The following is a 40581-nucleotide window of genomic DNA, read 5'->3' as shown; positions in this document are numbered from 1 at the left end:
CGCATTTAAGAGCCTGAATAAGTTATTGAAAAAAATGATCGTCAAACGGCATAGTCTTTTAAACTCTCAAAACTTAAGCCTAATTTTAACTAATAATGTGGCAGCTTAATAGTTTTTAGACAGACTGCCGTTGCGAGGTATTAAAGCAATAACTAAAATCAGAGTTTAACTACAATTAATCCCTATGAGCAAAGTAAAAAACGTATTAAGTGTTGTATTATTAATGGTTCCAGCCATAATTTATTGTCAAGCACCTAAGTATACACCAAAAGAATTTATCAATGAACTCACAAATACTGATTTATTAGCTAGCAACCTTAGTTTAAATGAAGGCGTAGATTATAGATTCGGTCATGGTAGAATTGAAATTTTTGATGTAGATGACAATAGGACAACGCAAATTAAAATAGAGAGAGATATTCTTGTTTGCACTGTAGGAAACTATAATACAGATATAAAAGATGGTGTATATAAAACATATATATTTCAGAAACCATATAAGAAGCCAATTAAAATTTGGGAACAGACCTATAAAAGTAATAAGCTACATGGAAGATGGGATATCTATAGTTTGACAGGTGAGCTAGTTCGATTCGTTAGTTATAGAAATGATAGTCTATACGGAGTAACCAGAAATTATGAATTTGATGGTGTTACAATTCGTAATGAAACTGAGTACTATGAAAATAATGTAGTTGTTGAAAGGGAGTTTAATCCCAAAGGCATTTTGATTCAAGAAAAACCTTATAAAGGAAATCAGCTTGACGGAAAAGGTACTAGATTTTATGAAAATGGGAAGATAATGGAAAGTGTAGAATTAAAATCAGGGGAGCTAAACGGACTGTACACATATTACTATCCAAATGGTCAGATATGGGTCCAAATTGAATATAAAGATGGAATTCCATGGAATGTACTTGGAAGTTTCTCTCAATCAGGAGAAGAAAAAGAATCTGGTTCATTAAAAGACGGTAATGGAAGTTTAATATACTACAATGGAGACGGTTCACTTAATGAAGTTCACGAGTATAAGAATGGAACTAGAATAAAATAACTCCTCACAACAAACCGCTATAAAGCATAGCAGGGTTAGCAGGGTTTTGGTAATGCAGATTCCCACCTCGATTGTCAGTCCTGCCGGACGGACAATCAGCAACGAAAATCTGCTACAGCGCCATGCGGCCAACAGTTGGGCGAAAATTAAAGAAAACGATGAGAAATATTACATTAATTAGTATTATAATACTTCTAATCTCCTGTCAATCTAATACAAAATCACATAAGGAACAGTCTAAAGTTTTGTTTGATAAGGAAAAAGATTATTGGACAATCATGAAAACTAAATACAATTCAGATAACTTACCAATCCAAGATAATGTCTTAACTCCATATGCAAGGGGAATTTATCTTGACACAATAAAAAGTATAACAAAATATGTTTATGATATCAATAATTGTTTAACTGAGAAAAGAAGTATAAATAAAACATTCAATATAGAAACAACAACGATTTACAAGTATGATAACGCAAATCATTTATCATCTAAAATTAAAATCAAGGATTTAAAAGATACAATGCAAATTGTAGATTATGAGTACTCTGAGGATAATGATTTTAAGATTGTTAAAACAACAAAATTTGAGAAAAGCCCCTTAAAAATAGATAATGAAAATGTCTCTTTTGATACAGTGATATCATTGGAGAAGAATAAATATTCACAAAATTTAATTATTAAATCGTTACAGTATTCAATTGAAAATGAAAAGCAAGAATTAAATAAATCAATAACTTACTTATACAACTATGAAAATAAATTAATTCATCGATTTACAATTGATAATTTAGGAGATACAATAAGGTGGAAAAAAATTGAATACAAAGATGGAAATATCGTTAAAGATGAATTATTTCTTGATCAAGGGAACAAGATTGTATCTACAGTACACAATGATTTAGGTTATATTGAAAAAATAATAAATATCAACAATATTACAGGTGAAAGAGATACATCTTACATGAGTTGTGATGGTAGAGGAAATGTAATAATGCATAAATGGAAACAAAATAACTTTCGCTAACAATATGCATAATTCATAGCTTGCCTCAGGCGGAACGCAAGCCACGCATCATACACTAAACGATGTATCTTAACGAACATTAAATAAATTGTGATACTGAGAAAGGAAATAAAAGACGATAACGAACTCTATTTGTATTTCAATGACAAATTGATTTACAAGAGGTGGTTGAATTATGGATATTCCAAAGTGTTTGACAAAATGGCTTATGGAAAAGATACATTTGTAAGTATCATCGAGGATGAAAACGGAAAGAAAAGGCACCGAAGAAGGATCTTCATAAACGGAGATGTTTGTATAACCAAAGAAGACTTTTGGAACAAATATGTTGCGGATATCGACTCTGAATCTGCAAAATACTTTGGTAAAAACCTTGACGCGTTTAATGATGCGATTACAGCTGGAGGACCTGGTTTTCCGGGAGATTGTATAATTGAAATTATCGGAACTAAAAGACTTGAGAATATATTTGGAAAGGAAGACTTTGAATTCATCATTGGCCTATTAAAAGATGCGGAATTTATTGACTTGATAGTTGAAAAAGAAAATAAAGAATAAAAACGCCATACAACACGCTGAATAGCGCAAAAGGGGTTAGCATCAATTTGAACCAACTCGGCACTGGCAGCCACCGCCAAATCGTTAATTTATGAACAATGTGTTTGTTTTCATAGGTATTCATGATTTCTAATTAGTTCGTAAGTGTTGATATTTAATGGTGCTCATGAACTTTCAATTAGCTTAAAAAAAGAAAAGTTAAAACAAATACAACGCTTTGGCTCAGCTCAACTTGGAACGATTCTAAAGATAATATCCCTCACGACGCCATGCAGTGAGACCGTCAGACTGTCTAAAAACCTGAATTTCTAATTTTAATACTCGGGTAGGTATCTTAAAAAGATTTCAAATATTGAATCCGAATAAGGTTAAAAATAGTTTTTAGACAGACTGCCGTTGGGTTTCATTCGCATGGTGGTAAATCGCCATCCTGCTTAAAGTATTAAAAACATAGACCTGATTATATAATGAATTTGAAAACCAAAATAGGACTTGGATTACTTGGTGCAATATTAGTTGCGTTTTTGTTTTATTATATTGGTTGGAATCTTGCTCCAGGAAGTTATGCAAGAGCAGAAATATATGAATTAGAAATATCTGAGGAAGATTTAGCTAACGTAATTGTAGAATTTAAAAATGAAAACCCAGATTTAGTTTTAAACAATCCGGTTAATATTCCGAATGGACCTAAATATTATTTACAAGATGGAAGGAGAGACAATACCGACCATTGGTACCATATTTATTTTTATTACACAGACAAAGACCAAATTGTAAAAACATGGATTAGACAAAAAACTAATAGTACGACCCAATTTGCATTTGTCTTTTTAAATGATGGATTGACTTTAGGTAAATGGACTGCTGTAAATGAATATTTTTGGTGGTGGAAAAATAGACCTATCAAGACCGAATTTGAAGAACGGATTTTGAAAGGGATTAAGAAAAAGATAAAAGAACGAAAGCCAAACAATAAATAGAGGGCATAGGCTGTCTGCATAAGTCTGGGAGTTTTGCTCTTTGTATAAGTTCGCCGAAGCTTTTGCTTCGGCTAGAGAAAAGAATAAATTAATAACCAAAACAATAGCTTCGGCTTGGTGATATTTTGGAGGTTTGGTTTTGTCAAATCAGCCTACGACCTCTCGTTCAAACCGTTGGACTTAATTAGGCACGTCATACAATAAATAACAGACTAAATGAATAAGAGAATATTATTATTTATAAGTACTTTAACTGTTGCACTAAACTCTTGTGGGCAGAATAATCTAAAATTAGTAGCTAATGCACACAAAGACTCAGTAGTTTTAGGGACAACAGTTAGTATTAACCTAGCACTTGAAGGCATAGATTTGAATTTTGACTTTGAAGATAATTCATCTCAAGACTTTTGGTATTCTGCTTTAGTTAATGAACCTAATGAAAATAAGAGGTTTGATATGCATATGAATGTAACTCCGGAACGATTAGGTGTAAATAAATATGGACCTTATACAATCAGCGTGTTAGGCAAAAAAATTACCTCAAACGAAGTATCCATATATACAATAGGCATTGAACCAGGCGAATTAAAAATCATTTCACCCTCACATGGACTAGTAAATGAGGAGATTGAAATACAAGTAATAAGTTACTCTAAATCCAACAGTGAATTAAAACTTAAGGATAATGAGTTTTTTAAGGTAAGAAGTACGTCTACATCAACAACGATATCAAATGGCAAGTATTCTAAGACCATTAGTCTCAAAGTCATATTAAAAAAGAAAGGAATATTGATACTTAATCGAGATAGCTTCATACAGATTTCAGAAAATCAAAAGGTTCGTCCTGTGCAGATTCAAATCAATAACTAAGCCCAACACACTAATATAAAACAATTGGCGTTCGTGAGCACATGGAAGTTAAGTTGGATAATCTAACACCGCCAAATCACTGATTTGGCTTTAAAAATAAAAAGTAAAAACAAATACAACGCCTTGGCTCAGCTCAACTTGGAAAGAAGTAAGGTTAAAATCCCTTACGCATCATGCAGCGGGACCGTTACCAGCAAGCTAAAAAACGACAATGAGACAAATAGTAATAGCAACAATATATTTCTCCATTTTATGCGGATGTAATATTCCAATCAAAAAAGACACCCCAGTAGAGGTTAAGAACAACATTGAAAAGAAAACAACACTTGAAAATCAAGAAAATGAATCCAGAAAGAATAATTTGACTTACAGAGAAGTAAAAAAGAATTATATAGACTCATTAATGATTGACATTTGTTCAACGCAAGGCATTGAATTTGTTGACTTATACCCAATGTTAGACTCCATTGCTTCAGATAAATATGAAAGTTTAGTTCTTGTCGACTCCTTAAAAATGAAAGGATTTAAAGTTACAAATTGGGGGAGAGGAAACTGGATGGAAGGTCCACGAATTGTGAGTATTACTATGTTGAACGAACAATGCGAATGCAAAATAGATAAATTGTATTACTCGACGGATCAGGTGGGTAAATATAAAGTAACTGAACGAATAAAAGTAAAAATGCCAGCAGGTGATACACTGTCATAGCGCATTTGGGTTACGTGGCACATTGGTAAGTCGTTAGCTCAGGCAATCACCGCCAAATCGCTAATTTGGCTTACAAATAAAAACTTAAAATAATGAAAAAAACTATATTACTGATAGGTTTGATATTGCAAATAATAGTAAATTCCTGTACAATGTTCCAGCCTAGCTATGAGTTTACATATATCTATTCAAGTGACAGTTTAAATGTAATTACTAGGATAGATCATGAGTCAAGTAAAGGTTATGCAGTATATTTTACGCCTGGTAAGTTCTCCGAAAAGAAAATACCTGAAGAGTACATAAAAACACATAATACAGGTTTTTTTGATGGTTTTCACTTGGCCATCAATTGGAAAGGTGACACTTGTACGGTTATTAATCTATCAGGGGGTTATGAAGTAGAAAATTTGAGTGAAAAATTTGTTTACCTGGATGATATAGATAGTATTGAAACAAGTCTTAAAGAGCTGTTGGTAGATACAACAAATTACATTCAAGTTTTCAGTAAAAATCCAATTTTTGAATAGAAAACAATGCCAGTGCCAACAAACCATCATAAAGTAGTCCTGGCTTTGGCAGGCTAGGGGAGTTTAGCTCCCGCGCAAGCTAAAACATAAACAAGAATACGAATATACCACCCGCAAATTAGGCCACTTCATATGGCCGTACTGTTACAAACACATCCAGAAGACTATGAAAATCAGAAAGAAATTATTCAGTTGGTCATTTTTAGACACATTGTTATTCTTTGGAATAACTTATGCTCTCGTGTTAGCCGGGAATTTTATATACACCTCAATCAAAGGTAATCCACATATGTTTCTGGATAATCCAATTTGGATTGGACAAATAGCAATACTATTGGCTACATCTTTAACCTGGAATTTGGTTAATCGAAATGGGTTTCTAATAGTTTCAGAATATAAAGACTCTAATTCTTTGCTTAAAAAAATTGAATTAATATTAAATGAAAAGCATACTAAAATAGACTCTAATCCATCAGGATGTAAATATGTAAAGAAGAATAAACTAGTAAGGTTTCTAGAGTATTTTACAAAAGAATACATTCGAATAGAGATTAAGAATGATGAAGTAATTATATATACCAAGCGTAGATTACTTGAACGAATTGAAATGAAAATCAATTAAATTATTCGTTGAACAAACACCTGTGACCAACATGGCGCAATAGCGCCCTTAGCAGACTCGGTAGTTGGGCATTATTTGCCTGCTAGCCAAGACAATCACATCTCAGTAGGTTCAAAGAAGAAGAGATTGGAATTCTGTCGCTAAAAATTCATAAGAAAATACTCTGCCAATACTAAAAAAAAGTAATTAATAACCAGACAATGAATGAAATAATATGAATGCAAAGCATTGGATTATAATGAGTTTCACTCTGTTAGCCACTATAAACACTTTTGGACAATCAACTAAAGTTGAACTGATTAATCGCCAAACTGTCTATTGGCCAATCGGTCTATAGTCTAACAGTCTATATCAACACCACTGGCGCAGTTTTGCAAACCCTGCTTTTACAGATTTATTACTAATCAACTCATCTCTCACTCGATAGCCTCTTTGTCGAATTGTCGAACCGTCGAGTTGCTAAATTGAGGAATTGTTTGGATTATCCATAGAATTCTGGTTTTATATTCATATTTATTTAAATCTGTGTTTTGCTTATACTTTACTTCTCTTAAACCACCGTTTCTTTGTTTTGACCACGGATTACACGGATTACACAGATTATCTAATCGCGTAGCGATTAGTTGTAATAATAAACAAATGGTGCAGTCAATAATCCTTGTTCCCCGATGACTATCGTGGTTTCGCAACTCCCTCCACGTAATACTCCTTTGTAAAAACCGCTATCTCCCTTACGACCTCATTATCACAATTTCTCCATGTTTTACGGGTGTTGGGTAGAGGTATGGCGGATAGTTGGTTGTCGAGAAAGGCATGGCGGCCAATGCTGCTTACTGAGAGGGGCAGGCTTATGCTTGTAAGGAGGTTATAGGCAAAGGCATAGGCGCCAATGGACTTAACTTTGCGTGGTATATTTACCGTTGTTAACCTGTTGTTGGCAAAGGCCGATGTTTTAATGCTGCGTACCGACCTGGGAATGTTTACCGCTCTTATGTAGTTACTAGCAAAGGCCAGTGCTTCAATGCTTTTGAGCCCTTTGGGCAGTTCTATTGCAGTTAGTGAGTTGATGCTAAAGGCCATCTCGCCAATATCGGTGACCGAGGCCGGAATAACAACCGACTCCAGGTCACTTCTACTAAAGGCATACTTACCTATGGCCCGTACCTTATGGCCTTTGAAGCTGCCGGGTATTACAATGTTTTTTTGCCTGTGGTTGATATAGTTGGTAATTGTACCTGTTGATGTGTCAAACTCAACATCGTTAATGCTTAGCGTGTATTGTGCCTTAAGGGTGCCTGACCCTATGGCTGTTAAGCATAGTAATATGGTAATTAGTTTATTCATTATTTAAGTATTTAGTTTAAACTGACTGGTTTAATCAAAAAGGGGGTAGTTTTGCCCTAACTTACCACTACCCCCCAGACTCCACGATATGAAACACTAAAAATAAATGGAGCTGATAACTCGTATTAATAAAGTTCCTGTGCCGCTACCACACCTGCTTTTGGGTATGATAGCGGAGTTTATCCTTTCTCGTTTAAAGCCTAATTAGTTTTAATCCTTGACACAACGAACAGAGTAGCCGTTCAACTTATAGTTGATGCTGCGGTAAATGCCCGTGTTGAGGTAGTACAGGCTGCGGCGGTAGGCCCTGCTACTACTGCCCTGCGTACTACTCCACCAGTCGCAGTGGCTGCCCTCGTAGTTGAAATTGTAGTACAAACGGCGGTTGCCGCTCGGAAGAGCATTGAAGCCACTGGAACCAAAGCCGGAGTTGGTAGTGAGACTTCCGCTATCCCACAAGCTGGCAGTACCGGCAAGCTGTGAACCCTGATTGGTACCACGCCAATCAGTGCTGTTTGCATCTGAACCCGACATACGCAAATGCATCTCAAGCGTTTGCCACTCAGCATCGGTAGGCACATGCCAACCATCAGGGCAAAGTTTACCAGTATTTACCGTATGCCAGTTGTATAGAGCTCCGTAGTTATTTGCTACAGCAGTACTCCTATCATTATTATACCAGCAATAGGCAGGGGTAGTTCTATTTCCCCAACTACTGTTATCTGTTATCAGAGGTATACTGCTGCCGTCGTTATACTTTGTGGTGCGCAGGTTCTCAGCCATCCACCATTGATCACCTATTTTTATGGTTTTATAAGTATTGCCATCATCATCTGTTATGGTGCCGTCGGTAGCTTCTTCCCACTGTGCGGTAAGGGTAATATCCTTTTTTTCAGATACCGGAAAAACCCTTACAATATTACCATCAGGGTTTTGCCAGCCTTTAAAGTCATAGCCATACCAGGTAGTTACGGCACGGGTTTCTAAGTCTATATCTTCATCCTGCCCGGTATAGGTAATAGATGCTACTTCGCTACCGCCGTTGGCATCAAATGTTATGGTGTAATCTTCTTGCAGTTGCCATGTGGCTGTTAAGGTAATATTACTTTGGGTGTCTGACCCAATGCTGCTCACAGTGCTGCCATCGGGCATTTGCCAGCCTTTAAAGATATGGTTATCCTTGGTAGATGTTACTGATGATAAATCCACATCATTACTTAACAGGTTGTATGTAATATCATCAACACTACTGCCGCCATCTGTATCAAAACTAATGGTGTAATCTATTACATCCCAGTTGATGGTGAGGCTTATTTCATCGGTGGCTGCATTGCTCAGGCACTCGTCATCAGAGGGTGTGTATTCAAATACCAACTGTAAAGACCCCGGCGTGCTTACATGCCCTGCCAGGTCCCGGATATCAAGCATGTAATCGCCCGAGTTATTAAAGGCATCCAAGGGCAAACTGCTAATGTCGTTGTTGCCTGCGCTGCCTGCATCGGTTCCTTCTTTAAATTCCCATGTGCCATCGCCATAGTAGCCCATTAATTCGTACAGGTTGATAAGCGGATAGGTATCGGCACACACATCTATTGTTTTATCATTGAGCTGGTAGTCATCGTATACTAATACATGAAGGTAGCTTTTATCGTTGACCTGCTGTGCACAATGCTCTTCGCTTACCTCAAAACCTATTTTAATATGACTGTCATTGTCATAGTCACTTAAACTAAAAGCTGAAGCATTGGCAATAGCATCACTTTGGCCCACCACATGGTAGCTGTTTTCTGCTATGCTTGCCATGCCGCTTGCCGTAAGGGTTTCAGGATTAATAATTTTGCTTATATCAAGTGTTGTACTACTACAGCTTGTTATGCGAGTATCGTTTATACTCAAATGCTCGGGTGCATTGGTACCTCCATCAGCAATGAGCCATCCTGCGGCTTTTAATTGCTCTTTAGCATCTTTTGCCTTACAATATGTTAAACCATCGGCAGATAATACAATATTAACACTTGAAGAACCATTCTGCACCTGATCATTCATGTTCATTAAAAAATTATCATAGTTTTCGGTACTCATAGCTGTGTAATCCAGCATTTGTAGCATTGCAGCTCCCATGCTATATTTTACAGAGCTTATATCCCATTGGCTCAGGTCGCCGTTAAATGAGCTGGCATAACCAAACATGCCTTGCATTTTAGTAAATTTTTTAGTATTCCAGGAACTCACATCACCATTAAAGCTACTTGCCCCCCAAAACATAAATTCAGGATACATAACATTGCTTACATCCCATTGGTTTAGGTTACTATTAAATGAACTAGCCCCTGAAAACATATAGCTTAACGTTGTTGCCTTTGTAACATTCCACTGGCTTAAATCGCCATTGAATAAGCTGGCGTTACAAAATGCATAACTAAAATCACTAACATTGCTTACATTGGCAACATCGGTAGCATTACATATTAAGTATTTACAGCCATAAAATGCTCTGCCCATACTTACCCACTGAGCATCGCCCCATTGTTCAATGCTTCTTATCTTGTTTTTATCGCCACTATTATTAAACCATATCCTTAGCGTATTAGCAGTTATTTTTACAGTAACGGTAGCATAGCTGGCATCAATACTATTTGATACGAAAGAGCGACTTTGATTTGTTGCTGTTTGCAATGTATTACCATTGGCATCTAAAATTTCAATATCGTAAAAGTTGCTACTTCCAGTTAGAGGTATGGTAATGGTACCCCCGGCTGGTGCCCAGGTGGTAATAAAAGGTTCTTGCGCAAAGGCACTAAGGCTTATCAAAAACAGTAGTGTTATGCTAAGGTAAAGTTTCGTCATTATTAGCTGTTAACTAGGTGATTATACAAGAAAAGAGTTAAGGGTGGCTTTTATTAAGCGGGTGACTGTTACAGAGTAAAAGTCACCCGGTGAGTATTACCACGTCGTGGTAAGCCTGCATACCATGTCGTGGTAAGCATACATACCAAGTCATGGTAAGCATACATACCAAGTCGTGGTATGCCTGTATACCAAGTCGTGGTAATGCTCAATTAAGTAACCGTAAGAGTAAATGCCGAGGTGTGCTCTTTGGGTTCAATGGTAAAATGATTACTGCTTGAGCTTTGTGTGCGCAGGCGCAAATGATAGGTGCCCGCGTCCAGCTCAGGCGATTGCCCAATCAGCTTTTTGCTCGTATTGTTGACCAGCAATTCAACTTTGGTTTCGGTGCCGTCTTGGGCCACAAAAAACAAACCTACCGAAGCGTCATTACCTCCTATTTTCAGGCGTGTTCCTTTTATCTCAAACAAACTTTGCGAAGTTGCAATATCGTTGGTAGTGTTTGTTTTGGCATCGATAAAGTGCCTTATTAGCGGATCGGTGTCAGATGTATCGGTTTTAACCGGCTTAATTTGCTGAATGGCCTCGGTAATTAATACCCCATCGTTAAGGTTGACCTTAATACGATGGCGCTCGGGGTCAAACATGTCATCGTCATCATCAAACACACCCGATATGGAGTAGCCCAGGTTAAACAACGGCAGGTTAATGCCCTCGCCACGGGTGATGCAGCCCTTAACGGTTTGAAAAAAGATGTCGAAAGCGGCTACCAGGTCGGTACGGCTTAGTACATGGCGCCTGTCGAGTATTAGGTCAATAATGCCATCAAGGTCGTGGCTTTTCACAACTTGCACGCGTGCCGAATAGTTATCTTCTTCGGTCAGTTTATTCTCTTTCAAAAAGTAATTCATAGGTATATTGTTACTAGTTATTGTTTGTATTCATTTTATTGTCGACTGACAACTGGGGCAATGGCCCAATCAGGAGGGGCTCTGAGTCGTGTTAACGACCGATAGTATAAGCACAGGAAAGGCCACGCGGCAAAATGAATTACCGGTGGCCTTTGGCTACATCTAAACTTAAACTTTATATATTTACTCTTATTTAAAAGCGGGTGGGTGGGCTTAGGCTGTGTGTGTGTGTGTGTGTGTGTGTGTGTGTTTAAAATAATTTGTCACACTTCCAATAGGTTTTAATTGGCTTGCTAAATAAATTATATGTTGTGCATTTGTTTTCAATAGCATCTGTTTTACACGGACTGTTGTTTAAAAAGTCACTGTTGCAAAATTAGATACTCGAAATGGTTCGCGAGGTAGTAGTTTTCCCCATATTGTATGGGGAAAATTAGTATTTTTCACCTATGTTAAATAGAAGCCTTGTGTAATTCTATGCTTTATTTGGTGCGGGTTAGAGGGGTATTTATGGAGTATTTGTTTTATTTGTCGAGTTGAGGAATTGCTAAATTGAGGAATTGTTGAGTTATGCTTAAAGGAGGGTGTACAAAAACATTAACATTTCTCGCCAAATGCGCAAAGTAATGCAATCGCAAAGAACGCAATGTTTTGAAAAGTAATATTTTACACTTTGCGGCCTTTGCGAGATTCTTAGCGTTCTTAGCGTGAAACTTTATTTTCGGACATCCTCTGGTAACACTATGATGAGTTAAACCGATAAACTTTTAAACTAATAAACAGTCGCATGATCTAATGGTCTTTTAGTGCTTGGTACTCCCTAAATAGTGTACCGCTCATTACTCACCGCTCACCTCTTTGTCGAGTTGTCGAATTGCTAAATTGAAGAATTGTTGAGTTTTGCTTAAAGGAGGGTGTACAAAAACATTAACATTTCTCGCCAAATGCGCAAAGTAAAACATCGCAAAGAACGCAAAGTTTTGAAAAGTAATATTTTACACTTTGCGGCCTTTGCGAGATTCTTAGCGTTCTTAGCGTGAAACTTTATTTTCGGACATCCTCTGGTAACACTATGATGAGTTAAACAGATAAACTTTTAAACTAATAAACAATTGCATGATCTAATGGTCTTTTAGTGCTTGGTACTCCGTGATAGTGCACCGCTCATTACTCACCGCTCACCTCTTTGTCGAGTTGCCAAATTGTCGAATTGTCGAGGTACTAAATTGGGGAATTGTTGAGTTATGCTTAAAGACCTTAAGTTTTTGAAAACCTTAATTCAGCGAGTGGAATGGCAGGATATTTTTGAAGGAGAATCAATCATTATCGATGATTATGGAACTGAATACGAATGGGATTCTTCTAAAAAGGACGAAATTGGAACTGTTCACGCTTATACACTAATTCCAACTTCCAGAGTTTCTGAATTAATCACTGAATGCCTTAAAAGGGTGGGAGCTGCCCAAAATATTCGTGAATTTAATTTTTAGAGTATCAATCCTCCTTACTAAACTTTTAAAACAATCCTGTGTTAGTTTTTTGTAGCAGGCGGTCATTTGTCCCTTGCATATAGATACCTGGTATACCTGATCTTTTATCCCTGATTCTTACTGGATCATATTTGTACACCATAAACTGAGAAAGATGGAAAAAGAGTATTCCAATGGCGAGTTAACAATAGTTTGGCAACCTGACAAGTGCACCCATTCGGGTGTTTGTGTTAAGTCATTACCCGAAGTTTATAATCCCAAAGAAAAGCCCTGGATAAAACAACATAACGCCAAAACAGAGCAGTTGGTCAGGCAGATCGACGCCTGTCCGTCACGCGCTTTAAGCTATTACTTCAACAAGGATGAAAAGTCTGGTGTTTTTAGTGAGAATGAAGAGAAAAAGAGGTACGAATTGCAGCTTGAAGGAAAAACGGCCTTTATTGAATACATAAAGGCAAAGGGTACCATCTATTTAACCCACACAGAAGTGCCAGCAGAACTGGAAGGAAAAGGAGTTGGATCGCGTATGTTGCTGCAGGCTCTGGTCGATATCAAACAAAAGGATTTGACTTTAGTGCCCTTATGTCCCTTTGTAGCGGGCTACCTTAAGAAGCACCCCGCCTGGAAAGAATTAGTATTGAAAGGAATAAATATAGCTTAGTATGACACCGGTAAAACTTCCTCAGCTTCCATATGCATCATGGACCGATTCAAGGACCTATCTTCACCTGGTTCTTCAAATAATCGGTAAAACCCGTTTGGGCTTAACCTCACGCAAGAATCACTGGTGGTTTATTACACTGTATGTATCGTCCCGCGGTTTTAGTACTTATACCATTCCGGTCAACGAAGGCACATGCAGCCTTGAGATCGAATTAGATATCATAAACAAGGCTGTTGTGATCAATCACAGTGAAAGAAAAAGGGTAGAGGTCAGTCTGCAAAACGGATTGTCGATAGCACAATTTTACGGGCAATACATGGAACAGCTTTCGAAATTGGGATTATCTCCAAAGTTTGTGGAAAAGCCCTATGACATGGGAATTGACCAGCCCTTTAAGAATCTTGTGCATTACAATACATTTGAATGGGATGATATAGAACGATTTTGGAAATTGATGCAATGGAATAATTCCATATTCCAGGAGTTTAGCGGGCGATTCTACGGTAAAACATGCCCGGTACAGATCTACTGGCATCACATGGATCTGGCGGTTACGCGCTTCTCAGGTAAAAAGCTGGAGCCAATGGATAAATCAGTTCGTATCTCTGACCGCGATGCTTATTCGCATGAACAGATAAGTTTTGGCTTCTGGGCCGGGGATGAAACAGTACAGGAGCCAGCTTATTATTCCTACACGTATCCGTCTCCCGATGGTATTGACAAGCAAACACTAATGCCGTCGTCAGCCAACTGGGTTGACAGTAATGGCAGTCCCATGGCATTTCTCAGGTATGAAGATGTCAGAAACGCTCAGGACCCTAGACAGGATGTGCTCGATTTTTTGGAGAGTGCATACAATGCAGGAGCTTCTTTAGCAGGGTGGGATGTAGAGGTACTTAAAACACCAGCATTAAAAGATGTGTGATCGGCAGTTTATTATTACCGCGGAATCATTATGAATAGCGTATTCTTAATGATTTCAGCACAAATCCAACAATCTAAAGGATTACTTCCATCGGTATTGTTTCACAGCTTTAAAAGCTAAGCACTGATTGCACGGATCTGGCTATTACTTGCTCTGCTAAACTCAGTAATAGCCTGTTTTTCACCACTCAAAACGATAGTTTTGACAGACCTCCGGTAGCTATCAGGGGATTCTTTCTTTTGCAGCAATACCAATTATTGCCATAAGTGAGGGCAGAGTCAAGCTTGCTTGAACTATGCCGGGCAGAACAATAATCTCTAAGAAAAAGGATACCTGCCTGGTAAGGCAAACTCAATCAATATCATTGTTGATTAGTTAACCCCTTAGAGACAAGCTTTGGCTTAATCCTGTCCACCAGGCTTTTACAGATGTATTTTCCCTCTTTCTTATACACATGGATTTTGCAATAGTTTTTATTCTAATTGGATTATATAAATTTAATCGCTTACTTTGAAATGCAAAGTACTTTACAAACTAACAATTAGAGCAAGAAATTATGAGAACAATTAGATCATCCGCTATTATGAGGTCAATAGTGATAAGCATTAAAGAATATCTTATGCTTAAAGGCATACCAGGAGTTTCTAATGAAAATATCATGACAAGCGTATGCATACCAGGTTCATTTGGCTATTTCCATTGTTTCAGCAATTCAATCGGTAAGTAGCTCTTCGCTAAAACTATTTTTTTTAATCATCTACTTTGAAATACAGAGTACTTTTAATATATGAAATATGAAAACTGTACTGACAAACACTCAAATCTTCGGGCTGATTCTATTACCTGTTTCCATGGTAATATATCACTATGTTCCCCAATCAAATGGCAATCTTGAAGGAGCATCATTGCTTATTTTTGCCATAGCTATAATTTACTTTTTTCTATCATTTGCCGATCGACCGAAGAAAACAAACTTCTTCATGTTTGTAAGACCCCGACTCAATTGGCATATATTACTTTCTCTTTTGCTGGTAAGCTGCTTTACCTTAAACAAAGACATGCATGTTTTTGCACTAACACCATTATGGGTAAAGGTGTTGCTGGTTGCTACACTCACCTCCTTTATTCTGATAGCTATGGAAAACTTAATACCTGAATGGCTGAAAAAAACAAGTTCTTTCGTATTTGGTATTGGAATTCTTTTGTTTATATATTACACAGTTGTTCTAGTGCCACTCATTCCCATAGCAATAATTGGAGTCATTCTGCTTGGTATCTCCATTCACCTGCTTGTTCCTCTTATGTTGCTGATTGTATCCATTGTGTCTGTTTTCAACAGGAAGTGCAAAAATGCAAAGTTGCCATTTATCTTATCTGGTTTTGTTACAGGATTCATATGTGTCTTAATTTATACAGGTCTCTTTATGAATCATTCGAATGCCATAAAGAATGTGCAAAGAGACCTGGTACTAAATGATGATAATAATTTACCCGAATGGGTTTCATACGCGCAAAAATGCACATCAGAATTCTGGACGAAGCGAGTGATTGGTCGTGGTCTGCTCTATGAGGAAATTTCAGGAGATTGGTGGGGCTTCGGTTTTGATAGAGGTTCTTATTCCGAGATCAGAGAGCATGATCCACTGGTAGCTGCTGCAGCCTTGTTTTGCGAACCCTTACCACTAACTAACGAGGAGCAGGTTAATATTTTATCTGCCAGTGCGGGTACACGGCACTATGCCTATGAAAAATTATGGTCTGGCAGGAACTTGCATGTTAGTAAGGAATTAATGGATGTGCGTATTTATCCTGACTTCCGGATGGCTTATTTTGAAAAGACGTTCTGGATCACCAATACTCATCATTGGGAAAGAAGTCAGCAGGAAGCATTATTTACCTTTTACCTGCCCGAAGGAGCTGTTGCCTCGTCGTTATCATTATGGATAGATGGGAAAGAAGAAAAGTCAAGACTTACCACCCGTAAAAAAGCGACCAATGCCTATAAAACAATAGTCGGAAGGGAGCGAAGGGATCCTGTCGTATTGCACTGGCAGGAGGGAAATCGTTTAAGTGCAACCATATTTCCCTGCACTCCCCAGGAGCCACGGCGTGTAAAAATAGGCCTTACAGTTCCTTTAATGCAAAGTGATGATCGATTGAGCTTTTCTAATATGAAGGTACTAGGGCCTGACAATAGTAAAGCTGATGAAATCATCCATGTAAAAGTAATTGGAGAGCTTGAAGATATTGAAATGCCTCATTATTTTGATGAAGAAAAACCAGGTCAGTTTATCTATTCAGGCATGCCTGTAGATGAATGGGCCTGCTCTTTTCCAGTTAAACAGCTATCTGATAGTCAATTTACGTTCAATAATAAGGCATGGCAACTTCGCCCATTGAAGTATAAAGGTGGTTTGAAACCAGAAGCCATCTATCTTGATATCAATAACTCGTGGCATAAAAACGAGGTTAAGGAAATTCTGCAGCAAGCAGGTAACACCCCTGTTTATTTCTATGATGGTAAAATGATACTATTGAGTAAAAGCAATATGAATGATGTACTCGGGGCGCAGATGAAAAGATCATTCTCCATTTTTCCGGTCTTTCACATAGCGAATCCATCTACTGCATTACTGATCACTAAAGGCTACCAGAACTCACCAATACCATCGGAGCTTAAAGGATCTGAATTTCACAATCAATTGCTTAATTATATGTCAGGATATAACAAGCCAATCGCGACTCTTGTTATTGATCGTCAAAAATCACCGTACATTACTGCTCTTGAACAATATAAGATCGTTGAATGTAACAGCTTCAGCTTAGAGCAGGTTAAGAGCTTGAATATCGAATCCTGGTATAATAATCCGCTGTATCATAAGGAAGGTGTGAATATACCCGTCTCAGGGATGTCAATCGTTCAGGTGGATGTCAATAACGATAAAGAACAGCAATCAGTATCAGCTCCTTCCCATCTTTTACGTCTCTATAACTATCATACACTGATGCAGGAAGCAGGTCACCTCTTTCTTCAGCAGGATGCTGAAATTCCGGAAACGGTTTATTCATTATGTAATGAGGCCTTCATTGTAAGCCCTGTATCCAGTTTAATAGTTCTCGAGACTCAAAAGGATTATGAACGTTTTGGCATAAATGAAAATGAGAATAGTCTTCGAAATGCCAACTTAAATGATTCCGGGGCCGTTCCGGAACCCGGTGAATGGGCGCTTATCATTATTCTCGGTATTGTTATTTGCACAGTTTACATCAAATACAGATAGTAGGTAACAGCCACCCTTTTTTAAACTTTTTTCAATTGAAAAATATACGATCGATGATGAGCATGAAGTCTTTACGGTGTTTGGTAGATAAGGAACTGTTTTTCAGCAACAAAATGCAGAACTTTTTTGCCTGGCTGACCAAAGATAATCAATGGCTTGGTTTTGCCGCAGCTTTGATAACATTCATACTGGCCATTTCCAAATTCAACACTTTTGGAGGATTACGCTTTGAGCAAAGCTTGTTTTTATTAGTTCTGCCTTTTACATTAACAAAAGGTGGCAGATGGTATAATCCATTATTATTCGCCCTGATTTCTGCCATTTTTATAATCACGTTCTATCTTACTAATGTATTCAGCTTGCTTTATTTTGGTGTTTGCAACGCCGTTCTTGCTTGCTTGTCATTTACCCATTATCGTCCAGGATTATTATCCCTGGGCCTAGGATTAATAACCACCCCTGCCATAAAATATCTGCTGAGTGTATTTAGTTTTCCCCTGCGTTTGGAGTTAACCAGGCTTGCAGGTTACCTATTATCCCAATTTATGCAGGACATAAGTGTAGTTGGGAACTGTATCACTGTTAAAGATGTGGCTTTTACTGTGGCACCGGAGTGCCTGGGATTGAATATGATCAGTTCGGCTTTGGTCTTCGCTGTATTTGTTTTAGCTTTTTTTGCTAAAAGATATAAGAAGCGTCCGGGCACTCCGTTTATTCTTTGTTTTATGTTGATCACTTTGCTATTTGTGATATTGACAAACCTGAACCGTATCATACTGACTGTCGTTTTACAGGTAATGCCAGGTAATACATTACATGAACTTATTGGAGTTTTGCTTTTTGCACTGAATTGTTGCATTCCATTGTTTATAATAGGATCATATAGCCAGGGCCTGTACTCTCTTCAAAACACAACTAAGGATTCAATTCACAAAAAGTACATGGTCGTTATCGTTCTTTTACCTCTTCTGGTAACAGGCAGCTATGCTGTTCAGACAAACGTACTGCATTCAACATTTGATTCTGGCTCTATATCCATCGAGGGCTTCAACAAAAGTGAAAGCAAAGATGGAGTGCAGAAGTTTATCAATTCCTCAGCCTTGATCTATGTTAAACCTCCTGCATTTATGTTAGGGTCTGACCATAATCCATTTATTTGTTGGCGTGGCAGTGGATATGAAATAAAGAATGAATCAATCAGGGTTTTGGGAGCTCATTCTGTATATACATTTGAGTTGCACAAACAAGATACGGCTCCTTTGTATTCGTGCTGGTGGTATAGCAATGGAACAACGCATTCCATCAGTCAGCTGGAGTGGCGAATCGCTACATTGAAAGGTGAAAAACCATTCTGCCTTATCAATGTAACAACAAATAACAAAGATGAAACTTCTGCTACGGCGTTACGATTGATTGGAAATGGTATATTTGATTAAGGTGATTGAAAGTTAATTACTCACTGCAAACTAAACAATAGGTTCTTTTCACCACCCAAAACGATAGTTTTGACAGACCTCCGGTAGCTATCAGGGGATTCTTTCTTTTGCAACAATACCAATTATTGCCATAAGTGAGGCCAGAGTCAAGCTTGCTTGAACTATGAGGTAGAGCAATAATCTCTATGAAAAAACAAAGAGGCTGTCCGAAGTTTAAATTTCACGCAAAGTGCGATAGCTATCGCACCACTAAGAAATACGTAAAGACCGCAAAGCATATTGCTTTTTCAATCAATTCTTTGCGAACTTTGCGCACTTTCTTTTTGCGCTCTTTGCGAGAAAACTTTTTATTTACGGACAGCCTCTTCTTTAATACTATATCTTAATCCTAAGTTTTACTTCAGATAGGTATCAAGCCAACGGAAGAATTCACGTTGCCATAAAATACCATTGTGGCACTGTAATACCCAGTGATTTTCTTCCGGGAAATATAAGAAACGTGCAGGTACACCACGCATCTTAGCCACATTGTAAGCACCCATTCCCTGTGTATAAGGAATACGGAAATCCTTAGCACCATGAATAACCAGCATAGGAGTATCCCAGTTTTTCACGAAGTTATGTGGTGAGTTGGCATAACTGCGCATGGCAGTTTTATTGCTTTTATCCCAATAGTTGCCTTTGTAATCCCAGTCAACAAAGAACATCTCTTCAGTCGTGCTGTACATCTGTTCAAAGTTAAAGATACCACAGTGAGAGATAAATGCTTTAAAACGCTTCTTATGATTACCGGCTAACCAGTATACAGAATAACCACCATAGCTGGCACCGGCCGCACCCAGGCGATTTTCATCAACGAAAGGCTCTTTTGCTACAGCGTCAATTGCCGAGAAGTAGTCTTTCATGTTCTGACCACCGTAATCACCGCTGATCTGTTCGTTCCATTCCTGGCCAAAACCAGGTAAACCACGACGGTTAGGCGCAACGATAATATAGTCATTAGCAGCCATCATCTGGAAGTTCCAGCGAAGGCTCCAGAATTGACTTACCATGCTCTGAGGACCACCACCGCAATACAACAGTGCAGGGTATTTCTTGTTCTTATCGAAGTTAGGAGGATATATTACCCATACCAACATCTCCTTGTTATCAGTGGTTTTGATCCATCGTTTTTCAACATCACCCATTTTTAACTGGCTCAACAATGGCTCGTTAACCTTAGAGATATTGGTTCCTTCACCTGTTTCAGCATTGACATTAATAATTTCTGTAGGATGCTTCATTGATGTTTGTGTAGCGATCAAACCATTGGCAGCAATGGCCACTGAGTTATAGTTGTGAATGCCATCAGTAACCTGAGAGACACTCTCATCAGCCATGTCAAAGCGGAAAATCTCTTTCGATCCTTTGTCCTCACTTGTGAAATAGATGTGTTTGCTGTCTGGTGTCCATGTTAAACCGTGCACATTCTGATCAAAATCAGCTGTGTAATCCTTTTTGTCGCCAGTGGCCAGGTCCATAATGAACAAGCGGTTTTGGTCTGCTTCATACCCATCGCGTTCCATACTTTCCCAGGCCAGGTATTTACCATCAGGAGAATATACAGGGGCAATATCATATCCCATCATACCCTCGGTGAAGTTTTTAGTGCTGCCAGCCTCTATGTTATATACATAGATATCACTGTTGGTTGAGAAAGCAGCTTCCATACCCACTTTCTTCTTACTGGTATACGCAATGTTTTTACCATCAGGAGAGAAGTTGATCTGCTCCATGCCACCCCAAGGTTTATTTGGTGAATGGTAGCGCTCACCTTCCATAATGTCGGTGCCTTTACCTACTGTAGCGCCATTGGCATATTTGATGTAGTGTACGTGTGTGTATGTTGGATCAACCCAATGGTCCCAGTGACGATACATCAGATCATCTTCAATGCGGGCGTCCGCATATTTCAGGTCAGGATGAAGATCGTGAACCGTTTTATCAAGTTTGATACTTTTCAGGTAAGCCAGTTTATCCATAGTCGGCGAGTACTTATATCCTTCAATACCACCTTCAATTTTTGTTACCTGCTTGTTCTGCGTTCCGTCCGGATTCATTTCCCATAGCTGAACATCTCCTGATGCGGCAGATAAATAGCTTATTTTAGCTCCGTCAGGACGCCAGCTAACTTCAAATTCACCACCTTTAGTTGATGTTATTTGCTTGAATTCGCCTCCTGCCACTGGCATGGTGTAAATATCAGAGTAGGTCTTATTCTCTTCAATTTTCGTGTAGGAGATAGTGAAAGCAATTGTTTCTCCGTCAGGTGAAACGGCTACGCTACCTACACGTCCAAATGACCAAAGTACTTCGGGTGTCATAATTTCACTGTCAACCTTTAAATTGCGGTTGGTGAAAGTTGCCTCTTTATCAGTTTTTTGTGGAGTAGAACACGCTCCTAAAAAAAAGACAACAGCTGCTATAAAAGCAATGTGTTTCATGATAAAATTGATTTATTATTAAACTGTTTATTTGTCGCGTTTTTCGTTCCGACTAAGTTAAGAAGTTATTTGTAATCAGGATTTGAGATTTGTCAGGAATAGATATTCATTTCGATCCCTGGTATGAGTTGTGCTGCAATAAGAGTTTGATGAGCTGTTTGTTACTTTCAGCCTGTTGCCATTGAAACTTAAATTCAGGTGAATTACTTGTCTCAATAAGCCTCTTGAGGGTATGGAGCTGCAGGTTCCATTCATCTTTAGAATAGGCTATGATATAAATAGCATGCAAGGGGCTTGAATGACCCGCGTCAATACCCGTAGATGATTTATAGAGCATCAGGTCAAATTTTCGATGCCCCTTGACAGGAATAGACAGGCAGGCCACTCCCTTGGTAATGATACAGTCGGGACTATTGAGTCTCTTGATAATCAGATTACTTAGCTCTTCCTGGTCTGTTTTAAGCTTTTCATACTGCAGGTTAGCTGCAAGTTGAGCAAAGCTGTCAGGTGTAAATGTTGGATCAAGTACTGTCACCGTTTGCTGTTTAATGAGTTTGCCGTACCACTTGGGGGTCGTTCCATCTCTTTCAACCAGTATTTCCCTTAGTTCTTCTTCAAGCAGTTGATCGGTTGTTCTTATGCCTGTTAAACGCTCTATTAAATGTAGTAATGCGTATTCTCTTTTTATGCGTCCATGGGCGTATATAAAATACCAGGCGACACCACTGGCAATAAAGACGACAACAAGCAACAAGGGCATTGTACCCAGTTCAAAAAGTAGAAATACATAGCAAATGATACCAATGATCTGGGCCCAGGGGTAAAAAGGTGAGATATATTTAGGGCGATAATGGTTGATATTGGCTTCACGCATAAAGATCAAAGCCACATTGGCAATGATGAACAAAACCAGTTTTAGGGCCGAAGCGGTTTTGACAAATGTTTCGATATCGAGAAACAGAATAACCGAAATCATAATTGCCGAGGTAAACAGTATGGCAACGGCAGGTGTTCCCTTTTTTGTCAGCCGGGTGAAAATGTTGGGTAATAATTCATCTTTTCCCATGGCCAGAGGATTACGCGAAGCAGCCAGCAAACCGGCATTACCGGTTGATATGAAAGCCAGTAAAGCACCAAAGGTCATGATGACGATACCGAACCGTCCCATGATAGTGCCTCCTCCAATGGATATGGGAGTGAAGGTAGAGCTTAATTCATCAGGATTAAGAATACCAACTGTTATAAAAACAACGGCCACATATAATATTGAAACAATACCCCATGAAGAAAAGATGCCAAGGGGCAGATTACGCCCCGGGTTTTTAACTTCACCTGCTATTGCGGTTACTTTCGTGGTGCCGGAAAAAGCAATAAATATTAATCCTGCAGTCACAAAAACAGAATCGGTTCCGTTGGGTACAAAGGGGATAAACCTATTGGTATCAACATAAAATGCCCCGACAAGGATGTACAGAAACAGAATAAAAAACAGAATAAGCACTGTTATGGTTTGGAAGCGACCCGAAAATTTGACGCCTTTAATGTTCAGGGCTGTAAAGATCAAACACCAGCTCACGCTAATGATCTTCATTTGTACCTCTGTGATATCCGGTTTCAGCAGAATCACAAAGATTCCCATGGCCAGTAATGAAAAAGCTGATTTAAATGCCAGGGATATCCAGGCTGTCAATCCTCCAATGGTTCCCATCATAGGTCCCATGCTGCGATCGGCAAAGACATAAATGCCTCCTGTAACGGGCATGGCAGTAACCAATTCAGACTTTGATAAAACGGTTGGAATAATCATCAGGCTGGCAATGATATAAGAGAGTATCATGGCAGGGCCGGCCTGGGTATAGGCAATGGCTGGCAAGATAAACAAGCCGGAGCTGATCATTACACCCGAGGAAACGCTAATTACCTCCAGTAGACTTAACTGCCGTTTTACTTTTCTTGCCATAGTCTTATTTTAATTGGTCAATGCATCGCTAAGCATTCATCATTCATAGCTCACGCACATCAGCAAATGCACCGCTTTCCATTTCCCGGGCTTTCTCCATGCCCCGGATCAGATTTGCGGCAGCTGCTCTCGAGTCAGGCATATCTTCGGTATAGCGCGCTTGCTGTAAGCGCTCAACGGCCGGGTATTTGTCCGTTTCCTTAATGTTCCAGATGGTTTCCTGTATTTCGCTGTCCACCAACCCCGGGGCAAATGCAATAAAATGGGTGTCGGGATGCTCTTTCGCATATACATTCATCAGCATGTTAAGCGCTGCTTTCGATACCGCGTATGGCCCCCAGCCCGGGGTGCTGCGCAGTGACGCCTTGGTTGACATGCCTACCACCTGACGAATGTCTTTCCCGAGGCTGAAAAGCAAGTCAAGCAATACCTTATTTGACCATACATTGACATCCATCACTTTTTGCATAGCCTCGGTATTGACTTCACTCATCCACTTGACAGGCCCGAGTACTCCTGCATTGAGAATAAGCATATCGATGCGTTTACACTCATCTAAAAATGCCGGTAGTTTCTCCATTACCGCCTTATGGTTGGTTACATCCAGCTGCAGGTGATGAAAGTTGGCTTCGCCTGCCAGATCATCGGCAATACGCCGACTGATTCCCCACACTTTAGCACCTCGCGCCAGGTACTCTTGTGCCAGTCCATGACCAATGCCAGAGCTGGTGCCTGTAATTAGTATATGCATGCGTTTTATTTTGAATTGGTTTCTATATAACAATATCGGCTTTACTGATGGCAAATTCAATCTTTAGGCTCAGAGTTGTACCAATGTTCTTGATTATATTTATTTAAATCATTGGTTTGTGTTATATTTTGCCACTCTTAAAACCACCGTTTTCTTTTTTTTTGACCACGGATTACACGGATTACACGGATTATCTAATCGCTTAGCGATTAGTTGTAACAATAATCAAATGGTCCAGTCAATAATTCGTGTACCCCGATAGCCATTGGGGTAATCGGATTTAGCGGATTATTGGCTTCGCCAAAGTAATCGCTACGCGATTGCACAATTCGTGTAATTCGTGGTTCAATCTTTTTTATTTATATCATTGGTTTGTACTATAACTACTTCCTTTGAAATCACGGTTTTCTTTCTTTTGACCACGGATTACACGGATTATCTAATCGCATAGCGATTAGTTGTAACAATAATCAAATTGGTCTAGTCAATAATTCGTGTACCCCGATAGCCATTGGGGTAATCGGATTTAACGAATTATGGCTTCGCCACAGTAATCGCTACGCGATTGCACAATTCGTGTAATTCGTGTAATTCGTGGTTCAATCTTTTATATTTATTTAAATCATTGGTTTGTGTTATATTTTGCCACTCTTAAAACCACCGTTTTCTTTTTTTTGACCAAGGATTACACGGATTACACGGATTATCTAATCGCGAAGCGATTAGTTGTAACAATAATCAAATGGTCCAGTCAATAATTCGTGTACCCCGATAGCCATTGGGGTAATCGGATTTAACGGATTATGGCTTCGCCACAGTAATCGCTACGCGATTGCACAATTCGTGTAATTCGTGTAATTCATGGTTCATTCTTTTTTATTTATTTAAATCATTGGTTTGTTCTTTACTTACTTCTTTAGAAACCAGGGTTTCCTTTTTATTTGACCATGCCCCGATAGCCAGAGGAATAGTCCATTCAACAACAAACCAATATGCACAAAAAAAGCCGTTTAGAATCTCTAAACGGCTTTCTTCACTATATCGAATAACTTATCTTCTTTTATGCTTTCTTCGCGCTGGTTTAGGCGAAGCAACCTCAAGACTTACCTTCTTACCTTTAAGTTTGGCTTTGTTTAGCTTGGTAATCAGCTCCTGCTCATATTCTTTATCCACCTCAATGAACGAGAAGTTACGCAACAATTCAATCTTACCAATCTTAACAGTTACACCTTTCATGTTACTGTTGATAAGACCGATAACTTCACCTGAAGTTAGTTTGTCTGTCTTACCGATGTTCAGGAATAAACGGCTAAACTTAACTCCACCTCTGTCGCCACGGCCTCTTTTGCCGCCTTCTTCCTTGTAGATATTAAGGTCTGGCGCATCTTTATAATACTCCATGAAGCGGTTGAACTCAGCAGCAACAAACTGTTTGATTAACTGCTCTTTGTCCATTTCAGCCAGCTTTTCATATACTGAAGGCAATACGGCATTAACCGGTGAAGTTTCCTCCAACTCAGTCTGTCCTACACGATCCAGGAAGTGGAATAATTGCTTTTCGCAAATTTCATCGGCTTTAGGAACCATTTTACGAACAAATGTTTTTTTAGCAATCTTCTCAATGGCCTTAATGCGGTGCATTTCACGGGAGTGGATGATCGATACAGATACACCTTCTTTACCTGCACGTCCTGTACGTCCACTACGGTGGATATACACCTCGATATCATCAGGTAAGTTATAGTTGATAACGTGCGTCAGATCGTTAACGTCAATACCACGTGCTGCAACATCAGTAGCTACTAATAACTGCAGGTGTTTTTTGCGGAAACGGTGCATCACCAGGTCGCGCTGTGCCTGCGACAGGTCGCCATGAAGTGCATCAGCGTTGTAACCATCGGCCATCAGCTTATCAGCAATGTCTTTTGTTTCCTGACGTGTGCGGCAGAAAATTATACCATATACATCAGGAGTGACATCAACAATACGCTTTAATGCGCGGTAGCGGTCATGTGCCTGAACCATATAGAAATGGTGGTCTACCTTTTCAGCACCCTGATTCTTTTTACCAACGCTTATTTCAACTGGCTCCTGCATGTAGTTTTTAGACATACGTGCAATCTCAGGAGGCATGGTAGCTGAAAATAATAATGTCTGGCGCCATTCAGGTGTTTGTGCCATAATGCTTTCCAGGTCATCTTTAAAACCCATGTTAAGCATCTCGTCAGCTTCATCTAAGATCAACCAGCGTACTTCACCCAATTCAATGGCTTTACGGTTGATCAGGTCGTTCATTCTCCCTGGTGTACCTACTACAATGTGGGTACCACGCTTTAATGATTTAATCTGAGTTCTTATTTCTGCACCACCATAAACAGGTGTAATATATAAGTCTCTGTAATTCTTGGCATAATCCTTCAAATCTTTGGTGATCTGAAGACACAACTCACGTGTAGGACACAAAATAAGTGCCTGTACATTTTTCGATTCACGCTCAATTTGTGGAATAACAGGTAGGCCAAATGCTCCGGTTTTACCTGTACCGGTCTGCGCTAAGGCAATAAGATCGTTTCCGTAATTAAGAATTTCAGGAATTGTTTTGCTTTGAATAGGTGTAGGTGTTTCGTAACCAAGTTCACCAATAGCACTTAGGATTTCCTCTGGAAGTCCCGTTTCTTTAAATGTTTGCATAATCTGCTTTTTATCCACCCGCCTCCACGTTCTTGCAGCTGTTACCCGGATTTAGCAAATTACATTATGCTACGAAGTGCTACCGAAAGTGACCGGAGTGGTCCTTATTTTTACTGAGGCGCAAAGATAGACCGTTTTTTCGATAATCTATCCTATTAGGCTTGTCCTAAGCTATATTTTGTGATTAATTAACGTTAATGCATTAATGCGGGTCCGGATCTTTGTTAAGAACGGACATCATGATGATTGATATTAACAATGTGAGGCACTTGTTACAATGATACTTTCAAGGATAGTAGATAATTGCGTCCTGGTGCGGCTATACCCGACGAATAAGTTTTATAGCGTTCATCAGTAATATTATCAACGCCTGCAGATATCGTTGTCGAATTGGTAATGTTATACTGTGCTCTGAAGTTCAATGTTGTCCAGCCTGGGGAATAAGGATTACCATTGGCATCCATGGCATACAGATATGCTTTGCCTTGCTCTGACTCCGGCAGATCTTCAAAAGCCACTTCGCCATTATATTGAGCATACATATCGACTTTCACTTTTTTCTTTTCGTAACTAATGTGTGTGCTGCCAAACCAGGGCGCTGCATGGCGAAGGGGGGAGTAGGAGCCGTCTTCCAGTTCTTCTTCTCCCTTTTGGACGTTAAAGCGTGATGATGCACTAAAACCATTTTTCCACTTGTACTCAACACCAGCCTGGATACCATAAACATAGGCGTTAGCGGCATTTTGAATTGCTTGTACTCTGCTTGGCTCACCGTCGTAAATGATGTAATCTTCTCCATTTTGCTGATAATCACGACGAACCATTGCATTAGTTAAGTGGGTGTAATAGGCCGCCATATCAATCTTCCACTTTTTAACAAGCACAACAGCTGCCCCAAGCTCACCATTTATTGCATACTCAGGCTCCAGATCCGGATTTGGAATGACAACAGCCCCGGGTTCCGAATCAAACACTTTACCGATATCATCAATATTTGGGGCTCTGAAACCTGTTGAAACGGAACTGCTCAGTTGCCAGTTTTCACTTGGATTGTGTATTATTCCAATACTACCTGTTAGTGCCCCGGTATTAATGTTTGCCTTGGTGAAATTAAAGTCGTAAAACGTATTGTCAAAATCAGCATTCAGGATGATGTAATTATAGCGTAAGCCGGCTTGTAGATTTGTTTTGGAGCCCAGGTGTTTAAGATAGCTGCTGTAAATAGCCATAGAAAACCAATTGGAACCATCGGGATAACGGGAAGCGGCATCAGAGATATTACCGTTGATCAGGTTTTCTGATAAACCGTCAGAGCCAACTGTATTACCGATAAACTCAATACCATAGTAGAGTTTGCCATTGTCTTCCCATGGCTTTTCAAAATCCAGGTTAAAACTAATGGCATGCACTTTTTCGGTACGTCGCGTTATAGTCTCTTCGTTAAGTTTGCGATTATGACGGCTTTCTTTAAAAAACTGATGGGCTATAATGAGTTGCATATGGTCAAAATACGCATTAGAGGCGGAGTGCTGGATATTCAGGTTGTTCATTACCCATTTTTGAGGGCCGTAATACCAATCGCCATATTTAAGCTCATCATTATCATCGTACATGATAAGTCGGTCGTAGCGCGGAACATCTGACGATTCTGAATAATGAAATCCATAGTTGAGTTGCCAGTTTTCATCCGGTGTGTATTTAAACTTCTGCATCAGGTTTAACTGGCTGTAGGCTGTTGGTACTTGCTCTTCAGCATCGCTGTTAGTAACAATTACATCTTCATTATTGATTCTCTTTACATATTCAGGACGCAAATAATCAGCCGGACCTTTGCTACCCATTGTTAAATCGCCAAAATCAGAATAGCTAACCGAAGTAAAAGATGCCAGCTTGTTAAAGCCAAGGTTAAAGTCGAAATGGCCTGTCTTTTCATTATTAGCCGATGCATACCTGGTCAGTGCATTACCTTTAAATAGTTTTTTATCGTCATATGATTGTATGGGTTCAAAGGTGTAGAAACCCATCACACCTCCTATTGCGTCACTGCCATAGATTACAGAGCCCGGACCAAATATTACCTCGGCACGATTGGTTGCGAAAGGATCAAGTGAAATGATGTTTTGAATGTTTCCGCTTCTGAATATGGCATTGTTCATACGTACTCCGTCAACAGTGATAAGTACACGATTAGTGGCAAATCCCCTTATCATGGGACTACCTCCACCCATCTGGCTTTTTTGAACATATACATCTCCTGTCATCTCAATCAGATCAGCAGCAGTCTGCGGATTGGAGAAACTAACATCCTTAGGCTTCAAAACAGATATTTTAGAAGGTGTTTCACGGCGACCCTGTTTCCATTTGGTTGCCGATACAACCACTTCATCCAAAGAAAGCTCGATCTGCTCCATATATACATTAAAGCCATTTGCTTTTAATTCATTGTAGCTTATTACTATGGTTTCGTAACCTATTAGCCTGAAAGTAATGTGATCAATGCCTTCAAATTCGTTCATCTCAGACTGTCCCTTCATATTGGTGATGGTGTTGATCTGTGAAGATGGGGCAATGATAGTAACAAGTTCAAGAGGTTGATGCGTTTGCTTATCTCTGACCTGAACAGTTTGCGAAAGAGCATTGAATGAAAATAGAGCAAGAATAACAACTAGTATATAGTGATTCATTGGAACGTCCGATGGTTAAATATTTACGACGGCTTTACATCAAATATCATGCAAATATATGGTTTTTCGAGTGCAATAATCAGGTGTTTATCAGTTCTGATTTTACTGTTTACCATTTTAATAGTATATCTATCTGGTTTGTTAGGGGTTACATATTTAATCCTCAGGTTTTTTTCTTTTGTCAGGCGGATGCGTCTATTTGTCAAAATAAATCAAACGTTTATCCGTATTTGCGTATTCATCTGGTAGTTACTCAATTATTAAAATTTAATTAGGGATAATGAAAAATTATTGTTTAGGTCTGATGATGTTAATGACAGGTTTGATAGCAACGGCGCAAGACTTTTCATATGTCAATGAAATTGACCTTGAGGATAAAGCGCAATACGAAGAAGCAAAAGAAGCTGCCATGGAATGCTGCTGCTATTTAACCGCAGTACGATATGATAAAAAAGATGAGCAGAGAACAATTGCTGCCACGTATGTTAAGCAATGGCTGGAGACCCTTGATTCACAAGATATTTTGCTGCAAAATGTATTTGAAGAACAGGAATCTCTTCTGGAGATGTATATGGCTTATTATGCCATGAATTACCTCGATGAAGAAGGTGAAGCGGCAGTAACAGAGTTACAGGCGGCAGCCCTTGAGGGGGTTGTTGCTTATTGTTCAATTCCTACAAACAAGCTTAAAATGACTAAAGAGCTTAAGGAGATTAGTAAGCTTATTGAATCAGGTGAACTGGAGCAAAGTATCATCAACTCTACACTGACCAGCTCTGTTGACTAGCCTAACGCCGGTGACTAAACATGTTTTAGGACTTGTATAAATATAACAAACCCAACCCGAACGAGGCTGTCCGAAGTTTAAATTTCACGCAAAGTGCGATAGCTATCGCTCCACTAAGAAATACGCAAAGACCGCAAAGTATATTGCTTTTATAGTCAATTCTTTGCGAACTTTGCGTACTTTCTTTTTTGCGCTCTTTGCGAGAAAACTTTTTATTTATGGATAGCCTCTTTTTTGTGCCCAACATTGAGTTGACTGGTGGTCAAACTTATTCGAATTCCAGGTTTATCTCCAAAATTTCGGGCCGGTTACCTGTTCTGACGGGTGGTCCCCAGGTGCCAAATCCGGTACTTACAAGGAAATGGCTATCACCTTTTTGAAGGTAACCGCGACTAAGCTCAAAAATGCGCCTGGTAATGTAGCCAAATGGCCATAGCTGACCGTGGTGGGTGTGTCCTGAAATTTGCAGATCAATACCGTTTTGAGTGGCTTTCTCAAGGTTATAAGGTTGATGATCGAGCATGATTAGCGGCTTATTCTTATCGAGTGTCTGTATCAGATCGGCTATTTCTTTACGTGATCCACCTGCACGGTTTTTGTCACGGTCTTCGCGTCCGATAATGTAAAACAGATCATTGATAAGCACTGATGAATCTCTTAAGACCTTGACGCCATGATCCTCAAGATACTTTACCGATCGGTCTGCTCCACCAATATATTCATGATTACCTGTTGATGCATAAACGCCCAAAGGGGCATTGAGTTTCCTGAGGCTTTCACCCAGGTTTTGCCTGATGACTGGTCCAACATCCTCATCTACCACATCACCGGCAAAAAGAATGATGTCAGGATGAAGCGCGTTTATTGTCTCCACAAGTTTATTTGTTTTTCTGGGACCGATAATGGTTCCTAAATGTATGTCGGAAGCGGCAACGATTTTTAATTGTTTAATCCCATCGGCCTGTTTATTGATACTGATGTTGTGTTGGCTTATTTTGGTCGTCCACGCGTTAATAAAACCGCCTAGAATGATCAGGGTACCCAAACTTGTAATGCCTATTCCCGTATAATACTTCAGTTTCAGGTAGCTTTCTGTTCCTGTTTTAGGCAGGAAATGCAGAAAGGAGTTAAATATGCGAACCAGGTCAGTTGAAAAGATAAGCAGAGTGAAATATAACATGCCGGCAAACCAAAACGCGCCTATCCAGTGTAAAGTGTTGGATAAGGGTGAATACCAGATGCGTTCAAGAAAACGTCCTGCCGGGTATGCAATAACCATTACGATCATCAGAATGCGAAAAGCAGTCTTTAAAGAAGGTATTGTTTCAAGCCACTGTATGCCCCTGTGATAAATATAATAGTTAACCAGAAAATGGATGCTGAGAATAATCCCCAGGAATATTAAAAATGCGTAGTTCTTCATGTTTAGCTGTTAAAATAAAAAGGACTTAAAAATAATTATCTATCTGCTTGATATTAAATTTTTATGAATGAATTTGTGATATTTAGGTTTGAACCATTTATATTCGGGGCTGTTTGGTACTTGGATACTAATAAGCTGAATTCGATTTGAAATAATGTATTCAGAAAACAATATTTATTCAAATTCAGTTCAAAATAAACACATCATGGGGAAATTGAAATATTTAATAATGATCGGTGGAACGCTGATACTTCTTGGTATTGTTTTAAAAGTACTATCAGTTGAAGGTCCCTGGGCTGCAATCAGCTTTAGCGTAGGCGGAACCTTAAAACTATTATACATGATCATAGGAGTGCGTTCAGGTCAGGTGAAGGTAGGAGCCGAAATCGCCTTGTTGGTGATTGGCTTAGGATTGATCTTTACAGCCGTTTACCTTCGCAAGACCGATCAGCTGATGCATTTATATGTTTGGTTTTTAAGCATCGGCGTATTGATCAAAGCATTGTTTGTCACCTTGTTTATCCTTAAACAGAAAAGGTATCGGAAAGAATTAGCTGTTGAGTAATTTTTGTTTTCCAGTCAAATCAACTATGTTTAAGCGTTTATAATCTAACATCTATGATTTGGGAGTCAAAAAAGAGTTTACTGTTACTTGTTTTCTTGCTGGTTGTTAAACTATCAAATGCACAGGTGCCTGTTGTTTACAAGGAATTGGATCTGGATCCCGACTATTGTCTGCAGGTTAATAATTTTGAAGTTGCACAAAGTATTGAAGACCTGAAGGAGATTCCACTGAAATACAATGCTAAATGTGAATCAATTGATTTTGGCAAGATAAATTTTAATAAAAAATCAGTGGTCGTTTGTAGTCAGTATGTTCGTAACGGAGAAAAAGCTATTAAAACAACTAAGGTTGAGGTCTTAAGGAATGATAAAACCAAGCGCATCGATATTTACTTCGCGTCCTTTGGTTCAACTTTAATTCAGCGCCAGGGGAAGATTTTTGAGAATAGAAAGTGGCTGTTGTTACCTAAGTTTCCGGAGAATTATAAGGTTGATGTTCACTACTCCTTAAAGGTTGTGGAACCATAGTTAAAACAAAAGATAAAAGAAAGGCGAGCTATTTAAGCTCGCCTTTTTTAATGTTGTTATTTCGCTGCTGCGGCATTTTCTTTTATGGTTGCCATAATTTTTTGTTCCAGCTCTTCTGCTAATTCAGGATTATCTTTAATCACTTCCTTAACAGCTTCGCGACCTTGTCCAAGTTTTGTTTCACCGTAACTGAACCATGAGCCGCTCTTTTTAACTATGTTCATTTCAACACTCATATCAAGTATTTCACCAACGCGGGAAATACCTTCTCCATAGCGAATTTCAAATTCAGCTTTCTTAAATGGGGGCGCAACTTTGTTCTTTACAACCTTAACACGGGTATGGCTACCTACAACGTTTTCACCGTCCTTAATTTGTGTTACACGACGTATATCCAAACGAACCGATGAATAAAACTTCAATGCGTTACCACCGGTGGTCGTTTCAGGGTTACCGAACATAACACCGATCTTTTCACGTAACTGGTTAATGAAAATACAGGTAGTATTCGTTTTATTAATGGTAGAGGTAAGCTTACGAAGGGCTTGTGACATCAGACGTGCCTGAAGTCCCATTCTTGAATCACCCATATCTCCTTCAATCTCGGCTTTAGGTGTAAGAGCCGCTACCGAGTCAATAACAATGATGTCAATGGCAGAAGAGCGGATCAACTGATCAGCGATTTCCAGGGCCTGCTCACCATTATCGGGCTGTGATATCAATAAATTCTCAAGGTCAACTCCCAGTTTTTCAGCATAGAAGCGATCAAAAGCATGCTCAGCGTCAATAAAGGCAGCAATACCACCGGCTTTTTGAGCCTCTGCTATGGCGTGGATAGCTAAAGTGGTTTTACCTGATGATTCAGGACCATAAATTTCAATAATTCGACCACGTGGAAATCCGCCAACACCTAAAGCCATGTTCAAAGCAATAGAACCGGTTAGGATAACAGGCACTTCTTCAACTGCCGCATCATCCATTTTCATAATGGTTCCCTTGCCATAGGTCTTGTCAATTTTATCCATGGTCAGCTGAAGTGCTTTCAGCTTTTCTTTGTTCACATTATTGTCTTTCTTTTCTGCCATTATTTCGATTTTAAGCTGTTTCTTCCTTTTGTTGGGTTATTGGTCTAATTCTGATAATATCTGATTAGTATGATCTTTAGTTTTTACCTTTTCAAATATCTTAATGATGATTCCATTCTCATCTATAATAAAGGTCTTTCTCAAAACACCCATGTATTCTTTACCATACATCTTTTTTAAGCCCCAGGCATCATACTGTTGCAGTATTTCTTTCTCAGTATCAGCAATAAGGTTAAAGCGCAGGCTGTGCTTGGCTATAAACTTCTGGTGCGAAGCAATGCTGTCAGGGCTTACCCCAATCACTTCAAAACCCTTGGCTGTCAGCTCATCATAACTTTCACTCAGGTTGCATGATTCTGCAGTACACCCCGGCGTATTATCTTTAGGGTAGAAATATAAAATCACCTTTTTACCCGTAAAATCATTTAAGCTGATTTCTTTTTCGTCTTGATTGAGCCCCTTAAATACGGGAGCTTTATCTCCTTCTTTTAGCATTTCTATTGATTTTAAAGCGAATAGACATTTGTGATTGTCATGCTATTCTTAGTTACAAATATATTTAAATAAGAACGATTAATGGTGGGCATGGTTCAAAAGTTATTAACAGTCATTCTTTCAGATGTATATAAACATAAGGAAAGAATTTGTAAGCTTTTTGAATCAGGCCTTGCAAAGGATTGACAAATGCAATCTTTTGTAATTATTTTCAAGGGTCGAACTAGCTATTTGTTGTGTAATGTTTAATTTTGGGACTTTAAAATACACCAGAAACAATCAACCTTATGTATAAATTGAAGTCGATAGCTTTAATATTATTAGTAATTGTTACCGGATTAACAGAGTTAAGCTTTGCTCAGGAAAAGATGTATTCAGCAAAAGAAGCTCTTGCTTTGTTTAAAGAAGGTAACTACACTGAGGCAGAGATAGCTTATGAGTCATTGTTAAAGAGGTATGATCGCCAGATAAAGTACAATTATTATTATGGTATATGCCTGATTCAGAATAATCATGATATCTCGCAAGCAGTTAAACGACTAAAATATGCTGCTCTTAAAGGTGTTAGCCGAGATGCTTATTATTACCTGGGACGAGCTTACCAGCTAAGTTATCAGTTTGAGGAAGCAATCAATCAATACAATCGCTTTTTAAAATATGCCTCCGCTTCAGATATACGCAATGAAAAAGCAGAAAAGTATAAGCTGGAAAGTGAATTTGGCTTACAACAGGCAGCAAAAATATATCACCTCGATGTTTATGAGCGTGATACCGTAGCAAAAGAAGAGTTTTTAAAAGCCTATTATCCTGCCTCTGATGTGGGTAAAATTGGTCATAATAAAGATTTCTTTGAGTCTGGTGTTGATCCTGAAGGCGTACTTTATCTTACTGAGCGAGGTGATGAAGTGTATTTCTCAATGAATAATGAGGAAGCCATCGGTAAACTGTTCAAGATGGAGAAATTGCTTGACGGTTGGAGTGAGAGTGTGGCTTTAGATGGTATTAATTCCGAAGCCGACGATCAACAGCCTTTTGTATTGATTGATGGTTCAACCATATTCTTTTCATCAAACAGAGAAGGCGGTATGGGGGGGTATGACCTGTATAAAGCTGATTATGACGCCGAACAGAAAACATTTGCAAACCCTGTTAACCTGGGTATTCCTTTTAACTCACCTAAAGACGACTTTTTATTCGTGGCAGATGAATTTAATCAGTTAGCCTGGTTTTCATCTAACCGTGAAACCAATGATTCAACACTGATTGTATATACCATTAAATGGGATAATACGGTTGTAAAAAGCTTTGTTCAGGATGCTAATGAGGTAAAAGTAGTGGCAGCCCTGGAATTATCAGACATTGAAAGATCATCAGCTAACGGAGCTAAGCAAAAAGGCAAAAATGCGACAGCAAAAGCTGAAGAGGCCTTTCGTTTTGTAGTAGCCGATACATTGGAGTATAGTCAATTGTCACACTTTCGAAGCAATGAGGCAAAGGCTAAATTCAAGGAGGCTGTTAAACTTGAAAATCAGAAAGACAGCCTGTCGTCCTTAATGCGTGAAAAGAGAAATTTATACGCCCGCACTAATTCAGACACGGAACGCTCCATGTTGGTGAATGATATTTTATCAATGGAGAAAAAAGTCTATGGTCTGGACGAAAAAATTGAACGCACCTACTATATGGCCCGGCTGACCGAACAAAATAAAATTAAGGAGCTGGTAGCAAATGGTCAGTATGTTCCGTTAAGCCAGGCAAGGGTTGCAAAGAAGAAGGAAATGGATTTAGAGAAAATTTTGATTCCTGAAGAATATACATTTTATACGGATGAAGAATTTGAAAGGCAGTTACAGGAGTTGGAAAAGATGTATCAGCAATTATTTGACGCCGATCAGATTAAGCAACTTCGTCATGCCGATTCTCTTTATGTTTGGGGCAATATACTCAACCTTGAATCGTCTAAATTACTGGAGGAAGCTAATAATGCACCAGCTGAAACAGAGTCGGTCCTGGCCGTGATCAGAAATAAAGATTCAGTGGAAGAGGAAAGTGCAACACAGGCTCAAGTGTTTAAAGCCAAAGAATTAAAGCTGACTGCTCTTAAACTCTATCATGAATCGCTCAATAAGAAAGTCATCATATATGACGAGCGCATTAAAGAGATTCTCCTGACAAATTCAGTTGATGATCTTGGCTATCTTGAAGAGCTGCAGGCAGAAGGCAGGGAGTATTTTAATGAGGCGATGGAAATGGTTGATCCGGTAAATGGTTTCGATGTTGTTAGATACGAAAAGGCGGGGACAATTAAGAGAGCAGGGATAAATTCACAGGAACAGGGACTGATTCAGTACGCAGAATCCAATGCTCAGGTAAATACCGAAGTGCCTGCAACAAAAACAAAGGTGCCAAAAACATACCAGGAATTGCAGGGCGCTGATGTTGTAAAAGAAGAGCCTGCAAAGGTGGTTGAAAATGCCTTTAAAAAGACAGAGGGCAAGTTGGTTTATAAAATTCAGATAGGCGTATTTAAAAATGAACCGAATGCTGATGCTGTATCAAAAATTCCACCCATTTCTAAACAAAAGGTAGCCAACAAAGACCTGACGAAGTATTTTGCCGGCAATTATTCATCATATACTGAAGCTGATAAGTATGTTCAGCAGGTGCGTGATGCAGGATTCCCGGGTGCTTTTATCGTGGTATTTGAAGATGGTAAACAAATTAATCTGACTGAAGAACTCAAAAAGTAGAAATTAGTTTTTCACAAAAAAATATGGTTAATTTATAGAAACTTTTATGATATGGTTTCATTTAGCAAAAGAAGTGAAGAGCATAATATGAAAGGTGGCGGAAACGAAAAACGTATTCTGACACTTCATAATGATGATGAAAATTCTTTCGATCATGTAATTGATGTTTTATGTGAAGTATGTGAGCACGATGCCATACAGGCTGAACAATGTGCCATGTTAACACATTACACCGGTTCATGTCAGATAAAATCTGGCAATATTGATGATTTACTGCCTCTTAAAGAGCAGTTGTCGGAAGAGCGTTTATTGGTTACAATCGATTAATTTTTATGTCTGCACTTGTTATTATCTTAATTATCCTCTTAGGATTATTCTTGTTTATACTAGAGTTTTTTGTTTTTCCCGGCGTTACCATTGCAGGTATAGGTGGGTTTATTTTTACAGCAGGAGGTATTTTACTGACCTATCAGGGTTATGGCACTACTTATGGTAATATTGCCCTGTTCAGCACTTTATTAGCCGGTTTAATGATGTTGGTTATGTCATTTCGTTCCAAAACATGGAACAGGCTGATGTTGAAAACAGAAGTTGAAGGTAAAGTAGAAACAGTAGAGGAATCAAACCTTAATGTTGGTGATGAAGGTGTGGCTGTAACGCGCCTTAATCCTGTTGGTAAAGTAATGGTTAATGGTGAGTTGATCGAAGGAAAATGTCCCGGACACTTTGTCGATGAAAACACCGAAGTAGTAGTGAAAGAAGTATTTAAAACTTACATAATTGTCAAACCCAAAAACTAATTAGATGGAAGGATTAGCTCCCATATTTTTGATAGCAGCGGTCATTGTCGTTGTATTCTTATTCCTTTATTATGTGCCAATTTTACTTTGGTTCTCAGCCCTGGTTTCAGGTGTTCGTATTTCACTGATCCAGTTGGTGTTAATGCGTATCCGTAAGGTTCCTCCAGGGGTGATCGTTCGTGCATTGATCGAGGCCTATAAAGCAGGCCTGTCTGAAGTGAAGCGCGATGAACTGGAAGCTCACTACCTGGCAGGTGGACATGTTGAAAATGTTGTTCACGCCTTGGTATCTGCAGCAAAGGCCAATATTGACCTTAACTTTCAAATGGCAACAGCCATTGATCTGGCAGGTCGTGACGTATTTGAAGCAGTTCAGATGTCGGTAAATCCTAAGGTTATCGATACACCTCCGGTAGCAGCAGTTGCCAAGGATGGTATTCAGTTAATAGCCAAGGCCCGTGTTACTGTTCGTGCCAATATCAAGCAGTTGGTTGGTGGAGCAGGCGAGGAGACAGTTCTGGCTCGTGTAGGTGAAGGTATTGTTTCTTCAATTGGTTCATCTATTTCCCACAAAGCTGTTCTTGAAAACCCTGATTCTATTTCAAAAGTAGTATTGGAAAAAGGTCTTGATGCGGGAACCGCATTTGAAATTCTGTCTATTGATATTGCAGATATCGATATAGGTAAAAACATTGGGGCAGGTCTGCAGATCGACCAGGCCGATGCTGATAAAAATATTGCACAGGCTAAGGCCGAGGAGCGCAGAGCAATGGCGGTTGCCCTTGAGCAGGAAATGAAAGCCAAAGCTCAGGAAGCGCGCGCTAAGGTAATTGAAGCTGAAGCCGACGTTCCAAAGGCCCTTGCAGAGGCTTTTCGTAACGGAAACCTTGGTGTAATGGATTACCTCAAGTATAAAAATATTGAAGCCGACACGGCCATGAGAGACTCAATTGCCAAACCGGGTAATAAGCCTCCGAAAAAAGATTAATTTTTTTAAAGCTACCCTCGGGTAGCTTTTTTTTTGACCGATAATTAGTTATGAGAATTGAACAAAAAGTGGCCTTAAAAAGTGCCCATTTTTTTTCATATTAATTTTGGCAGTTTAATTCTATTTGCTACTTTTGCAATCGCAATCGCAAAGGGGACGAGGCTTAGAGAAGAAAGAGCGATTGTTTCTCTTTAAAGAAAGAGGTAAAAGGAGAGATGGGTGAGTGGCTGAAACCACCAGTTTGCTAAACTGGCGTACGGGTAACCGTACCGGGGGTTCGAATCCCCCTCCCTCCGCTCAATTTTAGTTTCGGGGTGTAGCGCAGTCCGGTTAGCGCACCTGGTTTGGGACCAGGGGGTCCCAGGTTCGAATCCTGGTACCCCGACAACTTTTAAGAGCTAAATAAGGTTTTAGCTCTTTTTTATTGAAATAATTATTGATTCGGGGTGTAGCGCAGTCCGGTTAGCGCACCTGGTTTGGGACCAGGGGGTCCCAGGTTCGAATCCTGGTACCCCGACAATCTTTTAGGAGTTAAATAACGGTTTGGCTCTTTTTATGAAATATTATTTGATTCGGGGTGTAGCGCAGTCCGGTTAGCGCACCTGGTTTGGGACCAGGGGGTCCCAGGTTCGAATCCTGGTACCCCGACAATGTAAAATCAAATACATTACAAGCTTGTGAAGCAATAGTATCACGAGCTTTTTATTTGCGTAATTGTTATTGCGTAAGTGAAGAACAGGAGAGATGGGTGAGTGGCTGAAACCACCAGTTTGCTAAACTGGCGTACGGGTAACCGTACCGGGGGTTCGAATCCCCCTCCCTCCGCCAAATTATTGATTCGGGGTGTAGCGCAGTCCGGTTAGCGCACCTGGTTTGGGACCAGGGGGTCCCAGGTTCGAATCCTGGTACCCCGACAAAATAAACATAATCAAAAGCTCATGATTCATCTGAATCATGAGCTTTTTTGTATACATGCTTCTGGTAAGATATGATGGGTTAAGGGAATGGGGTACAACTAAAATCCGAATCACAACCAATTTCTCACCTAAATAGATAAACTCCTCAACTCTTAAACTATTAAACTCTTTCAACAATTAATCGGATATACGATGTTGGATGCTCAATTCGACAGTTAGACAATTTAAATATTATAGCTGTATGTCAGGCTGAATTGAAAATCGACGAAGTCAAAGCCTGATACATCAGAACTTGGGCGTTGCCCTTTAGTGTTCGAAAAGATTCAAACATTCACATATATAGTGTTTTGCAAGCTGTAAATCAGCTCTCCTCCTGGCAAGGAGGAGTACCTCGACGAAGGAGAGGGGAGGTGGTTTTAAGTCTTTTTTATA

31 protein-coding genes and 6 tRNA genes are annotated in these 40581 nt (G+C 39.2%); 26 read left to right on the top strand and 11 right to left on the bottom strand.

All coding sequences use genetic code 11. The annotated features are described in order from the left end of the window. Positions 1-184 precede the first annotated feature (184 nt). From ACRD69_RS23280 to ACRD69_RS23245, 8 genes are all read left to right on the top strand, one after another. Positions 185-1054: a toxin-antitoxin system YwqK family antitoxin gene (locus ACRD69_RS23280; protein ID WP_430817557.1), complete on the top strand. Its 870-nt coding sequence runs from the start codon at positions 185-187 to the stop codon at positions 1052-1054. A 158-nt stretch (positions 1055-1212) separates the two neighbouring features. Next, entirely contained in the window at positions 1213-2079 is an 867-nt protein-coding gene (locus tag ACRD69_RS23275) for a hypothetical protein (protein ID WP_430817556.1), read from the top strand. 90 nt (positions 2080-2169) lie between these two features. Continuing rightward, entirely contained in the window at positions 2170-2637 is a 468-nt protein-coding gene (locus tag ACRD69_RS23270) for a barstar family protein (RefSeq protein ID WP_430817555.1), read from the top strand. A 467-nt stretch (positions 2638-3104) separates the two neighbouring features. After that, positions 3105-3617, top strand: coding sequence for a hypothetical protein (locus ACRD69_RS23265; RefSeq protein ID WP_430817554.1), 513 nt, complete (start codon positions 3105-3107; stop codon positions 3615-3617). Positions 3618-3833: 216 nt separating this feature from the next. Then, positions 3834-4487 (top strand): hypothetical protein, encoded by a 654-nt coding sequence (locus tag ACRD69_RS23260; RefSeq protein WP_430817553.1) that lies wholly within the window; start codon positions 3834-3836, stop codon positions 4485-4487. Between the two features lie 211 nt (positions 4488-4698). Further along, a complete protein-coding gene (locus tag ACRD69_RS23255; RefSeq protein WP_430817552.1) occupies positions 4699-5196 on the top strand; it encodes a hypothetical protein in 498 nt (165 codons plus the stop codon). A gap of 92 nt (positions 5197-5288) precedes the next feature. Next, positions 5289-5723, top strand: coding sequence for a hypothetical protein (locus ACRD69_RS23250; protein ID WP_430817551.1), 435 nt, complete (start codon positions 5289-5291; stop codon positions 5721-5723). A 166-nt stretch (positions 5724-5889) separates the two neighbouring features. Further along, a complete protein-coding gene (locus ACRD69_RS23245; protein WP_430817550.1) occupies positions 5890-6345 on the top strand; it encodes a hypothetical protein in 456 nt (151 codons plus the stop codon). A gap of 672 nt (positions 6346-7017) precedes the next feature. Here the strand turns inward: ACRD69_RS23245 and ACRD69_RS23240 are convergent. The 3 genes from ACRD69_RS23240 to ACRD69_RS23230 form a co-directional block, all read right to left on the bottom strand. Then, positions 7018-7689: a leucine-rich repeat domain-containing protein gene (locus ACRD69_RS23240; protein ID WP_430817549.1), complete on the bottom strand. Its 672-nt coding sequence runs from the start codon at positions 7687-7689 to the stop codon at positions 7018-7020. A 210-nt stretch (positions 7690-7899) separates the two neighbouring features. Next, the gene (locus ACRD69_RS23235; RefSeq protein ID WP_430817548.1) at positions 7900-10536 is read right to left on the bottom strand and encodes a BspA family leucine-rich repeat surface protein; all 2637 of its coding nucleotides are present in this window, start codon (positions 10534-10536) and stop codon (positions 7900-7902) included. A 212-nt stretch (positions 10537-10748) separates the two neighbouring features. Then, a complete protein-coding gene (locus ACRD69_RS23230) occupies positions 10749-11447 on the bottom strand; it encodes a DNA-binding domain-containing protein (protein ID WP_430817547.1) in 699 nt (232 codons plus the stop codon). Positions 11448-12712: 1265 nt separating this feature from the next. Between ACRD69_RS23230 and ACRD69_RS23225 the strand changes: the two genes are divergently transcribed. The 5 genes from ACRD69_RS23225 to xrtN all read left to right on the top strand — a co-directional run bounded on the left by ACRD69_RS23225 (position 12713) and on the right by xrtN (position 19243). Beyond that, on the top strand, positions 12713-12937 hold the full coding sequence (locus tag ACRD69_RS23225; protein ID WP_430817546.1) for a hypothetical protein: 225 nt from the start codon (positions 12713-12715) through the stop codon (positions 12935-12937). Between the two features lie 154 nt (positions 12938-13091). Then, positions 13092-13598 carry an N-acetyltransferase gene (locus ACRD69_RS23220; protein WP_430817545.1) on the top strand — a complete coding sequence of 169 codons (507 nt, stop codon included), beginning with the start codon at positions 13092-13094 and terminating at the stop codon, positions 13596-13598. Position 13599: 1 nt separating this feature from the next. Beyond that, positions 13600-14526: a DUF5996 family protein gene (locus ACRD69_RS23215; protein WP_430817544.1), complete on the top strand. Its 927-nt coding sequence runs from the start codon at positions 13600-13602 to the stop codon at positions 14524-14526. 794 nt (positions 14527-15320) lie between these two features. Then, positions 15321-17807 carry an XrtN system VIT domain-containing protein gene (locus ACRD69_RS23210; RefSeq protein ID WP_430817543.1) on the top strand — a complete coding sequence of 829 codons (2487 nt, stop codon included), beginning with the start codon at positions 15321-15323 and terminating at the stop codon, positions 17805-17807. 35 nt (positions 17808-17842) lie between these two features. Next, entirely contained in the window at positions 17843-19243 is a 1401-nt protein-coding gene (xrtN, locus tag ACRD69_RS23205) for an exosortase N (RefSeq protein ID WP_430817542.1), read from the top strand. A 395-nt stretch (positions 19244-19638) separates the two neighbouring features. On the opposite strand, the gene dpp5 is transcribed toward xrtN, so the two are convergent. The 5 genes from dpp5 to ACRD69_RS23180 all read right to left on the bottom strand — a co-directional run bounded on the left by dpp5 (position 19639) and on the right by ACRD69_RS23180 (position 29812). After that, positions 19639-21726 carry a dipeptidyl-peptidase Dpp5 gene (dpp5, locus tag ACRD69_RS23200; protein ID WP_430817541.1) on the bottom strand — a complete coding sequence of 696 codons (2088 nt, stop codon included), beginning with the start codon at positions 21724-21726 and terminating at the stop codon, positions 19639-19641. Positions 21727-21832: 106 nt separating this feature from the next. Next, positions 21833-23686 (bottom strand): APC family permease, encoded by a 1854-nt coding sequence (locus tag ACRD69_RS23195; RefSeq protein WP_430817540.1) that lies wholly within the window; start codon positions 23684-23686, stop codon positions 21833-21835. 43 nt (positions 23687-23729) lie between these two features. Beyond that, on the bottom strand, positions 23730-24437 hold the full coding sequence (locus ACRD69_RS23190) for an SDR family NAD(P)-dependent oxidoreductase (protein ID WP_430817539.1): 708 nt from the start codon (positions 24435-24437) through the stop codon (positions 23730-23732). Positions 24438-25487: 1050 nt separating this feature from the next. After that, a complete protein-coding gene (locus ACRD69_RS23185; RefSeq protein ID WP_430817538.1) occupies positions 25488-27128 on the bottom strand; it encodes a DEAD/DEAH box helicase in 1641 nt (546 codons plus the stop codon). Positions 27129-27400: 272 nt separating this feature from the next. Further along, positions 27401-29812, bottom strand: coding sequence for a TonB-dependent receptor (locus ACRD69_RS23180; protein WP_430817537.1), 2412 nt, complete (start codon positions 29810-29812; stop codon positions 27401-27403). Positions 29813-30092: 280 nt separating this feature from the next. Between ACRD69_RS23180 and ACRD69_RS23175 the strand changes: the two genes are divergently transcribed. Further along, on the top strand, positions 30093-30599 hold the full coding sequence (locus ACRD69_RS23175; RefSeq protein WP_430817536.1) for a hypothetical protein: 507 nt from the start codon (positions 30093-30095) through the stop codon (positions 30597-30599). Between the two features lie 268 nt (positions 30600-30867). On the opposite strand, the gene ACRD69_RS23170 is transcribed toward ACRD69_RS23175, so the two are convergent. Next, the gene (locus ACRD69_RS23170; RefSeq protein ID WP_430817535.1) at positions 30868-32022 is read right to left on the bottom strand and encodes a metallophosphoesterase; all 1155 of its coding nucleotides are present in this window, start codon (positions 32020-32022) and stop codon (positions 30868-30870) included. Between the two features lie 205 nt (positions 32023-32227). Here ACRD69_RS23170 and ACRD69_RS23165 point away from each other — a divergent pair, with 205 nt between their 5' ends. Both ACRD69_RS23165 and ACRD69_RS23160 read left to right on the top strand, forming a co-directional pair. Continuing rightward, positions 32228-32587, top strand: coding sequence for a hypothetical protein (locus ACRD69_RS23165; RefSeq protein ID WP_430817534.1), 360 nt, complete (start codon positions 32228-32230; stop codon positions 32585-32587). A gap of 53 nt (positions 32588-32640) precedes the next feature. Continuing rightward, positions 32641-33114: a hypothetical protein gene (locus ACRD69_RS23160; RefSeq protein ID WP_430817533.1), complete on the top strand. Its 474-nt coding sequence runs from the start codon at positions 32641-32643 to the stop codon at positions 33112-33114. Between the two features lie 56 nt (positions 33115-33170). Here ACRD69_RS23160 and recA read toward each other — a convergent pair whose 3' ends face one another. Both recA and bcp read right to left on the bottom strand, forming a co-directional pair. Continuing rightward, entirely contained in the window at positions 33171-34199 is a 1029-nt protein-coding gene (recA, locus tag ACRD69_RS23155) for a recombinase RecA (protein ID WP_430817532.1), read from the bottom strand. 36 nt (positions 34200-34235) lie between these two features. Continuing rightward, complete coding sequence (gene bcp / locus ACRD69_RS23150; RefSeq protein WP_430817531.1) at positions 34236-34694, bottom strand: thioredoxin-dependent thiol peroxidase; 459 nt, start codon at positions 34692-34694, stop codon at positions 34236-34238. 287 nt (positions 34695-34981) lie between these two features. On the opposite strand from bcp, the gene ACRD69_RS23145 reads away from it, so the two are divergent. From ACRD69_RS23145 to ACRD69_RS23100, 10 genes are all read left to right on the top strand, one after another. After that, positions 34982-37444: an SPOR domain-containing protein gene (locus ACRD69_RS23145; RefSeq protein ID WP_430817530.1), complete on the top strand. Its 2463-nt coding sequence runs from the start codon at positions 34982-34984 to the stop codon at positions 37442-37444. Positions 37445-37495: 51 nt separating this feature from the next. Continuing rightward, positions 37496-37771 carry an ATP-dependent Clp protease adaptor ClpS gene (locus tag ACRD69_RS23140; protein ID WP_430817529.1) on the top strand — a complete coding sequence of 92 codons (276 nt, stop codon included), beginning with the start codon at positions 37496-37498 and terminating at the stop codon, positions 37769-37771. Positions 37772-37776: 5 nt separating this feature from the next. Next, on the top strand, positions 37777-38244 hold the full coding sequence (locus tag ACRD69_RS23135; protein ID WP_430817528.1) for an NfeD family protein: 468 nt from the start codon (positions 37777-37779) through the stop codon (positions 38242-38244). 4 nt (positions 38245-38248) lie between these two features. Continuing rightward, the gene (gene floA / locus ACRD69_RS23130; RefSeq protein WP_430817527.1) at positions 38249-39232 is read left to right on the top strand and encodes a flotillin-like protein FloA; all 984 of its coding nucleotides are present in this window, start codon (positions 38249-38251) and stop codon (positions 39230-39232) included. Between the two features lie 209 nt (positions 39233-39441). Next, positions 39442-39528 (top strand) — tRNA-Ser (locus ACRD69_RS23125). Positions 39529-39542: 14 nt separating this feature from the next. Beyond that, positions 39543-39617, top strand: a tRNA-Pro gene (locus ACRD69_RS23120). Between the two features lie 57 nt (positions 39618-39674). Further along, positions 39675-39749 (top strand) — tRNA-Pro (locus ACRD69_RS23115). Positions 39750-39805: 56 nt separating this feature from the next. Next, positions 39806-39880 (top strand) — tRNA-Pro (locus ACRD69_RS23110). A 90-nt stretch (positions 39881-39970) separates the two neighbouring features. Continuing rightward, positions 39971-40060 (top strand) — tRNA-Ser (locus ACRD69_RS23105). Positions 40061-40071: 11 nt separating this feature from the next. Beyond that, positions 40072-40146: transfer RNA gene (locus ACRD69_RS23100), tRNA-Pro, on the top strand. Positions 40147-40581 lie beyond the last annotated feature (435 nt).

Source organism: Carboxylicivirga agarovorans (genome assembly GCF_050589845.1).
GTDB classification, from domain to species: Bacteria; Bacteroidota; Bacteroidia; order Bacteroidales; family Marinilabiliaceae; genus Carboxylicivirga; species Carboxylicivirga agarovorans.
This window is presented reverse-complemented; position numbering and strand designations above follow the sequence as displayed.

Coding starts and splice junctions, on each gene's coding strand:
- ACRD69_RS23275 (WP_430817556.1), top strand. CDS start 1,213: ATGAGAAATATTACATTAATTAGTATTATAATACTTCTAATCTCCTGT.
- dpp5 (WP_430817541.1), bottom strand. CDS start 21,726: ATGAAACACATTGCTTTTATAGCAGCTGTTGTCTTTTTTTTAGGAGCG.
- ACRD69_RS23140 (WP_430817529.1), top strand. CDS start 37,496: ATGGTTTCATTTAGCAAAAGAAGTGAAGAGCATAATATGAAAGGTGGC.
- ACRD69_RS23265 (WP_430817554.1), top strand. CDS start 3,105: ATGAATTTGAAAACCAAAATAGGACTTGGATTACTTGGTGCAATATTA.
- ACRD69_RS23210 (WP_430817543.1), top strand. CDS start 15,321: ATGAAAACTGTACTGACAAACACTCAAATCTTCGGGCTGATTCTATTA.
- ACRD69_RS23240 (WP_430817549.1), bottom strand. CDS start 7,689: ATGAATAAACTAATTACCATATTACTATGCTTAACAGCCATAGGGTCA.
- ACRD69_RS23230 (WP_430817547.1), bottom strand. CDS start 11,447: ATGAATTACTTTTTGAAAGAGAATAAACTGACCGAAGAAGATAACTAT.
- recA (WP_430817532.1), bottom strand. CDS start 34,199: ATGGCAGAAAAGAAAGACAATAATGTGAACAAAGAAAAGCTGAAAGCA.
- ACRD69_RS23185 (WP_430817538.1), bottom strand. CDS start 27,128: ATGCAAACATTTAAAGAAACGGGACTTCCAGAGGAAATCCTAAGTGCT.
- ACRD69_RS23190 (WP_430817539.1), bottom strand. CDS start 24,437: ATGCATATACTAATTACAGGCACCAGCTCTGGCATTGGTCATGGACTG.
- ACRD69_RS23195 (WP_430817540.1), bottom strand. CDS start 23,686: ATGGCAAGAAAAGTAAAACGGCAGTTAAGTCTACTGGAGGTAATTAGC.
- floA (WP_430817527.1), top strand. CDS start 38,249: ATGGAAGGATTAGCTCCCATATTTTTGATAGCAGCGGTCATTGTCGTT.
- ACRD69_RS23165 (WP_430817534.1), top strand. CDS start 32,228: ATGGGGAAATTGAAATATTTAATAATGATCGGTGGAACGCTGATACTT.
- ACRD69_RS23135 (WP_430817528.1), top strand. CDS start 37,777: ATGTCTGCACTTGTTATTATCTTAATTATCCTCTTAGGATTATTCTTG.
- ACRD69_RS23170 (WP_430817535.1), bottom strand. CDS start 32,022: ATGAAGAACTACGCATTTTTAATATTCCTGGGGATTATTCTCAGCATC.
- ACRD69_RS23255 (WP_430817552.1), top strand. CDS start 4,699: ATGAGACAAATAGTAATAGCAACAATATATTTCTCCATTTTATGCGGA.
- ACRD69_RS23235 (WP_430817548.1), bottom strand. CDS start 10,536: ATGACGAAACTTTACCTTAGCATAACACTACTGTTTTTGATAAGCCTT.
- ACRD69_RS23260 (WP_430817553.1), top strand. CDS start 3,834: ATGAATAAGAGAATATTATTATTTATAAGTACTTTAACTGTTGCACTA.
- ACRD69_RS23280 (WP_430817557.1), top strand. CDS start 185: ATGAGCAAAGTAAAAAACGTATTAAGTGTTGTATTATTAATGGTTCCA.
- ACRD69_RS23180 (WP_430817537.1), bottom strand. CDS start 29,812: ATGAATCACTATATACTAGTTGTTATTCTTGCTCTATTTTCATTCAAT.
- ACRD69_RS23175 (WP_430817536.1), top strand. CDS start 30,093: ATGAAAAATTATTGTTTAGGTCTGATGATGTTAATGACAGGTTTGATA.
- ACRD69_RS23145 (WP_430817530.1), top strand. CDS start 34,982: ATGTATAAATTGAAGTCGATAGCTTTAATATTATTAGTAATTGTTACC.
- ACRD69_RS23160 (WP_430817533.1), top strand. CDS start 32,641: ATGATTTGGGAGTCAAAAAAGAGTTTACTGTTACTTGTTTTCTTGCTG.
- ACRD69_RS23245 (WP_430817550.1), top strand. CDS start 5,890: ATGAAAATCAGAAAGAAATTATTCAGTTGGTCATTTTTAGACACATTG.
- ACRD69_RS23220 (WP_430817545.1), top strand. CDS start 13,092: ATGGAAAAAGAGTATTCCAATGGCGAGTTAACAATAGTTTGGCAACCT.
- ACRD69_RS23215 (WP_430817544.1), top strand. CDS start 13,600: ATGACACCGGTAAAACTTCCTCAGCTTCCATATGCATCATGGACCGAT.
- ACRD69_RS23250 (WP_430817551.1), top strand. CDS start 5,289: ATGAAAAAAACTATATTACTGATAGGTTTGATATTGCAAATAATAGTA.
- bcp (WP_430817531.1), bottom strand. CDS start 34,694: ATGCTAAAAGAAGGAGATAAAGCTCCCGTATTTAAGGGGCTCAATCAA.